Below are 55,382 nucleotides of genomic sequence, written 5' to 3' on the forward strand. Positions count from 1 at the left end.
TTCTCCTGTTCGATGGCTGTCAGCAGTGACGCAATCTCCTGATCCATGCCCAGACTTGCCTGGGGGCCAAGGTTGCGCTGGCTCATGGGAGACATCGCATTCTCTTAACAAATGATATTCCTGCAAAACACTGTGCACAGGCGGCCGGTGTTTGCAAGGCGATCCCGGCCCGCAATCCGGCCGGCCCCCGGCTCTGCACAACATTGTTCGGCAATCCGAAATTTTCCCTTCGAGCCGTCACGATGGGGCGACGGTTCAGCTCAGCGTGGTCGTCCACCGACGGTCCCTCGATCGGTTGCCATCGAGCCGGCGTTGCAGGGCATGCCGATTCCAAATCCATGGTTGGGCTGGTCATCGCTGCGATTCCTCTCGAACACGGGTTGAGGCACTATGTTCCTCCGGCTCGAAGAAGAAATGCGGTCCCGTCCCAACGGCTGAATGGCATCTCTGCGTCGACGATGATCCGCATGCCGGACGCGTTTGCGAACCGATGGATATCGTGACGGTCGAGGGCGACCGCCCCACGGTAGGAGTAGTTCAAAACCGCTGCCATGCCGCCTGGCCTGAGCACCCGCGCCATCTCGCTCAAGTGCCGCTCGGCAAGCCCGGCTAGCACCAGATAGGGAAAACTGTCGACAGCCAGTATGCCGTCGAAACTCTTGTCGGCGAAGTCGGTGAGGTCCAACCCCGATGTCTGCCGCAGTTCCACGTTGGCAAACGAAACGCATTGCCGGCCTGCGATCGCCAGCATGGTCGAGGAGATGTCGATGCCGACCAAACGGCCGACCTTGGCGTGAAGGGCCGTTTCGAACCGGCCAATGCCGCACCCGATGTCCAGTATGTCCTTTCCGGATCCGGTAAAGCCGTGACCTTCCAGCCAGCCGACAATCTCAGCCGTCGTTGCCGCCAGGATTTCCTCGTCGCCGAGCGAGGACAATTGTACACTCGCGGCAGGCGAAATGGCGGCCGCGCCGTCAAAGCCGCTCGCCAGCCGCTGCACGGTCGCGACCGCCATTTCACCCTCGTCGATGTCATGGCAAACCGCCGCGGCCGTTGCGCGAAGGTCTTCGAAATCATCCAGCTTACGCAAAAGCAGCGCGGCAACGGACTTAAGCCAATATCGTTCGGCACTGTCGTTTGACCGCATGGTCAAGGCGATGTCCGCCAGATCCGCCGCGTCAATTCCTGTGTCCACATGAACCGCCAGCCTGGCGAGGGCGACTTCGGGGGAAACCCCGTCCATCATGCAGATCTCAAGCGTGCGCATTGCCGCTGCCGCCTCATGGACCGATCCGGGACGCGGCGCCGTCACGCCGGCGTGCTCCGCGTCCATACCCTTTGCCTGGTCCAGCGGTCGAGCGCGCCCCACCCGTATTTGTAGCTTTCCTGGCCCCGCAGGAAGTCGAATTCCCGCGCGCCTTCACGGAAGGCCTCGCCAATGGCGTGACCGATCAGGATCGCTCCCGGGCTCTCGCCGGCATAGGCTGGATCGAAGCCGCCGAGGTAGGCATAGGCGCGGCGGCTGTGATGGAACCCGTAATAGGCGCCGACAACCGAATCGCCGATCTCGATCAGCCAGCATCGGGCCAAGCCCTCCGCCGCGAGGCGGGGGAGGGCATTGCGGTGAAATTCCCGTGTGGCGGCGTCGGCCAGCACGCCGCCGCCTTGCCCATACCAACGCGCGACATGCAACCGGATCAGCTGGCCGAGGAATGTTTCGGGATCAGCCTCGGCGCGCCGGATGTCGACACGGTCTCTGCGGCGTGCGGCTTGGTGGGCACGGCGCAACTGGCGCCTGCGCCGGGCGGGGACACAATCCGTGAGCGACGGATCGCCAGCAAGCGAGAGCACCGGGCATGCGGCATGGCACGAATCGCAATTCTCCCGCACGGCCGGCAGTGTCAGGGCCAGCGCGGCTGCCTCGGTCGCGAGATCGGGCAGGATCCATTGCGACCATTCGAGCGAGAGGACAGCCTCGGCGATTGCCGCGTTGACCGCTGACTGTCGTTCCGGTGCGCACAATATGTCGAGATAGTCGCTGAGTGAAATCCCGATCGGCAACAAGCGCGGACCGGAAACGTGCGCTTCCAGATAGAGCGGCGCCAGGCCGACGAGATCGTGTCCATTCCATATGGCGATCGCCGTCAATTCACCCGGCGCGAATGTCCGCCACCATGGCAGAAGCCAGGCGGGAGACTGGAAGGGGGTCGCGGCGGGGCTTTGCAGCCAGAGTCGCCGCCAGCGCGGTCCAAGCGCCTCCAATGCTCCTTCGTCGTGGATGATCTCGGCGCAGAGACCACTCACGGCTCGGTCTCCAGCGCTGGCTGGCGAGCACCAAGCCGCGCCAGACCTTGATATGCATCCATGTACGACGAGATCATACGCTCGAGGGAAAAGCGGCGGCGCGCCTCGGCCCGGCATGTTTCGTTGTCGAGACCGGCCGAGGCCATGATGGCTTGCGCCATCTCGTCGACGTCGTCGACCAGAAAGCCGGTCCTGCGGTGCTGGATGACGTCGGGCAGCGCGCCATTCGGAAAGGCAACGACCGGCGTGCCGCAAGCGAGCGCCTCCATCGCGACAAGCGAGCTTGTTTCGGCGGCGAGGCTGGGGATGACCAGGCAGCGGGCGGCATTGAGAAAACGCCGTTTGGCGAAAAAGCCGAGCGGTCCGAGGAAGCGCCGGTGCCTGTCGAGACGTGGCACGATTTCATCGTGGAAATACTGGATATGCGTCTGGTAGGGATAGAGCCTGCCGCCGACGGCCAGCGGCACGCCCGCCTGCTTGGCCGCATCGAGTGCCAGATGAATGCCTTTCTCGGGGCATATTCGACTGAGCACCAGCGCGAAATTGCGCCGCGATCGGGTTTCGCTCAAAGCATCGACGTCGACGCCGTTCGGGATCGGCGGCACCAGGATGGAGCCGGCCGGAGCTGTTTCCTGTTGCGCCGCCGATACAGCGTGGAGCCACAGGTCCTCACGCACCGGTCTTAGCACCGCCGGCGGGTACCATTCGAGCGGCAGGTGCAGCGTTACCAGCGTCGGGCCAGTGTCCGGCAGGTAGGCATCGAAGTCGATGCCGTGCAGATGAACCACATCGACCGGCCAGCGTGCGCGGGCTTCAGCGATTGCCGCACGATGCGCGTCCTGAGCCCGCCTCTTGGCTGCTTCGTCGAGTACGCCCGTTTCGGCAGGCGTCTCGATCAGGGTACCGGCCGTATTGGAACCCTGGCATGCGACGACAAGGGAACGATTGCCCATCCGCACCAGCGCCCGGTCCAGCATGGACAGCACTTGTTCCGCGCCGCCGACGGCGTCAGGCCCGACCGGGGCCAGGGGATAGGCTACATTGAGGACCGTGAGGGTCACAGCACGAAGCCTTCATGCGGCCGAGGCCCGACGCACCGGAACCGCGCCGGCGCGGATCCCGGGCGCATAGCGCCGGATCATGTCGGCGCAGAATTCAGCGAATTCCTCCGGCACCAAAGGCGGGCTGGTGTGGTGGGGTTGCAGGCCGCGATGTTCGGGCGTGAAGCAGAACGTGACCGTAACATTGAAATCCTCAAGTGCCTGCATCTGGCGGTCGAACCAGTCGAGCGCGTTCGGCCTGAAACTGTCGGCCCAGGACAGGCCTGTGCGCATATGGGTGACGCCGAGCCGTTTCATCCAGGTAACGGCATCGTCCAGCCGATGGTCTTGGTAGTGGAACCACTGGACCAATCCAATCTGCGGAGCGTAGCGAAGGAATTCCTCGAGTGCCGGCTTCGGCGTGCCGTCCTCGCGCAGCAGGCCCATGTAGAAGTGGCGGTAATAGGAAGATCCTTCCGCTTCGCGGTGGCGCGTGGTGGCTTCCCAGGCGCGTGGGAGGTCGTAGAGACTGTACCATTGGATGCGCGGCGCATTGCCGATCAGCAGTTCCGCCGTACGGCGCAAACCCCATACCTGGACCTCCTCCGCGCCAAAGGTCGAGACGCCGACCTCGCTGACCCAGACCGGGAGGTCGGTGACGGCGGAAATCTCGCCGAGCTTTTGCGGCCACTCCTGGATTTGCCAAAGGTTCCAGTCCAGAGGGAAACCGTGCACGGCGACGGCGTCGAGGTGATCGAGCACGCCGAATTCCTTCATCCGGGTCATGAATCCCGCATCGATTGGCGAGATGCCGCCGAGGACCTTGGTCACTGCCGGATTTTCCCGCTTTATCGCATCGGCGGCCAGGATCGCCATGGTGGCGAAGCGGCTCCAGTCGGGATCAAGCTCGGGGTCCCAATGGGACTTGTTGTTGGGCTCGTTCCAGATCATGGCGGCTTCAATCATCTTGTCTTCCTTTCACCGGATAGACGGCACCGCCGCCGGCCGGCTCGCCGGCCACGCGGCACAAATAAACCTCCGTTTCTGGATGCAGCACGATCTCAAAACCGGCGCTACGCAGCATCGCCTCGGCGCAGGCGCGGTTCGGTATCCACCAATTTGTCGGATCGTCGGCATAGCGGTGTTCGATGAAGTGAAGTTTCGGGAATTCCGGCTGGTCGAACAGCTCATGGCTCCAGAAGTGGTAGTTCTGTTCGAGCTCGGGCAAATCGGTGCTGCCGCGCTGCATCGACTGGAAGATCAATAGATCGGCCACGACGTGCTCGCGGATCAGATCGAGCGCCAGCAGCGGATGGCGCAGATGGTAGAGCACCCCCATGAACAGCACGATGTCGAAGCTTTCGCCCAGAGCGCCGACGTCATAGACCGACAACTGCCGGAATTCGATTTCGCAATCCGCGACCTCGGCGGCAAAGCGGGCCTGTGCCAGATAGACCTCGTCGAAGTCGATGCCGAGCACACGGTCGGCGCCACGCCTTTTCATTTCGATCGAATAGAAGCCGGCGTTGCAGCCGATATCGAGCACGGATTTGCCCGTCAGATCGGCGGGGATCGCATCCGCGAACTTGCGCCATTTGATCAGCGGGTAATTGCCGAGGAAATGGTCGGGCGCGGTCTCGACGCCGGCCAACTCCATATTGTGGAACCACGGCCCGAGCGCATCGATGCGACGACGTATATCGGCATTGGAATGCAGCATTCTAACCTCCTTCGCCTGGAAAGGACGGTACGTGCGAGCGGCCCTGGGCCGTTAACAGGTGCGAGCCTACATCTTCGGGGACATCGTTATTTTCGAGCAGGCGCAGCGCCGTGCGGTAGCCGTTGAAGGTCCCGACATCGACATAGGCGGTGCCTGCCTTCACGCCATAAGCCTCGCCTCCAGAAGCCAGGTAGGCATTGATCAGCGTGCCAAGATATTCGTCGTAACGGTCCCGCTCGCGCCACAGCGCGGCAAGCTGGTGGAAGATACGGCCCGGCATCTTGAACGCGCCCCAGATCCAATTGGTCGCGGCGTCGCGCTGCTTGACCTGAATTTCCCTGACCCGGTCGCCCTCGTCGACAACCACGGCGTCGAAGAGTTCGGGACGATCCACGGGGAACAGCAGGAAGGACAGCCGATCATCGGCAAGCCGGCAGAAACCATCCTCGGGAAACCAGATGGTGTCAGGGAGACCGACGAGAACCGTCTCCTGTGGCGAGACCAGCGGCTCCGCGCGGAAGATCGCGTCGCAAAGACCGACCGGGGAGGGCTGGGCCACGAAGATGGCGGTCGCGGTGTCGTAGCCCGCCGCGTAATATTCGAGGATGTCCGATTTGCCCGACCCGATGACGAAGCAGATCCTGTCGACGCCATTGAGCACCATGCGCCGCACGAGATATTCGCTCACCGCGCAAGGACGTTCGGTCTGTCCGTCCAACCTGCTGCCGACCGGCAGCAACTCTTTCGAGAAGCCGAGCGGTTGAATACGGCTGCCGCGTCCGGCGGCGGGCACTATGCCCAGCATCAGACGGCTTCCTTCATCTGTTCGCGCGCCGGCGCATGCAATGCGTCGTTCAGCATCTGGTCCAGATCCGCGGCGCGCCGCGCGGATGTGTGTTCGTCAAGCACACGTTCGCGGGCGCGCATGCGCAGGGTGTCAAGCTCCCGGTCCGACAGGCTCAAGGCGGCGACCACGTCGTCAGTGCTGTCAGCGAGCAGGATCTCTCTGCCGGGTTCAAAGAAACTGTCCAGGCCCGGCCATCTGTCGCTGATGATCGCGGCGCCACAGGCTGCCGCCTCGAACAGCCGGCCCGAGGGGCACCAGCCCTTTTTCGCCATCGCCTCGCGGGTGACATTCAGCGTCAGCCGCGATGAGCAGAAGAAGGCCGGATGATCGGCTGGCGGCAGGTGCCTGACAAAGAAGATGTTGTCGCTCCACGGGAATTCCTGCGGATACTGCGCGCCGCCGATGATGAAGCGGCGATCGGGGAGCCGGGCCGCGGGCTGTACCAGCAGCTTCTCGACGCCGGCCTGACGGTCCGCGGCATAAGTGCCGAGATAAGACAGGTCGCCGGCAAAATCGGCTCTTGGCTGAGCCGGCCGGTGGCGTTTTGGATCGACATGGCCGTAAAGCGGAGCGACGAAACCGGCGCCGAGCACCGTCTTCAGCGCATCGAGCGCCGGCCCGCCCGTATAGCTCAGCACCAGATCGAAATCGCGCAGGCCTTCCGGACCGAAATAGGGCGGCCATTCGCCTTGCTCGATCCTTGTCAGCGTGACGGGCGTGTCGAGATCATAAAACACCTTCAGTCCACGGCAGGCTTGCTGCGCAAGCCGCGAGGCTTCGACGGCGTCGGGGCAATAGGAGGTGACGATGACCACATCGGCTTGCTGGATCGTGGCCTCGGCGACACGGCGGATATTGTCCCAGTCGGGATATAGAACGAGGTGACCGCCATCGAGATGATCGAGATCCCGGGTTCCGGCATAGTAGGGCGTATCATGTTCGAAGAAGCTGACGGACCAGCCCAACCGCGCCAGCGCCCGTATAAGCCCGCGCCAGAGCGTGGCATGGCCGTTTCCCCACGAAGAGGTAACGGTGAGGCCGAAAATGACCATCCGCATTTCATCACTCCTGTCAGGCGCTTTCATTGAGGCGAATGAGTTTCGAGCCCCAGTCGCCATGCACGACCGTGGTGATCGACGCCGGCTCGACGTCGAAGCGGAAGCAGTCGCCGAGCTGGAGGCCGAGCACCTTGCATACCGCCGCCTTGATGACGTCGGCGTGGCTGACAAGCGCAACGCACTGGCCCTGGGTGTTTTGGCGCAGAGCGTCCATAAGGCCGACGATGCGCTGCTGGACGTCCAGCATCGTCTCACCGCTCGGCGTGCGCGCCTGTTGGCGTTGATCATTCCAGAGACGCCAGTTGGCGTCTGTATTCAGCTCATCGAAGGTCTTGCCCGACCAGACGCCGAAGTCGATTTCGTCCAACTCCTGGCAGATCGCGATGTCGTTGACGCCGCAGGCAAGTGCAATCGGTTTTGCGGTTTCAAGCGTGCGCTCGCGCGGACTGCTGCAGATGATGGCAAGGGGTTCGCGCGCCATGCGGCCGGCGAGATGCTGAGCCTGTGCCTTGCCGGCCTCGCCGAGGCAGATGCCTTCCATTCGGCCCGCCAGATAGCCGCCGACATTGTCGTGCGCCGCATGCCGGATCAGAAAAAACGTCGTTGTCATTCGGCGGCGTCGAGCATCGGCTCGTCCTTGCCGGAGATGAAGGCGAGGGTGCGCAGGCGTGCCTCGGCGTCGGTGAACTGCTCCGGTGGAGATTTCATGAAATAGGCGCAAGGCCCGGTCAGGGCGCCTGCAATGCCGCGGTCGAGCGCGAGTTTGGCGCAACGCACGGCATCGATCACCACGCCGGCGGAGTTGGGCGAGTCCCACACTTCGAGCTTGAGTTCAGCGTTCAGCGGCACGCCGCCGAAGGTCGTGCCCTCGACGCGGATATAGGCCCATTTGCGGTCTGTCAGCCAAGGCACGTGGTCGCTTGGGCCGACATGGATGTTGCCCGCTTCGAGCGGAACGTCGATCTGGCTGGTGACGGACTGGGTCTTGGAGATCTTCTTCGATTCCAGCCGCTCGCGTTCCAGCATGTTGAGGAAGTCTGTGTTGCCGCCGAAATTGAGCTGGTAGGTGCGGTCTATGCGCACCCCGCGCTCACGGAAAAGATTGGCCAGCAAGCGGTGCACGATGGTCGCGCCGACCTGGCTCTTGATGTCGTCCCCGACCAGGGGAAGGCCGCGCTGCTCGAACCGGCGCCGCCATTCCGGACGCGAAGCAATGAAGACGGGGATGCAGTTGACGAATGCACAGCCGGCATCCAACGCGCATTCGGCGTAAAAACGCGTCGCCTCTTCGGAACCGACCGGCAGATAGGATACCAGCACGTCGCAGCCGCTGTCGCGAAGTACCCCACAGACGTCGGCGACCGGCTCCTTCGACTCCTGGATTTCGTCCCGCAGATATTTGCCGATGCCGTCGAGCGTGGGACCACGCTCGACACGAACGCCGGTCGGCGCCACATCGGCGAAGCGGAAGGTGTTGTTGGGCGCGCTGTAGATCGCTTCGGCGACATCGCGCCCCACCTTGGTCGTTGCGACGTCGAACGCGCAGACGACCTCGACGTCATCGACATGATAGCCGCCGAGGTTGGCATGCATCAGGCCGGGTATCGGCTCGTTGCTTTTTGCGTCGCGATAATAGGTCAGCCCTTGCACCAGGGAGGATGCGCAATTGCCGACACCGACGATGCCGATACGAACTTTCTTCGATGCCACGAAACCGACGCCTCTGTTGGTTGGAGGTAAGTTCCTCGGCGCCGAACCGGGAGCGGCCACGAATGTTCCTTCGAAACATGAAAAATTGCAGCGCCAGGCACGGATCAAACGGGGCTGGTTGGCGTTGGCGGCTGGATAGTCCGGCAGGAACGAGATGATCGTCTTCGGCGACCACAAGCAGGCGTACAATGCGTCGCGGCTCGGAGAGAGTGCCTGCGAGGCGGCCGAACGCATCGGCTCGATGCCGGCCGGAATTGAGCGCCATGCTGCCGTGGTGGGCCTGTTCATCAGCGTTTCGGAGCTGGCCCAGGGCCTTGCCGACATCGAGTTCCGGGCCTCTGGGCTCGACAGCAATTCACTGCGTCAACGGCAAGGCGCAAAAATACTTTTCGGGCTGGCGCAGGAAGTTGCGCGGTCCTGGCAACGCGGCTTCGTCGCCAGCGGAGCGCTGAGCGATGATATCCTCGCCATGCTTCGGGAGCTGGATTGCCAGGGCGAAGTTGTCACCGGGGCCGCCGAAGGCTATGCCTTTTACGCGCTCTACCCCGAAACCTATCTTGTCGCCGCCCGTCGATCCGGGCTTGCCGCGAACACCTGCGTCATCGGCATTCGCAGCATCGGTCTCGGGCTCGCAGCGATGGTCGCGGCCGCCATCGGTGCCCCACCGCCGGTCAGTGTCCGGCCCGTCGGGCATCCTTTCCGCCGCGGCATCGCTGCCGATCCCGAATTGATTGGGAGCTGGCGCCACGATCCGGCCGCCCGATTTGCGATCGTCGACGAGGGCCCCGGCCTTTCCGGCAGTTCCTTCCACGCCGTGATAGCGTGGCTGCTTCACCTTGGCATCGACATCGAGCGCATCCATTTGTTTCCCAGTCACCATGGCGAGCCGGGCGCCCAGGCGTCGGCCGACACACGCGATATCTGGCTTCGCTGCCGCAGCCACGTCGCGGATTTCGAGCACGCTTTCGATGGCGCGACCGCGCCGCGGCTGCAAAACTGGGTCGCCGAGCTTCTGGGCCGGCCAGACATCCAGCTGCGCGAAATCTCCGGCGGAACCTGGCGCGAGTGTCTTCGAACCCAGCCCGAGTGCTGGCCACCGGTCTTCGGCGGTTTCGAACGGCGCAAGTTCATGGCTTCGGCAGGCGCGGAGCGATGGCGGATCAAGTTCGCCGGGATCGGTGAAACCGGCCAAGGCAAGCTGCGTTCCGCAAAGTCGCTTCAGGACGCCGGCTTTGGTCCGCCGGTCGTGGGGCTCCGCCATGGTTTCCTGGTCGAACGCTGGATCGACGCGGGAAATGCGGATCAGGCTCATATATCCAGGGACAGGCTCATCGAGCATCTGGGGCGATACCTGGCCTGGCGCGACGCCAATCTGCGAACGACGCAAGCCGGCGCTTCATTGGCAGAGCTCGCAGGCATGGCTGTCTACAATTGCGCTCGGGCGCTGGGAGAGAGTCATGGGACGCGATTGCACGATTGGTTCGCCAGCCGGCAGCCGCCACAAACCCAACGCAAGGTCGAGATCGACGGGCGGCTGCATCGCTGGGAATTCCTGACGCGCCCCGATGGCATGCTCATCAAGACCGATGCTGTCGATCATTGCCGCTCGCATGACCTCGTAGGCTGCCAGGCGATAGAATGGGACGTCGCCGGAGCCTGCGTCGAACATGACCTGACCAGCTCGGAGTTTTCGAAGCTCGTCAGTTGCATGGAAACCGGAACACGGTCTCGCATCGACCTTGACCTGGTTGCCTACATGGAGCCCTGCTACCTGGCTTTTCAGCTCGGCTTGTGGACCATGGCGACCCAATCCTGTGACGAACTGGACCGCACCCGACTGGCCGATACCATCCGGCGTTACCAAGTGGGCCTGCTTCGCTTCGTCGAACTGGCAAGGGCCTGAAGCCGCGAGCTTAGTCCAGATTGCGCAGCATGTCGGCTTCTCGTTCCAGAATCGAGGCAACCTCCTCGCGCTGCAGATGCGTCATCATCAAGCTGATGCAACATTCGAGATAGGTGATGGAGGCCCGCCGCAAATAGGCGGCCGTTTCCCTGGCGGCGATCTGATCGATGTCTCTGGCGGATCGTTTCGGTTGCACTGGTCCTTCTCCGTCCGCGATGCCATGAGGGGTCAACGACTGATAGAATCGTTGACCCGTCCAGCTCTTTGTTCGACGCAATTCCGGACGGGAAACCGCTACGCGCTTTTCCTGGAATCGCTCCAACCCAACCACGAGAGCTCCTGGATGTTCCCGGCCGCGGCAGAATTGAACATCGCCAACCATGCCATTGGGTGTCCGCCAGTCTTCAAACCGGCAGGTTTTGCGCCTTGCCTGTCCTTGAGCCGCCAGTGGCGCCAATCGGGGTCAGGGAGGCATCGATCCGATCCGTGTCGAGGTCGGCGAAGTAACCGATCGTCTGCATGAGGCCCTGCCTGAGGGGCACATGGGGCATCCAGCCGAGCAGCGTCTTCGCACGCGTTATATCGGGCCGGCGCCGGCGCGGATCGTCTTGCGGCAAGGGCAGGAACGTCACGGCCGACCGCGTGCCTGTGATCTCGCGTACCAGGCTTGCCAATTGCAGGATGGTGAATTCCCCAGGGTTGCCCAGATTGACCGGCTGGCGTGGATTTGGATCGATGTCCATGAGGCGCAGCAGCCCGTCGATAAGGTCGGTGACATAGCAGAACGACCTGGTTTGATGTCCGTCGCCGAATATCGTCAGCGGCCGTTTCTCGAGGGCCTGCATGACCAGGTTGGAGACGATGCGGCCGTCGGCCGGATCCATCCTCGGCCCGTAGGTGTTGAAGATGCGCGCGACGCGAATATCGGCTTTGTCGGCGCGCAGGTAATCGAAACAAAGGGTCTCGGCCGTCCGCTTGCCTTCATCGTAGCAGGCTCGCGGCCCGGTGCAGTTGACGTGGCCGACATAGTCCTCTCTCTGCGGATGCTGTTCCGGATCGCCATAGACTTCGCTGGTTGAAGCCTGCAGGAACCGGGCGCCGTTGTCCGCCGCGAGGTCAAGCAGATTGAGTGTGCCGATGACGCATGTGCGCGTCGTGTGAACCGGGTCTGCCTGATAGCGCGGCGGAGATGCCGCGCAAGCCATGTTGAAGATGCGGTCGACTGGTTCGCCGAGTTCCAGTGGGGTGCAGATGTCCTGTTCGATCAGCCGGAAGCGCGGTCGGCCGACAAGCGGCCTGATATTGTCCATTCGCCCGGTGAGAAAGTTGTCGACACAGATCACCCGGTGGCCGTCCTGGAGCAATGTTTCGCAAAGATGCGAACCGAGGAAACCCGCGCCTCCGGCGATAAGCACCGTCTGCTTCCGTTGCGCCTTTCTTGATTGCCGCATCTGTATCTTCTCCTGTCTGCCAGTCATGCCGCACTGCCAACGTCCAGGCCGAGGCCTGAACGCATCCGGGCCGGTGGTGCCAGCCGAGATATGAATTCACGGGCTCGCGCGGTGCCGGTGTGTTTCGTCAGGACAAGCTTGCGGGCCCGGCCAGCCATGTCGAGCCTTGCATGATCGGTCTGCCCGTTCAGAATTGCGATCACGTCGTCGGCTTTGTCGGCGGTTCGAATCGTCGGTTCGGGAAAAAAACTGTCGAGGCCCGCCCACCGGTCGCTGATGATCGGGGTGCCGCAGGCGGCGGCCTCGAACAGCCGCACGCTCGGCGACCATCCGGCCGCGATCATGGATGCCCGGGTGACGTTCAGCGTGTAGCGTTGGCGGCTATAGAAAGCGGCATGTTCGGCCGGAGGCAAATGTTCGATTCGCTCGACATTGCCGGGCCAGGCGATATCAGACGGATATTGCGAGCCGGCGACCACGAAGCGCCGCCGCGGCAGCCGGCGCGCTGGCTCCAGCAGCAGCGCTTCAAGAGCCGGCTGCCGGTCCGAACTGTAGGTGCCGAGATAGCCGAGATCCCATTGGATGGCATTGTCCGTCCGGTGGTGCCGCTCCGGATCGACGGAACAGTAGAGCGGCTCGGCTCTCTGCGCGCCGAATTCGGACTGCAACCGGTCGAGCGTCGGCCCGCCGGTAAAGGAGAAATAGACGTCGAAATACGAGATCTGCCGCCTTGCCAGATAGTCGCATTCGTCTTCGGCGATCTGCGCCAGCGTCACGGGCGTATCGATGTCGTAGAAACACAATTGCCCGCTGCAGAGCGACGCCACAGTGTCGATCACCGCCTTGCCCTCGGGCACGAAGGAGCCGACCACCACGATATCGGCTTTCCGCAGCCGCCGCTCGTGGGCACGACGCAGTTCTTCGAGTGTTTCGTAGTAGAGCAAGGTGCAGAAATCGGGCTCCCGCAGATCACGATGGCGCGCGTACCAGGGCACGTCGCGTTCGAGGAACGTGATGCGGTGGCCCAGTTCATGAAGGCCTCTCAGCAGCCCGCGGAAAGTCGTTGCGTGACCGTTGCCCCAGGACGAGGACAGCGAAAGGCCGAGGAAGACGATGTCGAGTTGCTTCGTCATTCCGCCGCCTCCACGGTAGGACGTCCGACGTGCTCCTTGAAGACGGCATCGACCAAGGCCGCCCTCAGCGTGTAGGTGTGCTCGCCAAGAACACGCCGCAGTGCCGCCTCGCCGATCGCCTTTGCCCGGGCGGGTGTCAGTGTCCGCACGATCTCCGCGACGTCGGTACCGTCTCTCGCGACCAGTATTTCCTCGCCGGGGGTCAGGAACATCTCGACACCGAGCCAGGCATCGGTGACGATGCAGGCACCTGCCCCTGCGGCCTCGAACACCCGGGTCGCCGGCGAAAAACCGTTGGCGGCCATGCTGTCGCGGCTGATGTTCAGCACCGCTTTCGGCGTGACGTTGAAGGCATTATGATCCCTGGTCCCGACATGGCCGAGCCAGGAGACGTTGCTAGGCAGAGGTTTGTCTCCCCACCCGGATCCGCCGAGCAGGAATCGCTTGCCGTCCAGCGCGCGGGCCGGCTCGAGGAAAAAGGCGTCGACGCGCGCCTCGCGGTCGGGCAGGCGGTTGCCGAGAAAGGCAAGATCGCAAGCAAAACGCCGGTCGTTGGCGACCGGATGGTGTGTCTCGGGATCGAGCGCGTTGTAGATCGGCACGCATTCGGCCGCGCCGAGGGCGCGATATTCCCACACCACGGGGTCACCGCCGCCATAGGTCAGCACGAGGTCGATCCTGCGCAAGGCATCGTGCAGCGGATGGTCGGCGTCGGCCCGCAACTGGCTGATCGTTGCAGGGGCGTCGACATCCCAGAATACGGTGATTGCATCGGCGCGGGCATGCTCGAGCACCGCGCTCAGCAATGCGTCATCCTCGAAGCCAACGCCACTTGCCTTGACGACGATGTCGGCCTGCGCCGCGCAAGCCGCAACCTGCATCAGCGCTTGCGGCGTCGGCTCGTACACCACGACGGCGCACCAGTCGGGAGCCTCGATGTCGCGGTTCTTCTGCCGGTCGTAGACGTCGGGTTCGTAGAAGGTGATGTCGTAGCCGCGGCGCGACAACGCCTTGAGCAGCCCGCGATAGTAGGTCGCCGCCCCATTCCAGTACGACGACAACAGGCTTGATCCGTAAAAGGCGATTTTCATGCGGCGGCCTCCTTTGCGGGCATTCGAGTGGCTACATGACGGTTGCCGCATGCGGCCAGTATGTCGAACAATTCGTCGGCTCGGTGCCGGCATGTATGTCGCGCCAGGATGGTTTCGAGCCCCGATGCGGCAAGCGTCAGCGCAAACTCTCCATCATGCAGCACGTCGCTGAGGTGACGGCGCATCTCGTCGCCGTCCTGCGCGAAAAGGAAATCCTGTCCGGGACGGAACAGGCCTTCGACGTCGGACCAGGGCGCCGACACAAGGGGAATGCCGCAGGCCAGCGCCTCGAACATGCGGATCGTGGGGATACCCGGCAGACCCTGCCGATAGGGCCGGCGTGGAATGTGCACGGTGACGCGATGCTGCGCGAATATTTTCGGCACATCGGCATTGGCGACCCAGCCCTCGTAGTGCAGGCCCGCATCGGCGAGCGCGTTGAGCGCGGCCGGCGGGTAGCGCACCCCGTGCACCGTTCCCGACAAGAGAAGCTCGCGTGCCGGATCGATCAGGAATTCGCGGATTTCGGCGCTGCGCTCGTCATCCCCCCAATTTCCGACCCAAACCAGATCCGCGATGGGCTTCACGCGCCGACATGGTTTGAACAACCGCACATCCGCCGCCTCGTGCCAGGTGAAGGCACGCTTGCCCCAGCCGGCCCGAAGGTAGCCGTCCCGCAAGGCTTCGCCAAAGGCGAGCACGCCGTCATAATGCTCCAGGGTGAGCGCCGAGATGGCCTCGGTCGCGGAGACGGCCCGGTGGTGCGTATCGTGGAACAGGAGTGTGAAATCGCCTCCCTTGGCCCGCGCGCGTCCAACGCGCGTGATGAGGTCCGGCGCCGTCCATTCATGGACGATCACGACATCCGCGTCGGCGATCCAGGCCTCATGATCGAACGACGCATCATAGGTCACCGGCATCAGCTCCGGGAAATCCTTCCTGAAGCGCTCCACGGCCAAGGCCCCTTTCTCCGCCAGCAGGTTGGAGCGGCTCCAGCCGTCCGCCGGCTCTAGTGCGATCACATGATGTCCGCGCGCGATGAGTTCGCGCATGATGCCGCGCTGGAAATGCGCATTGCCGTGGTTCCAGTCCGAGACGGCGGAATGGGTGTAGAACAAGAAGTGCATGGCTACCGTTCCGTGGCGGCCATCGCCGCCTGCTCGTAGATTTCCCGCATGGCCGTCGCTTGCGAGCGCGGCGAGAATTTGCGCGCCCTCCGGGCCGCGCGCTGGCCGAGTTGTCTTCGCAGGACGTGGTCGTGGACAAGGCGGGCGATGCAGCCGGCAAGGGCATGCTGATCACGCGCGTCGAAGAACAGCGCCGCGCCGTTCCAGATCTCGCGATAGGTGCCAATGTCGGCCAGGACCAGGGGCGTGCCCGCCATCGCCGCTTCCAGGGCCGCAAGTCCGAAAGGCTCATAGCGAGACGTCGACACGAAGATTCCGGCGCGTGCCATCAGCCGCCTGACCTCTTCGTGAGGGATCGGCCCGAGCGACACGCAATGTTGGAGGCGCGCGTGCTGTCCTTCAGGCCCGTCGAGAGGACCAGCGGCAAAGAAGGGCCATTCCGCGATCGCGGCCGCGGCATCCAGCACCGCGGCATTTTTTCCCTCGTCCCACCAACGGGCTGCCGCGAAGACGAATGTTTCGCGATGCGCGGCCGCCTGGCCTGGCGCCGCACTGTTGTAGACGACGCTCAGGCGGGGGATCGGGCCATAGCAGGTCTCGAGCATATCGGCGTGGCTCCGGCTCGGCGCCACCACGGCATCGGCCCGATCCAGGCCCGCCCTGTTGCGATCCTTCTGCCAGGCCCAGTCATTCGCGACCGCCTGGCCGCGCACCGCGTGCAGCCATGTGACGACACAGGAATGCGATACCGCGACCACCGGGCAGGGCAGGTCGAGCCCGGCCGCCTGCGCCGGGGCGTTCAGGTGAAGCAGATCGATGGCGTAGACTTTGGCAAGCTCCCGCAATTCCTCGGGAAGCCGATCAAGGTCGCGCTGGTCGTGCGTCATCCAGTCCGGCGGAGTCTTGAGCCATTCCAGGGCAGCGAAGGATCGCGCCTCGTCCGCCTGTTCGGCGGAAGGCGGTGGCCCCAGGCCGGCAAGCACGACGCCGTTGCCGGCGGCGGCGAGCTCGCGTGAAAGATCGAGCGAATATTGCCACACGCCGCCGACGGCATCGGTGGTCATCAGAATACGCCTTGGACGGTGGATCAGTGACTGCAGCATGACGCTTCCAACTCGGTCAGCGCGCGCGGCTGCTTGTCCTGGATGTCGCTGAAGGAGGCGAACGAGGCGAGGTAGTGTTCATGGGCCCGCTCCCAGGCGAGGTCGTCGGGCTCGCCCCACAGCGCGCGGTAGCTCGGCGAACTGGGGTAGGGATAGAGCGGCACCGGCTCGTTGGCCCATACGCCGTTGTCGATGAGGTGCCCGCGCCAGTAATCCACCAGCGCGGGATCGTCCTCGACCACGCCGATCAGGTTGGCCTGGACGAACGGGACGTGGCGGCGGGCATTGACCAGCAGCGCGGCCAGTTCCTCGGTACCCAGCCGGCAGCGCTTGGCCAGCATCTCTCGGCCTTCGACGGTGAGGCTTTCGAGGCCTGCTTCGATCGACACACAGCCGGCGGCGCCCAGGAGTTCCAGCAATTCCGGCTTCCACAGGTCGATGCGGGTCTGAACGCCGAACTGGACATCGCGGCCGACCAACGCCTCCAGGAGCGCCTTCTGCGGCAGGAAGATCTCGTCGATGAAGTAGATATAGCCGACGCCTTGTGCAATCAGGCCGTCGATCTCGGCAATGACGGCCTCATGGTTCCTGCGGCGGTAGGCGTCGCGGAAATCGATCTTGGCACAGAAGCTGCAATTGTAGGGGCAGCCCCGCGACGCTTCGACCTCTGCTCCAGCACCGTGCTGCTGGGAGTCGAAACGGTGATGGTGGTGCGTGTGGGCGGCGATCCAGTCGGTCGGCCAGCGCAGGGCCGGATGGTCGATGAAACGGCTGGCATGCACGTCGCCGTTGGCGGCCAACGCGCCGCCTTCAAGCCGGGCGGTGTGGGATACCGTGCTCCAGTCGCGCTGCCGGGCAAGTTCGGCCACGACTTCCTCGCACTCCCCCCGAACCACCACATCGACGCCGAGCTTGCGCAAGGTCGGAACCGGCGTGGCCGAGCCGTGCGGTCCGACCGCCACCGTGCGGCCGCCGCGTCCCGAGAGCTGGGCCAGGAATTCCCCCGGCACGCGCAGCTCGGGCGGAGCGCATCGCCAGAACAGATAGGTGGGCGCCGTGGTCACCACCGACATGTCAGGAGCGAAGGCGGCGACCCGATCCGCCAGCATCGCGTTGTCGAGGTTCTGCAACTGCCCGTCGAGCATCAGGACCTCGTGACCGTCTGCCTCCAGCAGCGCTCTGGAGTAGCCGAGTTCCAAAGGCAGATGCGGCTGGCGGCAGCCGAAATAGATGCTGTGCTCGTATGTCCAGTGCGGATTGATCAAGGCGACTTTCATGCGACGTACCTCGTGACTTCCGCTTGCGGCGTGAGACGATGCTGACGCAGCCAATCGGCAAGGTCGCGAATGCCATCGCGCCACGACACATGGGCCTTCCAGCCCAGCGCTGCTTCTATCTTGCGGGTGTCGGCGACGAAGAAGGGTTGGTCGCCGGTGCGCTCCTGGTCGTAGCGGAGTGTGACCTCGTGGCCGGTCATGCGGGCGATCTCCGCCAGAAGCGTGCGCAGGCTGACGGCGTTTCGTGGCCCGCCGCCCAGGTTGAAGGCCTGCCCCTTGAATTCGCCGATCCTGGCCAGCACGGCGCGATAGGCCGCCACGGCATCGGAAACGTGCAGGATATCGCGCACCTGCCTGCCATTGCCGTAAATGGTGATCGGCAGGCCGCGGAGCGCGCTCAGCAGGAAATGGGCAACCCAGCCCTGGTCCTCGGTGCCGAACTGGCGCGGACCGTAGATGCAGCTCATGCGCAGCACGGCGGTGGGCAGGCCGTAGGACTTGGCGTAGTCGAGCACATACTGGTCCGCGGCACCCTTGGAGCAGCCGTAAGGCGTGCAGAAATCGAGGCCGATCGTCTCGTCGACACCGCTGGCGGCGATCGTCTCGTCGCAAGGCTCGTAGCGATCGTCCACTTCCCGCACGGCAATCTGCGGCAGGCCGCCATAGACCTTGTTGGTGCTGGCGAAGATGACTGGGGCGCCAGTGCGGCGGGCCGCTTCGAGCACATGGAATGTGCCCCGCAGATTGATGTCGAGGTCCTCTCCAGGCTGGACCAGGCTCGTGGTGACCGCCGTCTGCGCGGCCAGATGGAAGATAGCCTTGGCCGGGGCCAGAGCCGCCAGCATGGCGCCGGCGTCGCGCACGTCCACCGTCTTAACGGTGAGGCGGCTACCATGTTGCCGCGCAAGCCATTCGAGGTTCTGCTCGACGCCCGGCCGGCTTAGATTGTCGACAACCAGCACCGGCTCGCCATCCGACAACAGGCTGTCGGCAAGGTTCGAACCGATGAAGCCGCTGCCGCCGACTATGGCCACCGGCGTCCTGCGCGGATGCTGCGTCATGACACCAGTCCCCGCTCTTCCAGCTCCCGCTTCATGTCGGCGCCGCGGTCGACTGCGCCGGTGTTGCGAACCCAGATAACGAACTCGTCGAGCGCGTTTTCCAACCGATGCCGGGGCTCGAAGCCGAGCAGCTCACGTGCCTTGGAAATGTCGGCGAAGCAGTTGCGGATGTCGCCGGAGCGCGCCTTGCCGAGAATCTCGGGCGAGCGTCCCGACTGTCCCATCGCCTCGGCAAGCAGGCGCGCGACCTCGCTGATCGGGTAGGCGTGGCCGCTGCCGATGTTGATCGCGTGACCGGCCGCCTGGCGCTGTTCCAACGCCAGCCGGAAGGCTCGGGCGACATCGAGCACATGGACAAAGTCGCGCTTCTGGCGGCCGTCCTCGAAAATCATCGGTCGCTTGCCGTTGGCAAGCCGCGAGGCGAAATTGGCGAGCACCCCGGTATAGGGATTGGACAGCGCCTGCCCGGCGCCGAAGACGTTGAACAGGCGCAGCGCCACCGCGTCCATGCCATAGGCCTGGCCGAAGATAAGCACGGCGCGTTCCTGCGCGTATTTAGTCAATGCGTATATCGACGCGAGATCGGCCTGTTTTTCCTCGTCGGTCGGGACCGGTGAAAGCCTTTCGCCATCGGCCGACGAAAGGTCCCACTGGCCGCTCTTGATGTCGTCTGGCCTGCGACGTGCATTGTCGATGCGCCGTCCGTCCGGCGTTTCGTAAAGACCCTCGCCATAGATGCTCATCGAAGACGCCACGACGATGCGTTCGACCGGCCGCTTGATCAATGCCTCGAGCAGGGTTGCGGTGCCGAGGTCATTGGTGCCGACATAGCGCGCGATCTCGTACATGGATTGCCCGACGCCGACCTCCGCCGCCAGGTGGATCACGGCATCGACATCGGAAACAGCCTCGGTCACCGCGCCCCGGTCGCGGACGTCACCCTTTATCAATTCGCTGCCGGCGGGCAGGCTGATCGCTTCGGCGCCATGCACCTGTTCCAGAAGGACATCCAGAACACGCACCGTATAGCCATGTTCGACGAGTTCCTGGGCGACGTGGCGGCCAATGAAGCCGCAGCCTCCCGTAACCAATACACGTTTCACGATAGCTCCCTTGCAGAGTAGGCGTTGGGGCCCCGAACTGCCGGGCAAAAGGTTTGTTCCCTGACTTCAACAAAGTTCCTTCCCGTCGAGGGACAAATGGGCGCCGTCTTCCGTTCCGGCACCGGGAACAATGCCGCATTTGCGCTGTTAGGCCGCCGATCAACCTGCACCGAGAAAGGGAACCGGCATGTCCGAGGCCAAGACGACCACCAATCACGATGAGATCCGCAAATGGGTGGAGGAGCGCGACGGCCATCCGGCCGTGGTGCGGACGGGAGGCAAGGGCGGCATCCTGAGGATCGATTTCGGCGAGCCGGAGGAGACGCTGGAGCCCGTGGAATGGGACGAGTTCTTCCGGATCTTCGACGAGAATGACCTCGCCTTCCTTCACCAGGACAGAGCGGGCAGCGGCGGAACCAGCCGCTTCAACAAGTTCGTCGAGCGCGGTTCCAAGGGCTGAGCTCAAAGCCGGCCCCACAGTTTTCGGAAGCCCGGGTCCCGGCAACACGTCAGGATTGAGACATGGCAGAGAAACCCAGGACAGTCGGTGCATCCCGGCGCGTCGCGGTTGGCGGCATGGCTGGCGGCGTGCTCGCGGCGATCACAAATCCGGTCCAGGCGCAGCAGGCGAGCGCCGCAGCCGCGCTCAGCTTCTGCTGGCTGAGCCGGGCTCGGCCATGCGGCGATGCCGCTCGGCCAATATCCCTGCCGGGGTGAAGCGGGAGCCGGCGACCTGCATCTTGTTGGTCCAGCCGCTAATGACCTGTTCTTCGCCGGCCATCACGGCGTCGTAGCCGTCCCTGGCCACGTCGGCGGGATTGTCTTTCTCATCGGTTCCGATCTTCGTATCCATCATGTCGGCGCGTTCAAAAAAACGGGTTTGTGTGGCGCCCGGCATCAGCAGCGTGACCGTGACGCCGCTGTGCTTCAGCTCGTGACGAAGCGCGATCGCGAACGAATCGATGAATGCCTTGGTGCCGTTGTAGATGGCCTGGAAGGTGCCGGGCATGAAGCCCGCGATCGACCCGGTGAACAGGATCCGGCCGCGGCCCCGCCTCACCATCCGGGGGGTAAGTCGGTGCGCGAGGTGGATCGTGCCGGTGACGTTGGTGTCGATGACGCGGCGCACCTTGGCCCAATCCTGATCCACGAAGCCTCGGCCCAGCCCGCGTCCCGCGTTGAGGAACAGCAGGTCGATGTCACGGTCGCCGATCCTCGAGATCAGCTGGTCGACGCCGTCCTCGGTGGCAAGATCCGCTTCCACCGCGTCGACGGCAACACCTTGAGATCGAAGCGCCTCGCCGGCCTCCTCGATCGCCGGTTCATCGGCAACAATGACGAGGTCATAGCCGTCTTTCGCGCACAGTTTCGCAAGTTCCTTGCCGATGCCGCTCGAGGCGCCGGTGACGACGGCGAGTTTCGCATTTCCCATTCTGTCCTCTCGACTTGAAGTGCTGGCCAACCTGAAGTGTTTGGCCGAACAAGCAACTGGCTCGAATGTTCCAAGCAAGTGGAAGAGACACGCGGATCGTCTACGTGACGGAACCAATTTGCCCACGGCTGTTCCCGCGCCGGTCGGGAGTGCGGCCATGGGACTCTTTTCCGACCTGAACAAAAGACTGAGCGAGAACATCTAGGCCCCGGCGCACGCGAAACGGTCAGGCTGGAAATCCTGGGAGTAACATGGACGACGACACCGGATCCTGACTGCGCCTCACCAAGTTCCGGCAGCAGGGAAACCAGGCTCGTCGGGCCTGTCGGCAGCCCGGCACAAAATCTTCCTGCCGGTGGAACATCGATGGATGTTGGCAGTTTTGTCCCGCCTCAGACACCGCGTCCCGATGTCTGTTGAAATCTGTGGGCCACAGCCGACAGCACGTGCCGCCGATATTCTCGCCACGGCTTCAGGGGCGGCTTGGAGCCGCCCTTCGCCGGGACAACTCTTCATGAGCGTGCGCCGACAAACGATGACAGGAGCCAGTTATGAAACACCAAACACTCGAACACCTCCAATCAATAGCCGACATCACACCGCTTGCCTCGGTCCCGTTGACGACCAGAGCACAGCGAATGGAGCGTTGGGCGGAACTGCTCGACCAGCATCCGTCCCGTTGCCTCGCCGCGCTCTCCGGGACCGAACATCTTCACTCGGCGGTGCGGGAAGTGGCGCGGACGGCTGGATCGCCGCTCACCGTTGCCTTCGAGGACCCGCTGCTGCGTGCATCCGGCTTGAAATCCGACACGTATGGAGAAGCCAAGCGCTTCTTCGAACTATCGGATTGGGAATTGCACGACATCGTCTGCAGCTGCCATGTAGGTACAATGATGCAGGCAAACTGGGTTGCAGGCCGGGTCCGCAGGGTTGTTGGCGGGAACAGGATTGTCGCTTGGCTGAGACGGCTGATGGTGAATTGACGTTTTCATGCGCGCGAGATTGAGGCTGCAACGGTATAGGTGACAGGCATTGGCTAATTGAGCAGGTCGGCAGCTTTACCGGCGGATATTTGCAGCAGGTAATTCAGCCATTGTTCCGTCGAGATATCAGCAGGACGATCCCCGACTTCGCGGATGGCGAGTTCCAGTGTCGTTTCCACCAGCCGGTCCGCGGCACTGGCATCGCGAAGCATCAGGCGCGCCGCCAATCGAAGTTTGGGCAGCAGCGACAGGACATCGGCAGGTTCGTCGATTTGATCCTGTCGGGCCTCAGCGGGGAAAAGCGCCGCGATGATCTTCCTGCGATCGGCTGACTTCAAAAGATTGGCGGCGTGCTCGAGGCGGGAAGGGATGACGTTGCGGTCATGGGCACTGTAGAAGACGAAGGGAACGCCACGTTCGACCAGGCGGTCGGCAATGGGAAAGACGGGGGTTCCGTTCAAGTCTATATCCAGTACGGCCGCGTCCGCCTGCTCGGCATAAGGCCGGGCCTGCACAACGCTTTGGGCCGGCCCCAGGATGGTAGCCCCGAGCCCTGAGAAATAAAGCGCGAGGTCCTCGGCGACGACGAATTCGTCCTCGACGATGAGAACCTTCGCGCCGGTAAGAAACTGCACTCGGCCCTCCCGTTTAGCTCCCAACAGGCTTCGCCGGGGCGTCCAGCAGACGTGTCACCGGGATCGATGCACTGTGCTGTAAGGACGGTTGCTTGCTGCACGAAGCCTGAAACGTTGATATTTCCTCAGTCGATTCAACGTCGCGCAACATACGAGGTTCCAATCCTATTGCGACGCTTCGGCTCAACCCGGTTTTCCCCGAACCCCGTGGCCCGCATGGGGAAAGCCGTGGCCGCACTTCAATCGTATGGATCATAGCACGACCAGGCGCACGCAACGCTGCCGCCCGACATGGCTAAGATGAGCCGGGGCTTACGAAAAACCGCCTTGCGTCCTAAAATTCTGGCAGGCGCGAAAAAAAACGCATAGGGTAGCCTGCTGTCGCTGCCGCCTTATCTACCTTAGGCTGCCCAGAGAAAGACGGCCTTCGTGTCACAAGAACCGAGACACCCTATTGTCGGCATTGGCGCGTCCGCTGGCGGCGTCCCCGCCATGGAAAGCTTCTTTCGAGGCCTGCCCGAGGCTTCCGGCATGGCTTTCATAATCATCACCCATCTCAGCCCCGAAAGGGAAAGCCTGCTCCACGAGGTGCTGAGACGATATACCAGCATGCCGGTGGCGGTCGCGAAAGACGGGGCGGGAGCGGAGCCGGATCATGTCTATGTCATGCCGCAGAACGCCGTCCTGTCGATCAAGGATGGCACGCTGAAGCTTCAGCAAACCAATTTGAGAAACCGGGAGCGCAAGCCCATCGACGTCTTCTTCAGCGCTTTGGCCGAGGACCAGGGCGAATACGCCGTCGGCATCATTCTGTCTGGTGGCGACGGTGATGGAACCCTGGGCGCTAAAATGATCAAGGAGCACGGCGGCTTCGTGCTGGCGCAGGCTGGCGACGGCTCCGGTCCCCGCAACCCCGACATGCCGCAAAGCGCCATTGTCAGCGGCGTCGTCGATATCGCTCTTCCGGCGGAAGAGATGGGTGAGAAGCTCGTCGAATTCGCACGCGGCTTCGGCGTGCTCGACCTTTTGAGCGAAGGCAACGGAAAGGGCCCGGCGGAGGACACCGATCGCGCCCGCGAGGAAATCTACGGCATACTGCGCGACCGCTCCGGCCATGATTTCTCCGGATACAAGACCAAGACCTTCATTCGTCGGGTCAAGCGGCGCATGCAGATCAACCAGATGAAGTCCATGAATGGCTACATCGACCTGCTGCGGAAAGATCCGCGCGAGGTCACGTCGCTGTTTCGCGACCTGCTCATCAACGTCACCAATTTCTTTCGCGACGCGGAAGCCTTCGAACTGCTTGAGCAGAAGGTCATTCCGAATTTGTTCGAGGGCAAAACCGCATCCGATACGGTCAGGGTCTGGGTCCCGGGTTGCGCCACCGGCGAGGAAGTCTATTCGCTCGGCATCCTGCTGCGCGAGCATATGGACAAACTCTCGACGGTGCCCAAAATACAATTGTTCGCGACCGACATCGATGAGCCGGCGCTCACCGTCGCGCGCGCGGCACGCTATCCGGCCAACCTGCTCGAGGGCGTCTCGGAACAAAGAAGAGAGCGCTTCTTCGTCAATGAAGGTGGCAGCTTCGCCCTGACCAGCGAAGTGCGTGAACTCTGCATCTTTTCGCCGCACAGCGTCATCAAGGATCCGCCGTTTTCGCGCATGGATCTGGTTTCATGCCGCAATCTTCTGATCTATTTCGGGCCCGACGTTCAGAATCGGGTTCTCCCTATTTTCCATTACGCCTTGAAACCTGGCGGCTATCTTTTTCTCGGTACGTCGGAGAGCGTAGGCCAACACTCCGACCTCTTCTCCACCGTGGACAAGAAACAGCGCATCTTCAGGGCCCGCAAGGACGTCGCGCCGAAATCGCGCCTTCCGTTGCTGGTAGGCGAGAACGTCAAAGGCGCTCACCTCTTCTCGGATGGAAGGACGGGGAAGGGCAGCGAGATCGGCAATGGCGCGTTCCGCCAGTCCGTTGAAGCGCAGGTTCTGGACCGCTATGCGCCGCCGCATGTGGTCGTCAATGCCGAGGGTGACGTGGTCTACTATTCCGCGCGGACCGGAAAATATCTCGAAGCCGCTCAAGGCATACCCAGCCGCCAATTGCTGAGCATGGCACGGCGGGGGCTCCGGCTCGATCTGCGGGCGGCCTTGCGCGAGGCCGCCGCCGGCCGTCAAATCGTCATGCGCGAACACATCGCCATGGATGGCGAGGACGAGCGGGTGCAACTGGTCAACATAATCGTCGAGCCGCTGTCTGAACAGAGCTCCGGCGAGACGTTTTACCTTGTCCTGTTCCAGCCGGTCGGTCCGTCTCGCGACAAGGCGGAAGCCCAGCACGGGAGCCAAAGCCCAGACGAAATCGCGCATATCGAGCGCGACCTGCGCGACACCCGCGAACGGCTGCAATCGACGATTGAAGAGTACGAAACGGCCTTGGAGGAGGTGAAGTCCTCCAACGAGGAACTGGTCTCGGTCAACGAAGAAGCCCAGTCGACCAACGAGGAGCTGGAGGCCTCGAAGGAGGAGATGCAGTCCCTCAACGAGGAGCTGAACACCATAAATGCCGAGCTCACGAATAAGATCGAAGAGCTCGACCGCGCAAACAGCGACCTCAGGAACCTGTTCGAAAGCACGGAGATCGCAACGGTGTTCCTCGACCGCGATCTGGTGATCCGTACCTTCACGCCCGCGGCGTCTGCCTATTTCAACCTGCGCGCCTCCGACGTCGGGCGTCCGCTAACCGATCTGTCCAGCCAGTTGGACTATCCGGAAATGCACAACCAGATCCGGCGCGTGTTCCAGACGGGCGAGCCGATCGTGCATCACCTTGCGCGCGATACGCAGGGCCGCTTTCATATGGTCAGGCATGTTCCTTATCGTGACAAAGGCGGCCGCATCCAGGGCGTCGTGGTGACCCTGGTAGACGTCACGACCCTGGCCGAGGCGGAGGAGCATCAGAAGGTGCTGATCTCCGAACTCAACCACCGCGTGAAGAATATGCTCGCGGTCATTACCAGCATCACAAACCGCACGGTCGAGAGTTCCACCACCAAGGAAGATTTCGCCACAGCCCTGCTCGGCCGACTCAACGCGATGGCACGCGCCTATGGCGTGCTCTCGCGCGAGAACTGGACGGAGGTTTCGCTCGGCGAACTGCTCGCTCAGGAAGCCGCGGCCTTCGATCCGGAACGCTTCTCGCTCCATGGCCCGGCGCTTAAATTGAGGCCCCAGCAGGCTTTATCGATCGGCATGGTAATGCACGAACTCGCCACCAATGCGGCGAAATACGGCGCGCTGAACAAGGAAGGCGGCGGGGTTGAGGTCGAGTGGTCGGTGCATGAGCAGACACTTCAGCTCATCTGGCGCGAGATCGGAGGTCCGCCCGTCACGGAGCCGAAGCACGGGGGCTTCGGCCTCTCGCTGGTTAGGGGCGAGATAGCGTATCGATTGCGCGGCACGGCTGAAACAATCTTCCATCCGCAGGGTTTGGAGGTGAGGATATCGTTTCCGCTCGACAAAAAGGCCTGAACGCGATGACGCAGTTGCGCATTCTTATTGTCGAGGACGAGTGGCTGATCGCCGAGGACCATGCGGCGATGCTTAGAGCCGCCGGACACCTGGTCGTGGGACCGGCCGCTTCGGTCAAGGCTGCGATCGATTGCATGGAAGGAGAAGAACTTGATGCCGCGCTTTTGGACGTTCAACTGAGCGGCGAGGTAAGCTATGGGCTGGCAGACACACTGCGTGAGAAAGTCATACCGTTCGCATTTGTGACCGGCTATTCCCCCTCCGAGATGCCGGCCCGATTTGCCGGGGTTCAGGTGCTGCAAAAACCTGTCGTGCCGGCAGTGCTGATCGCAGCGATCATGACACTCTTTGACAAGCAGTCCGCGGGGAAGGAGGAGGCTGGCTAAATGGATGGGAATTCCTGACGGTCAAACGTCCTTGCTCCCGTTCTTAGGTACGACCTTGCCGCTCCCGGATTGATGAGCGCATCATTTGATGCGTCCTTGTCTCCTGGCCTGGCCGCCAGCTGATCCGGTCCACGGCTGCCTGTTCAATCGGCGGCCTGTCCCCCCTACATCGAACGGGAATCCTCTTCCGACAGCGGGATTATTCTTCATCGGGTCACTCATCACTCAATTGGAGACTGGTCATGAATGAAGAGAAAGACCGCCGTGAAACAAGGGCCACGAAGTATCCCGCCAACACCGACGCGGATCCCTCCGATCAGTTCTCCCAGGATGCCGCTGGGAATAAAAAGCCCGCCAGCGGAATGGGACTTACCCGTCCGAGCGGGCAAGTGGAGGACGAGACTCACCAGTCGGACGGCCAGAACCCCCGGCGGCAGCCGACGCCCAGTCCGGCGACGGAGAAGACTTCCGGAGCAGGTCCTTCGATCGCCGAACATTCCAAGGACGCCAAGGCGGCGAAGGGTGGCCGGCAAGCTGGAGCCTATGTGAAGGACTGACGCGAAGTCGACCCGGTCCTCGGCTTCGGGCTCGCCTCGACGTCCATCAAGAGATTGGAACAGGATGTCCATCAAGATTGGAACAGGATTAAAAATTAGGAGGCCCGCCTAGTCCCGGCGGGCCTTGCTCGTGCGTATCAGTTCCATGCATAGCGGCGCCTGCACGGCGCTACTTGTTGCAATTCTGCATGTTCGACGTGGTATTGCCAGTGGCGGTGTTGTTGTCGATATCATTGCCTGCGGCGTCCTTGCAACGATCGGACATTCCGTTGGAATTCGTCCCATCGGAATTCGTCGTCGAATTGGTGGCATTGGTATCCGTGTTGGTGTTGCCGGCGCCGTTGCTCGTGCCAGTTCCGGTGCCCGTGCCGGTCGCGCTGCCCGCGGTGGTGCCGCCGGACCCGTTGCCCGTGCCGCCGGTGCCACTCCCGGTTCCGTTGGATTGCGCCATGGCCGAAGTCGCCAGGACGATGGCAAATACCGATGCTGAGAGAAGTTTGATCATTGGGGTATCTCCTGCGTTGATCGCTCGATTGCGACATAGTCCCAACCTTGATCTGTCGGGGATGTTCCAGACAAAATTGGGTGGATATCGGCTGGTTACTCTGCCGAAGACCTGGCCGCCAGGACCATCAAGATCTCCTGTCTTCGTCGTACAGGTGTTCCGTGGCCTGCTTGCTCGCCTGGCGCTCGGCGGGTCCCCGCCGCCGTCGCATGAGCAACGCAAAGACCAGCAGGATTGCCAGCAAAACGGGGCCACCAGCTACGACGACCAGCCAAAGGTTACTCTCCAACATCGGTGGCGTCTCCTTGCATTCCGGCCATGGCGGCGAGACGTGACACGCTCACCGGGCGCTATTTTTCGCCCCGCTGCCCTGGATGGCTTCCACCGCTGCCGGAGCCTTATTGGCGGATGTCGATCCGCGCTCGATGCGGCCTCATCCCTGAAGCGCGCCCTTTCCAACAGGCTGGGCGGCCGAATGTTCCAATTCCGACAATGATTTGAGGCGGATGACCAGGGCCATAAAGACTGAAGCTTGTCGGCACGCATCCAGCCTGTCGTCCTGCTTTGTCTCGACGGGACAAACGCCTTGTCGCGGAGTTGCGAGATGACCTTGTTCTGGCGATTGGAACTATTTGTTCGTCAATGGGTTAGGGTCGATGACCAACAAATGTCAGGCGGCGGCAATGGCACGAAAAACCCGTGAAGCCCCCAAATTGAGCCACGAGAACCCAAGGGCTGCGATCATCGCCCTGAAAATGGATACGGCGTTGGATACGCTCAAGGATGAGGATGTGCCACCGCGCATGCTGGAACAGGCCCGGCGTCTCGAGAAGGCCATCAACATCAGGAAAAAACACCAGCTGAACTGACCGCTCTCAGGGGCAGGCCGCCACGCGCACAAGCCAATATGCCTCGTGAAAGGGGCGGCCATGGTTCTGGTCGTCCTCTCAGCGTAAGCCTCTGAATGTATTAGAAGATTTTGGTAGCGGGAGAGGGACTTGAACCCCCGACCCCAGGATTATGATTCCCGTGCTCTAACCAACTGAGCTACCCCGCCAGGGCGGCGAAAGGCCCGAAATCCACCTTAAATCGAAAGGCAGTTCGAGGCGTTCGCCAAGGTCGCGCGGATATAAGGTTGGGAGGGCGAGCCTGTCAAGCTTCGAAGCATTCTATATCGGCGCATATTCTCATTGCCGAAAAAGCTTTGCCGCGTGGCCATTTGGTTGCAACCGCCGGGGTTGAGTTCGAAGGGGCACGTCGCTATGTCTCGGCCACGAGTTTTTAGAGTTTGAAACAGATGAAGCCGCGCATTGCAGTCCTCGGTTGCGGATACTGGGGCAGCAACCACATCCGCACCCTCAAGGCGCTCGGCGCGCTGCATGCGGTTTCCGACGCCAACCGGGCCCGCGCCGAAGGCTTTGCCAGCGAACAGGACTGCCTGGCGATCCCTCCCGACCAGCTGTTCGTCCGCGACGATATCGACGCCATCGTCATGGCCTTGCCGCCGCAGTTCCATGCCGCTCTTTCCGTGCGCGCCGTCGAGAGCGGCAAGGACGTGCTGGTGGAAAAGCCGATCGCGCTGACGGTGCCGGACGCCGAGCGCTCGGTGCAGGCGGCCAAGGACAATGGCCGCGTCTTCATGGTTGGCCATGTCCTGCGTTTCCATCCCGCCTTCGAGACGTTGAAGGGGCTGATCGACAATGGCGAACTCGGCGAGGTCCGCTACATCCATTCGCATCGGCTCGGCCTCGGCAAGTTCCATACCGAGAACGACGCGCTGTGGGACCTGGCGCCGCACGATCTGTCGATGATCCTGGCGATCACCGGCACGGAGCCGATCGAGGTGCGCGGCGAGGGCGCGGCGCTGCTCGACAACCTCAGTGATTTCGCGCATCTGCACATGCGCTTTCCCAACGGCCTGCGCAGCCATCTTTTCACGTCGCGGCTCAACCCCTATCGCGAGCGGCGGCTGACCGTGGTCGGCACCAAGGCGATGGCGGTGTTCGACGATGTCGAGCCGTGGGAGCGCAAGCTTGCCGTCTACCGCCACGCGGTCTGGCAGGACAGCGGCCAATGGGCGTTCACCACCAACGAGCCCTCCTATGTCGCGGTCGCGCAAGGCATGCCGCTGACGCGCGAACTGGAGCATTTCATCCAGTGCATCGAGACGCGGGCCGAACCGCGCACCAGCGGCGAGGAAGCGATCAGGGTGTTGCGCATCCTGACGGCGGGCACGGTCACCCACACCAAGTCCAAATCCTGAGGCCGTTTGGAAATTCTGCCCTGGCGGCCAGAGCGGATTTCGCACGGCCGCTGAGAGGACAGCGTCCTATTCGGCGGGAACCCGCGCTGGCTGCGCGGCAAGCCGGCTCAGCATGGCTTCGGCCTCGGCGCCGCGCTCAGAGCGCTCGATGAAGCCGCCGCCGAAGACACGGGCCTCGTTGCCATCGTCGGAATAGAGCACGCAAGCCTGTCCGGGCGCGATGCCGGACTCGCCATCGGCCAGTTCGACCGAGGTCACGCCAGCCTCATGGCGCAGCACCGCGGGACGTGGCGGCCTGGTCGAGCGGACCTTGGCGAACAGCTCGAGGCCGCCGGCGGGGACATCGGCCAGAGGTCCGTCGCCAAGCCAGTTCATGTTGCGCAGGTAGATCTTGTGCGTCTCCAGCGCCTCGCGCGGACCGACCACGACGCGAGCCCGTTCGGCGTCGAGATGGACGACATAGAGCGGCTCGCCTGACGCGATGCCGATGCCGCGGCGCTGGCCGATCGTGTAGCGCAGGATGCCTTCATGACGGCCAAGCACGCGGCCGTCGATGTGGACGATGTCGCCCGGATTGGCGGCCGCCGGCTTCAGCTTGGCGATAATGTCGGAATATTTGCCCTGCGGCACGAAGCAGATGTCCTGGCTGTCCTGCTTGGCGGCCACCGTGAGCCCCATCTCCTCGGCAATGGCGCGGACCTGCGGCTTCGACAGGCCACCGAGCGGAAAGCGCAGATAGTCGATCTGCGCCTGCGTGGTGGCGAACAGGAAATAACTCTGGTCACGGTCGGCATCGACCGGCCGGAACAGCGCACGGTGCGCGCCATTGGTGCCGGAGCGGATATAATGGCCGGTGGCGAGCGCATCGGCGCCCAGCTCCTTGGCGGTGGCCAGGAGATCGGCGAACTTCACCGTCTGGTTGCAGGAGACGCAAGGAATCGGGGTCTCGCCGGCGACATAGCTTTCGGCAAAGGGATCGATGACCGCCTTGCGGAAGCGCTCCTCGTAATCGAGCACATAGTGGGGAATGCCCAGTGTCTCGGAGACGCGGCGGGCATCGTCGATGTCCTGCCCGGCGCAGCAGGAGCCGGCCCGGTGGGTCGCAGCACCATGATCGTAAAGCTGCAAGGTGACGCCGACGACATCATAGCCCCCGCGCTTCAACAGGCCGGCGACCACGGACGAATCCACGCCGCCCGACATGGCGACCACGATGCGGGTGTTTTCGGGATGTCCGGGAAGATCGAGACTGTTCATGATGCTTTCATTCTGCGCGGCGCCTCAATGCCAATGTCGAGAATATAGGTCAAGCTTTCCCACGGCGCCAGCTTGCGGGGCGATTCACTGGATGTGGCCAATGCCGAGATCGGACAGGTTTCCCCAGCCGATTCAAGGCTTGCAGCCGGATGTTTCAAATGCTTGCGAAAAGACTAACGCCGCGTTCACGATCCTTACCTAGTCATTAGGGACTGCTTAGGCAATTTTTAAAGCTGTGGCGGTAACGTGGCGGGGATTGGGTCTTTGATGTTTTTGTAGAGAGTACGATGACCGATCTGGTTAGACCTAGAGTTAAATATGTTATCGGGCCCGACGGCAGCCCACTTACGATCGCCGATCTGCCGCCGACGAACACGCGTCGCTGGGTTATCCGGCGCAAGGCGGAAGTGGTTGCGGCGGTGCGCGGCGGGCTTTTGAGCCTCGAAGAGGCATGCCAGCGCTACAAGCTGACCACCGAGGAATTCCTGTCCTGGCAGGCGTCGATCGACGAATACGGCCTCGCCGGGCTGCGCACCACGCGCATCCAGCAATACCGGCACTGACTGTAAAGAGTTTGGAAAAGGGCGCGGACTCCGCGCTCTTTTGTTTTCCGTCGCGATTCTTCATTCCTGGAAGCGCGCCTTCTGGCGGTCAGACCGCCAGCACCACCTTGCCAATCGGCTTGGTGGCCAGGAAGGCGTGGACGGCACCGGCGAGGCCTTCGCGGTCGGGCGCGACCGACATGCGCTCGACCCTAATGCCGTCAGCGCTGGCCTTGGCCTTCGTGGGCCGAACAGCACGCGCCGGACATCAAGGATGCCCGTGCAAGGGCGATTGCCGCAAATGAAGGGGAATGGGCCGCTTAGATCGGAGATATTCCGCGGCAATTCGGCCGGAGCCGGTTCGAGGTCGCCCTCAAGAACCGCGCGGAGCCGCGCACCCGGCCGGGCGGGCCCGACGGTGCGGATTCCGGCCGCTTCAGCCGATCATCGCGCTGCGGCCGCCGGTTTCGGCGTCGCGGATCTTGGTGTCGCGCGATTCCAGCATTTCAGCCTTGGAAAGCTCCGCTTCAGCTTCGCCGAGTAATGATTCGGCGGTGCTTCGCTGTTGGGCGAGGTCGCTCTGCGAGTTTCTGAGGTTGTCGCGGCGCAAGCGCGCCGCCTTGGCGAAGGTCGGATAGGCGAAATGATTGATGTCGGTGATGCCGGCTTTCTTTTCCTCGGCGGTGATCTGAAGCTCCAGTTCGACGGCCATGCGCTCGAACTCGGCGATCATCATGTCGAGTTGCAGCAGCTGCCGCCGCTTCTCATTCACCTGAAACTGCTTCAGCCGAACGAGGTTTTCACGTGACTTCATGATTCGGTACTCCCGGAAACGCACACCCGCAAATATCGTCCAAACCACTTGGAAAGGCCCAAGCGCTGCCCGTGTCCACCGGCTTTCCCCGCACTATGGGAAACAAAACCCTAAAGTTTTTTGCCGACGGTAACCATTCGTTTACGGGCATTGTTAATCATACGGGTCAGGACTTAAGGCCGGGTAAAAATTCCGGCCGCCGAAGCGAAGGCGCGTCGATGAGTCCCTGGAGTCGCTTAGTCCAGGTTGTTAATGTGTTGCATTAGGAATTTGGGTCCGTGATTCATTATTAGATTCAAGAGGGTGTAGAAAGAGGTTAAAAAATCTGATACCGTCATGGACGGGAAATTAGGATTTGTTAACCATTCGATGGCAGCCTCTGCACAAGGCAACCACTGCTCCGGGGCACAACGGGTCGTGAAATGGTCCGGCAGCAGAAAAGGGGAATGAAATGCGTGTTCTGCTGATAGAAGATGACAGTGCAACCGCACAAAGCATCGAGCTGATGCTGAAATCGGAAAGTTTCAATGTCTATACCACCGACCTCGGTGAAGAGGGCGTCGATCTAGGCAAGCTCTACGACTATGACATCATCCTTCTCGACCTCAATCTGCCCGACATGTCCGGCTACGAGGTCTTGAGAACGCTCCGCCTCTCCAAGGTGAAGACGCCCATCCTCATCCTTTCCGGCATGGCCGGCATCGAGGACAAGGTACGCGGCCTCGGTTTCGGCGCCGACGACTATATGACCAAGCCGTTCCACAAGGACGAACTGGTGGCGCGCATCCACGCCATCGTGCGGCGCTCCAAGGGGCACGCCCAGTCGGTCATCGCCACCGGCGACCTGGTGGTCAACCTCGACGCCAAGACCGTCGAAGTCGGCGGCCAGCGCGTGCACCTCACCGGCAAGGAATACCAGATGCTGGAGCTGCTTTCGCTGCGCAAGGGCACCACGCTCACCAAGGAAATGTTCCTCAACCACCTCTATGGCGGCATGGACGAGCCGGAACTGAAGATCATCGACGTTTTCATCTGCAAGCTGCGCAAGAAGCTCGATGCCGCCTCCGGTGGCCAGAACTACATCGAGACGGTCTGGGGTCGCGGCTATGTGCTGCGCGAGCCCGAAGACATCCGCGTCAGCGCCTAAGCGGCGAGCGCGGCCCGAATATCCAATTCGACAAAAACCCGGCTCCGGCCGGGTTTTTTGCGTCGTGAGCCGGCAATAAGGTCGGCAATGAGGGTGGGCTGCTGCCGAATCAGGCGGCGATCTTCAGCGTGCGGAAGCGCTCGAGCAGCTGCGGGCGATTGAAGGGCTTCAGCAGATAGCCCTGGGCACCGGCGCGCTTGGCACGCATGATCGACGCGATATCGAGCTCGACCAGCGAGATCAGGATCTGCGGCTTTATCGGGCTTTCCATGGCGCGCACGCGGCGGATGAGGTCAACCGCCTGCACATCCGGCAGGGCGCCGTCGACGATGATGATGTCGGGCATGTCGGCGGCGCACATCTCCAGCGCATCAAGTCCGCTGGCTGCCTCGATGACCATCATGTCGGAACCGCCCAGGATGCGTTTTGCAACCTTTCTGATGACGCTTGAATCGTCGACGAACATGCAGCGTTTCATTTCCGGGTCCTCTTTTGCCCTGGGGCAATCCGGTCGTGTCGGGCATCTGACGCGCATCCTAGACCGATCCGGTAAAGAAGCCGAAAAGCCTTTGGGTAAAATTTTTGCAAAGATGCCATCCGGCAGGCTTTTCTTTGCGGATGCTTCGATGCCGCCGCTTAGGAGAAGCTCAACGCTTCCGGTCGAGCTGTCACGGCAATATTTCGCGGCTGAAATACTTTGCGCTCCCGTCAAACCGGCCGGGTACTCAGGCTACCGAAAGCACGATTTCTTCCGCCGTCGCGTGGATCGATATCGTCATGCCGGCCTCACGGGCCAGAAGCAGCGTGTAATAGGGCTGTACCGAATGCGCATCGATCGGCTCTTCCGGCTTGTGCCCGGAATGCAGCTCGAGGAATTTTGGCGGCACGCGCAGCATCGGCCCGCTTGCCGAGAGGGAAAAGCGCGGCTCGGTTTCGAGATTCTCGAGGGTCACGACCAGCTTGCCGCCGCGCGGAATGGCGGCATTGGCGACCAGAATCAGGTTGAGCAGAAGCTTGACCTTGTTCTTGGGCAGCAGCGCGCGGGCCCCTTTCCAGGTCAGCTCCGGCTTTTCATTCTTGAGGAAAGCAATGGCAACGGCTTCGGCGTCGCCGGTGTCGATCAGCATTCCAGCAGAACCGGCCGCGCCAAAGGCGATGCGGGCGAACTGCAGGCGGGCCGAGGCATTCCTGGCGCTCTGGCGGATGAGCCGCATGGCGTCTTCGTCGGCGCCGCCTTCGTCGAGCAGTTCAAGCCCGTTGTTGATCGCGCCGACCGGCGAGATGATGTCGTGGCAGACGCGGCTGCACAGAAGCGCCGCCAGGTCAGGGGCGGAAAGGGTGAACAAATCGGCCATCGGTGAAAATCCCTGCAAAATTCCACAATTCGTGGCCGAGCGATCGATTGTCGCGCTGCCCACACGAATCACGCTCCAACCCGAGGCTTTCTGAATACACAGCACTCGTATGTACAGCAACAAATCCAAAATTGTCGTCGGACCAAATGGCGTGTTCGCGCAGGCTGCCAGCGCCGCGCCCCCAAGTCAGCCTTCGAACCGCCATCTTCCTGTGGGAGTTAATGGTTGAAAAAGAATTACGGCATAGTTTGCCCCTAACAGTCATCCTTAACGGCCGCCTAAAGAGCCGGACCGGGTGCGAGGCGTCGGCGAAAGTGCTCCATGACGGAGATTGGAAGCATGTTTTCCCGATTCTATGACCGGAGTTTCCTCCGCGTCCTTACAATGGCGGTCACGCTCATGGGCGTTCTCGTCTTCTCGACTTCAGCCCTGCGAGCCCAGGAATACACCGCTCAGGAGATTATCGATTCCGGCCACAAGTTCTTCGGCGCGACATCGGGCGGGCTCGCCACTGTCATCGAGAAAATCTTCGCTTCTTACGGACTGCCCAATGGCTATCTGCTTGGTGAGGAAGGGTCGGGCGCTCTGATCGGCGGCCTGACCTATGGCGAAGGCACGCTCTACACCAAGAATGCCGGCGATCACAAAGTGTTCTGGCAGGGCCCGTCGCTGGGCTGGGATTTCGGCGGTGAGGGATCCCGGGTGATGATGCTGGTCTACAATCTCGACGATGTCGGCAACCTCTACAACCGCTATGGCGGCGTGGCCGGGTCGGCCTATGTGGTGGCGGGTATCGGCTTCAACGTGCTGAAGAACAACAATGTGCTTCTGGTGCCGATCCGCACCGGTGTCGGCGCCAGACTCGGCGTTAATCTCGGCTACCTGAAGCTGACCGAGCGGGCGACCTGGAACCCCTTCTGATTCCAATCCGTCATGATCGCAAAGCCGGCTTTTCGATGGGATTTGTAGGCCCGTGACCCCCAATGCGCTGTGGCAAGACCTTGCCGCAGCGCCGGATTTCCGCCATGCCAGTATGATGCGGTCCAGTTCAGGCGGTTGCCGCCGATAGCGGGTAGTCCTTTGGTTCAGTCAGTCCTGTTCTTCGCCCTCGGCTTTCTCTGTGCCGGCTTTCTGGCGCTGATCGTGGCTCCTGCCGTCTGGCGGCGCGCCGTCACGCTGACCCGCAGGCGCATCGAAGCCTCGATCCCGTTGACGCAATCCGAGATCCAGGCCGACAAGGACCGGATCCGCGCCGAGTATGCCATGACCACGCGCCGCCTCGAAATGAACGTCAAGGCGCTGCGCGAGAAGGCGGCCGAACAACTCGTCGAGATCAATCGCGGCCGCGAGGCGTTGAAGGGGCTGGCGGTCGAGCGCACGGACAAGAATCAGGCGCTCGCCGAACTCGGCGCCAAGAACGAGGCGCTGCGGCAGCGCGAAGAGGAATTGCATCAGCTTTCGGAGCGGCTCAAGGAGACCGAACGCAAGCTGGAGAAGCGGGCGCTCGAGTTCGAAAAGCTGGAGCTCATGTATGATGACGCCAGCTTCTCCTCCAGCAGCCGCCAGATCGAACTCGTGGCGCGCGAATCCGAGTTGCAGAAGCTCGCCAGCGACATTGCGCTGCTGCGCGGCCAGCGCAAGGAAGCAGACCGGCGCCATCAGGAGATCGCGGCCGAAAGCAAGGCCGTGCGCGATGCCCTGAAGGCCGAGAAGAAGAGGGCGGCGGAACTCGACAAGAAGGTTGAACGGCTGCTCGCGACACTCGCCGATCGCGAAGACAAGCTCGATCGCCGCGAAAAGGAATTGGCCCGGCTGCGTGAAAACGCGAAGGCCGAGGACGGCGCGCCGGCCTTGCGGCTGGTCGGCAAGCCGAATGAAGCGGACCGGCATGACGAGGCCAGCAGGCGCGACGACGTGGACCGGGCGATCGCCAAGCTCGACAGTGATCGCGAACGGCTGGAGGCAAGGCTGACGGCGCTGGCGCGTGAGAACAAGCGGCTGAAGGCGGATCTCGCTGCCATGGCATCGTCAGGTTCGACGAATGGCAGCGCCGCGCTGCGCGAGCAGATGAACGAGCTGGCGGCCGAAGTCGTCCACCTGACAGCGAAGCTCGAAGGACCTGACTCGCCGATCGCCAAGGCGCTGGCGGCGCCCACGGACAGCCGATCCGATGGCGGCGACCGCAGCCTCGCCGACCGCGTGCGGGCCTTGCAGAAGGCGGCCGCGAACTGACGCGGTTGTGCGGCTATCGGCGTTGCGCCCGTGACATGGCATCACCATCTGGAAGGCCATGATCCTTTACACGGTGCTCGCGATTGGATGGCTGGCGGCAGGGTACTTCCATCCTGTGCTTTTCGCCCTGCTGGATGGATGGCACGACATCGGTGGTCGACGCGACAAGAATAGCGCGTGATGCGCGCTGGAAGTCTTCGGGTGCTCCTATACCGATGGCCGACGACATGCAGGCCTTCGTCGTGGAAGTTGCACCGAGCGACACCGGCACGACGCGGAGCGCAGGCTTGGCGAAAACACGTCGCGTAGATGCATCACCAAGGCGGCCTGCCTAACGAGGCGAGAAATGATGCAGCGCAATGGCTGAGGCCGCCGCGACATTCAGGCTGTCGAAGCCTTTCGACATGGTGATCCGCACGGTTTGCAGGCGTTCAAGCAGGGTCTCGGGCAGGCCTTCGCCCTCGGTGCCGAGATAAAGCGCCAGGCGCGCGGCTGGCCCTGCATCGCGTATGTCGGTCTTTCCGCGGGGCGAGAGCGCGAATTGTTCAAAGCCCCGTTCGGCGAGCATCGCCGTGAAGCCCGCGGTGTCGGTGAAGGACGCGAAAGGGATCTTGAGCGCGGCGCCGACCGAAACGCGGATCGCCTTGCGATAAAGCGGATCGCAGCATGTCGCATCCATCAATACCGCATCGGCGCCGAAGGCGGCGGCGTTGCGGAAGATCGAGCCCATATTGTCGTGATTGGCAATGCCGACGAGCACCACGACCAAGGCTTGAGCGGGCAAGGCATCCAGCAATGACTCGACCGGTTGCGGCGTCTCCTTTCGGCCGATGGCCAGGATGCCGCGATGCATGTGGAAGCCGGCAATCGCGTCCATAACCGCGCCGGCGACGACGTAGACCGGCAGGTCCGAGGGCGCCTTATGCAATATGTCCTTCAGGCCGCCGAACCGGTTTTCCAGGACCAGCACGGATTCCGCCCCGAAGCGGCCGGACGACAAAAGCAGGTCGAGCACCACCTTGCCTTCGGCGACGAAGCGGCCTTGCCGACCGGCGAGATCGCGTTCGCGGATATCGAGATAGGCTGCGACGCGTGGATCCCGTGGATCGTCGATGCGGATCGGGTCCAAAGATGTCCTTTGCTCAAAGATCCAAAGCGCGGTTGGTGCGTCGGGAAAGACGCACGAACCGTGCTCCTAAAATCGTCAGCGAGGTAAACGGCCGCGGGAGCGTCCGGTCAAGTCCCGGCGCGGCGCAATCTCTGCGCCATCTGGGACAGGTCCTCCTTGCCGCTGCCGAAAATACCGTCCAGCATGACAAGCAGTTCGCGCACCGCATCGGATTTGCAGGAGTAGTAAATCATCTGACGGTCGCGACGGGTGTCCACGAGGTCGAGCGCGCGCAACTTGGCCAAATGCTGCGAGAGCGCGGATTGGCTGAGCATCACCTTTTCGGCGATAGCGCCGACCGACATTTCACCGTCGATCAGATAGCTCATGATCAACAGCCGTTTTTCGTTGCCCATCAGCATAAGAAATTCGGCCGCCGATTCGGCGTTGGCGATTAGCTTTGTCGAGACCATGAATGCCCCATGCTGTTTGCTCATCGAGGCACCATGGGGGCAATGGTGCCTGAATCCATAAATTCACTCGCGAAAGGCCGCTGACGAGTCAGCACCATAGCTAAAGCCTAGAACATTTCTTTCAAATCTCAAGCGTTGCTTTCGATCAAATGCAATTAAATCTCGCTCTGTGTCCGCGCTGCCGCGCTGGCGCTCCTGGCCATATCGACCAGAACGGGCCGCAATTCCCGTGCGGCCGCCAAAGGTTGCGGGAAGAATACCCGGCAAATATTGTCCCCGGACACCAGATCCATGCCATCGGCGTCCAAACCGGCGATGGTCCAGCCGCCACCGGCTACCCCGGCAAAATGATGTGCATAAACGGCGATCGCGTCGAGATGATCGGCATTCATGTGCTCGACGGCGGATTGTTCACTCGCCGCAAGCTCGTCGACGACCGGTCCGCCGGTGACGAGATCGGGCCGATCGAGCAGATAGGCCTTGCCGAAGCCGCCGTTGAGGCTGGCGCGTTGCGGCTCGAGGCGAAAGATGGAGAAGTCGCCAAGTCCGGCATAGAGCCCCGCCTTGGGATTGCGGTTGAGATAGCGGCGCTCGGCGCGGACGTGCGCGTCCGACCCACGTTCGAGCCGTGACGCCTGGCAGATCAGCGTCAGGCGCGGATGGGCCAGAGGGTCGCCCTTGCCTGGCTCGCCGAGCAGCAGCGAACAGCGCGGATCGGCAAGCAAAGCGGGGGTATGCGCCGACAGCATCGACACCAGGATCAGCGGCGCGCCGTCAATGTCGGTGGCCACGCCGACCCGGCTCGCCAGCGGCGATCCGGTTTGCGGCTCCAGGACGGCCAATGCGCCGAAGCGGGCACTGCGCAGAAGTGTTTTCGCCAAGCGGATCGCTTTGGCCTCGGTTTCGCGGATCACGTCCTTCTTTTTATCGTCCAAGGTTGTCGCCCTGTTAAGTTGATTTTTCTATTCCACTTATCAGACGATGATGCCGGTCCTGGCAAGCGCACCCGGCACGTCGTTATCCCAAAAACCGCTCGCACCCTCGGGTCAAGCCCGTGCGCATGCTTTTGGCGACGTGCATTACTTCGGCGCCATGCGGATGGCGCCATCGAGGCGGATGGTCTCGCCGTTGAGCATCTGGTTCTCGATGATGTGCAGGGCAAGGGCGGCATATTCGGATGGTGCGCCGAGGCGGGGCGGGAACGGTACGGCGGCACCGAGCGAATCCTGCACGTCCTGCGGCATGCCGGCCATCATCGGTGTCTTGAAGATGCCTGGTGCGATGGTGCAGACCCGAATGCCCGAACGAGCAAGGTCGCGCGCGACGGGCAGCGTCATGCCGACCACGCCGCCCTTGGAGGCGGAATAGGCCGCTTGGCCGATCTGGCCGTCATAGGCGGCGACCGAGGCGGTGTTGACGATGACGCCGCGCTCGCCGCCTTGCAGCGGCTCGAGCCTGGCGGCGCGGTCGGCGACGAGGCGGATCATGTTGAAGGTGCCGATCAGATTGACCTCGATCACCTTGCGGTACTGGTCGAGCGGATGAGGCCCATCCTTGCCGATCGTCTTCACGCCAATGGCGATGCCGGCGCAGTTGACCAGGATGCGCGGCTCGCCAAGCTTGCCCGTCACCTCGGCGACGGCGGCGGCGCCACTGTCGGCGCTGCTGACGTCGCATTGGACGGCAATACCGCCGATCTCGGCCGCCACTTTTGCGGCGCGGTCGATGCCGACGTCGAAAATGGCGACGCGGGCGCCCTTCGCGGCAAGCGCACGCGCCGTTGCCTCGCCAAGGCCGGAGCCGCCGCCGGTCACGATCGCGATCTGGCCGTTCGGGTTCATGGCGTTATCCTTTCCTGGAGCGGTTCATCGTTTCATGGAAGCGCCGAACCGCTCATCTTTGTTTTGACGCAATTCGTGACGGAAAAACCGTTTCACACTTTTCCTGGAATTGCTCCAAGAGAACAGGGATGGATCAGGCCCAGATCGACGGGCAAGGTCAAGCCATCGCCGACATATGCTCGGCGACCCTGGCCTGACTGGCATGACAGACCTCGCCCGTAAGCCTGGCAACCGCGCCCGGCGTGATCTCATGTGACAGCAGGCGGTCGAGATCGACAGGGCGGGGCATCGAAATCTGGCCGCGCGGAATGCGCTTGAAGCCGAGCGGCCCGTAATAGGGCTCGTCGCCGACCAGCATGACGGCCGGGGCGCCGGCTTTGGCGGCCGCTTCCAGCGCGATCGCCACGAGGCGGCGGCCAATGCCGAGATTCTTGAAGGCAGGCCGCACCGCGAGCGGTCCGAGCATCAGGGCGCGGCCGGCACCGGCGGCGATGCGGGTCATGCGCACCGAAGCGACGACAAGATCGCCATCGACGGCGACAAAGGACAGCGCGCGCTCGTGGCCGCCGGCCTCGCGGATCTTGTAGGCGGCCAGCACGAAACGGCCAGGCCCGAAGGCCTCGTCATTGATGGCTTCGATTTCAGGGTCGTGCGCCGGAGTTTCCGGCAGGTATTTAACGTCGGCAAGGCTCATGGTCTTTGCGATCCGGTCAGGAGGAAAGGTTGCTGCAAACGGCAGCATTCGCCAGTCAGCGCTTCATCAAGCGCGGGCGCCCTTTCGTCGTCGGTCGAACCGGATCAAAGCAAAGTCGAACATGCGGAGTGTCCGCTAGCATCAATTTCCGGCCGCCGCAATCGACCCTTTGCGTGGCCCTATCGATTGACGATCTGTTCAGCCTGGATGATTTCCACCTGGGCCCGTCACGCTCTACATGAGGCGAAAGGCGAAAGGACACCCCATGGGATTGCTGGTCGAAGGCAAATGGCAGGACCGCTGGTACGACACCAAGAGCAGCGGCGGCAAGTTCGTGCGGACGCAATCGCAATGGCGCGACTGGATCACCCGCGACGGTAAGCCCGCCGGAGGCCGCAGCCGTGGCTTCAAGGCGGAGCCTGGCCGCTATCACCTCTATGTTTCGCTCGCTTGCCCTTGGGCGCACCGGACGCTGATCTTCCGCGCACTGAAGAGACTCGACAGCATCATATCGGTGTCGGTCGTGCATCATTTCATGGGCGCCAATGGCTGGACATTCTTGACCGAGGACGGCGCGACCGGCGACTCGCTCTACGGCCTCGATTTCCTGCACCAGATCTACACCAAGGCCGATCCCATCTATTCGGGGCGGGTGACGGTGCCGGTGCTCTGGGACAAAAAGGATGAGACCATCGTCTCCAACGAATCTTCCGAAATCATACGGATGCTCAATTCAGCCTTTGACGAATGGGGCGATGCCAGCCTCGATTTCTACCCGAAGGCCTTGCGCGGCGAGATCGACGCGATCAACGCGCTGGTCTATCCCGCCGTCAATAACGGTGTCTACCGCGCCGGCTTCGCCACCACGCAAGACGCCTATGAGGAAGCGTTCGGCGAGCTGTTCGCGGCGCTCGACACGCTGGAGGATCGGCTATCGACGCAACGCTATCTCGTCGGCGGCCGCATCACCGAGGCCGACTGGCGGCTGTTCACCACGCTGGTGCGTTTCGACCCGGTCTATGTCGGCCATTTCAAGTGCAATTTGCGCCGCATCGCCGATTATCCAAACCTGTCGAACTATCTGCGCGACCTCTATCAGGTGACCGGTGTCGCCGACACGGTGAACCTGCATCACATCAAGGCGCATTATTACGGCAGCCACGAAACGATAAACCCGACGCGGATCGTGCCGGTGGGGCCGGAACTGGACTATGGTGCGCCGCATGACCGGGCGCGGTTCAACGAAGCGGCCTGATTTACCAGTAGGACGATACGACTTCACCTCCAAAAACCTCGGCGATCCGTCGCAAAGTCGCCGGCGTCGTGCCTTGCGGCAGGTGGTCGAGCGGGAAAAAGCCGGCCTCGGCGATCTCGTGATCAGGCAGCTTCGGTGTCGTTTGGCTGAACTGCTCGATCAGATAGAAACCGACATGGTCGCGGCGGCTGGCGCGGCGGTTGAAATGCATCGATTTGAAAACCGGCGGCGTGGTCATCGCGATGTTGCCTTCCTCGGCCAGTTCGCGGGCCAGTGCCTCGGCCATCGTCTCACCGACCTCGACGCCGCCGCCGGGAAGCTGCCAGCCGGGCACATAGGTGTGGCGTATGAGAAAGACGGAGTTGGAGGCGGTGTCGAAAACGAGACCGCGCACACCGAGCGTCATCGGTCGCCGCAGCACGAAATAGAGATGGAACAGCCTTGCCCTGAACCCCGCCCAACCTGTCTGGCGGAAGGCGTCTTCCGGGTCCGCCATCAGGTGCGAAACCGGGGGTGGAAAGACAAGCTGTTGTGGAAAGGGGGGCGCCGGTCGCCTATGAAGGATCCATGTTCAGGCTCGCGCATATTTCCGATGTCCATCTGGGGCCGCTCCCCGATGTATCCTATCGCGATCTCGCCTCCAAGCGCGTGCTCGGCTACGTCAACTGGCAACGTAATCGCCGCCGCCACATGCATGATGCCGTCATCGACAGCATCGTCGCCGACGTCAAGGCGCAAAATCCGGACCATCTCGCCGTCACCGGCGACCTCGTCAATCTGGCGCTCGATGGCGAGATCGAGATGGCCAAGCATTGGCTGGAGACGCTGGGACCGCCGCACGACGTTTCGGTGGTTCCAGGAAACCACGATGCCTACGTGCCCGGCGCCTTCGACAAGATCTGCCGGTCGTGGGCCGCCTGGATGAGCGGGGACGGCGTCAACACACCGGTCGATCGCAATGCATTCCCCTATCTGCGCGTGCGGGACAATGTCGCGCTGATCGGGGTCTCGACGGCGCGCGCCACGGCCCCCTTCATGGCCAACGGCTTCTTCATGGAACGGCAGGCGGAGCGGCTCGGCAAGATCCTTCGCGACACCGGCGGGCAAGGCCTGTTTCGCGCCATCATGATCCACCATCCGCCGGTGCGCGGCGCCGTCTCCCAGCACAAGCGGCTGTTCGGCATCGCGCGCTTCCACAAGATCATCCGCCGGCACGGCGCCGAACTCGTCCTGCACGGCCATTCGCATCTGCCGTCGCTGTTCCAGATCGGGGCCCGCAGTGCCAAGGTTCCGGTGGTCGGTGTCGCCGCGGCCGGCCAGGCGCCGGGCGGCAAGCATCCGGCAGCACAATACAATCTGTTCGATATCGATGGCGAAAAAGGCGATTGGCGCATCCGCCTGACGCGGCGCGGGCTGACCGGACCCGCAATACCGCCCGCCGACCTGCAGACGCTGGAGATCGGCGTCGAGGCCGCGGCGGCTACCGCCGCAGGCTGAGCCCCATCGCCACGAGGCGGTCCCAGAACAGGGCGATCGACACAGCCAGGCCGACCAGGGCGCCGGCGGCGATCAGGCCAACGCCAGACAGGAAGGCCGACCAGCCCTTGCCGTGTTGCGGCGATCGCAGCGGCGGCTCGGCTTCCGCCACCTCGGCCCGCCTGATGCCGGCCACGGCCGGTTCGACCCCGCCTTCCATCATCCTCTGGCGTTCGACGATGCGCTCGGCGACGTAGCGTGTGACGGAATCGGCAACCGACTTCATCTCGGTCGATTCAGCCAGCACCACGCGGCCGATGCGAGTGTCCTTGAGGAAGCGGTAGGTTCGGCGGTCGCGCCCCATGGCGACATGGCTGACGGCGTCGATCCACAGGCGCGGCTGCAGTCCGGAGGAAACGACGAAGTCGAAATTGTCCATGTCGGCCGGAACATCGGCGAAGACGGGCGCGAGTTCGGCGGCCAGCAGATCGAGGCGCATGCGATGCGCCTCGCGCATGTCGACGACGACATCGTCGCGATCGGCGAAGGCATTCTTCACATCACGGATGGCATCCGAGAGTTTCCCTGACGGATCGATCTTTTCGCCTGCGTCCTTCATCGGCGTCTGCCTCGCGGGTTTGGTTAACAGCGAGTTAACACAGACGCCGGCAAAATGCACTGGCGAGATCACAGGGATCGGGGGCGCCCAGCGGATGCCGGATGCGAAAAAGTCAACCGGTCGCGGCGATGAGTTTCGGGCGCGGCGGCCTGGCGCGGCGGCTCGTATTGCGCCGAATGATGCTTGCAACCAGATCAGGCGCTTCCTCGATCAGCATATGGCCGGCCTCCAGCACGTGATGCACATGAAAGTGCGCCGGCAGGTCATCCGACTGGGTAATGGGCAGCACCGCGTCGTCACTTCCCCACGCCACCATGACCGGCATGGTCAGCCTGTCCAACTGGTCACGCGGGATGACACCCTGCCGGTCGTCCCTGGTCATGGCGGCAGCGATCTCGACGAGTTTCCGCAACTGGCCAGGTCGCCCGCGCATGTCGCGGAGGACGTCGATGGTGTGATCGAATGGCCGGGTCAGTGGACCCGACATGGCGGCGAGGCACGCCCGGATCTCGGACAGGTCCTTTGCGGCGGCAAAGCGGCGCAACAGCGGGCCGTTGATCTCGGGGCCGAAGCCGCCGGGCGCCAGAAGTTTCAGCGAGGCCACCTTTTCCGGCTCTGCCAGCGCCATCAGCGCCGCCACTGCGCCGCCCATCGAGTGGCCGACCAGATGAACGCGCTTCAGTGCCCGTGCGGAGAGATCGGCCAGAATGGCCCTTGCCGCCACTTTGGCCGGGCCGGCACCCGGGAAATCGAGCGAGAGCCCGTGGCCCGGCAAATCATAGGCAAGCGTGCGAGCGGGAGGCGCAAGCAACGAGATCACCTCGCGCCAGACATCGTGGCAGCCGCCGAAACCATGCAGCAGGACGATGGCCTTCGAGCCAACACCCTGTTCGGCGGCATGAAGCGATGCGACCATGAATCTGAAAGCTTTATTGCGGGCGTTGGGAATGCGGCTGGATTGCTCCTTGTCCAGCGCGATGGCCAGTAAAATTTTCGCGATTGGCGGGAGCTGTCGACAGCAGGCCGGCCTTTTTGAGTTCTTGTCCCCGCATGTCGCTATCCCACCCGTCGGCCCCTCGACGCGACATGCTAGCTCGCATTGCCGAGCCCGGCCGCGCGCAAAGCGCCAACCAGCCGCTCGATCAGATCGGCCGGGTATTTTCGGTCGATGAAGGTCGCGCGTGGATTGGCGGAGAATTTCGGGAATTTGACGGTCAGCTCATCGAGCAGCTTGTGCGCCAGCTTGTCCTGACCGGCGATCCTGGCGCCGATCAGGCGGGCGGCGAGATAGTGTGATTTCGTTGCGGTTGTTCTCAGCGAGGAACTGGCGATCGCGGCCTTGTTCGTGTCGCCAAGCATGAGTTCGCCGGCGAAAAGTCCGAAGTCCCACCATGTCGGATGACCGCTTGATGCGTCGACCGCATGGGCCAGGATCGGCGTGCCCTCGGCGTATCGCCCGGCGAAAATCAGGCCGTAGCCATAAGCGGCGGCCATGGCGAGATCGTAGGGGTTGAGGTCATAGGCCTTGCGCATCCAGCGCAGCGCTTCGTCGGCGTTGCCAAGACGCGAATTGATGTAGCCGTAGGAGCGATGCGCATAGGGGCTGGTCGGTCCCATCTGCACGGCGCGATGGGCGAATGTCATCGCCTTCTCGACCGTCGCATCCGGCGGATAGGCGTAGTGGTCGTTCACTGCTTCCAGGTGCAGCGAGGCGAGCTCCGAATAGACCAGCGGTGATTTGGCGCCATTCTCGGCAAGGGTTTCGAGGCAGCGATAGGCGGCCTCGTGAGTCTGGGCGTTCTGGTCGAGATAATATTTGTCGTTGAGCAGCAGGCACTGCGTCAGCGCGGTCTGAATGCCGCTCTGCTCGATATAGCTGTAGATCGTGCCAGACGCGGGCAGCGCCGAACTCAGGATGCCGGCGATACGGTCCTCGATGGCGGATGGCGCGCTGTCGGTGGCCTCCAGGTTGCGCGACATAAGCACCCGTCCGGTCGCCACGCTCTGCAGTTCGATGGTGATATCGCCCGCGTCCGGTCCAGGCAGGATGTCGAAGATGAAGCTCGTCGCGCTGGCGACCGGATCAGTCTCGTCGACGGTGTCGCGACCGATGAAGTCGATCGTATCGAAGCCGCTCAGGCCGGCGCGCAGCGAAGCGGCGACACGGCTGGCGTCAGGGCCATCGGCCTTGACGGCGATATAGACGAGCGGCAAGGCCTCACGCGTGGAGGACGGCGCGATGCTGCTGGTCAGGCCGGTGGCCTCGAACGTAGCGGGGATCTCGCCGCCCGCCAGCAGGACGCCGCCGCCCTGACGCAGGATCAGAACACCGAGCATGGCGATGACCAGGGCGATCGCCATCCAGAAGAACCTGAGGTGGCGCGCCACCGAGGGCGCCGGTGCGGCAGCCGGTGCCAGCAATGCAGCGGCCGCAATGGCATCGCCGGCAGCGCCGGAGTGCTCGGCCGGTACCGTTGCCGCGTCCGGCCGCCCGGCGGGTTTCGCCGTTTCCGGCAGACGGATCGCGTTGAGTTCATAAGCGGGGACGTAGCCGCCGCGCGGGATCGCGATGCGAACCGGCTCGGCGATGCCTTCATTGGCGAAATACTGCTGCAGCAACTCGCGCAGCCTGCCAGCCTGCACCCGCACGACGGCGTCGGTCGACGGATCGAAATCGCCGTCCTTGCCGAAGACATCCATGGCAATGGAAAAGCCCTTGAGCCTGTCGGCCTCGCCGGCCTGTTCGCGTTCGACAAGATAACGGAGCAATTTGCGCGCACGCTCGGACCTTCCGAACGTTTCGCTGGCAAGCAGTCGCTCTAATGTCTCGCGCACTGCGGGGGCGGCAGGCGTGGCATGCTGCAAGTGTCGATCCTTTCGAAGTCGGCACAGGTTAAGCCACGATCATATAGTGCCCGCATCGCCACACAAGTACGCACCCATTATGCGATCGCGTACCTAACGGGATAATTTTCCGGTGGTTAATGGCCGGGGCCGCCGCTGGCTACAGAATAACGGTCGCGAGGCGCGGCCAGGCCTTGTTCGGGCTCGAAAAATGCCGACACGAGAGGCCGGTGCGGCCTCTCGCGCCGATCATCGGCGGACGCTATCCTGCCTTGCGGCTCACGATACGGTTGGCGGCCGACATCACCGCTTCCAGCGAGGCTGCGACGATGTTGGTGTTGATGCCTGCGCCGAATAATTTGCCCCCGGGATATTCCATCTCGACATAGGAGATGGCCGAGGCATTGGAGCCGCGCTGCATCGAGTGTTCGGAATAGTCGAGCACCGACATTTCGACGCCGACATGGCGCGACAGCGCGTCGACGAAGCCATCGATCGGGCCGGTGCCCGTGCCGGTGATGGTCACCTCCTTGCCATTGTCGAGGATGACCGCCTCGACCACCCGCCGGCCCTTCACCTCGGTGTCGGGATAAGTGTGGTGGTCGAGGAATTTCAGGCGCGCGCCCGGCTGGTCGACATAGGTCTCGAGGAAGCGCTCATAAATGCGCTTGGCCGGAACCTCCTTGCCCTCGGCATCGGTGATCGCCTGGATCGCCTGGCTGAACTCGATCTGCAGGTTGCGCGGCAGGTTGAGGCCGTAATCGGCCTGCAGCACATAGGCGATGCCGCCCTTGCCCGACTGCGAGTTGATGCGGATGATGGCCTCGTAGCTGCGGCCGACATCGGCCGGGTCGATCGGCAGGTAAGGCACTTCCCACAGGCTGGTGTTGGCTTTCTTCAAGGCCTTAATGCCCTTGTTGATGGCATCCTGGTGCGAGCCGGAAAACGCCGTGTGGACGAGTTCGCCGACATAGGGGTGGCGCTCGGGGATCTTCAGCTGGTTCGAGTATTCGTAGACGTCCTTCATCCGGTTGATGTCGGAACAGTCGATGCCCGGATCGACGCCTTGGGTGTACATGTTGAGCGCCAGCGTGACGATGTCGACATTGCCGGTGCGCTCGCCGTTGCCGAACAGCGTGCCTTCGACGCGGTCGGCGCCGGCCATCAGCCCGAGCTCGGTTGTGGCGATGCCGGTGCCGCGATCATTGTGCGGATGCAACGAGATGATCAGGTTTTCGCGGTTGTCGAGATTGCGGCACATCCATTCGATGCGGTCGGCATAGACATTGGGCGTCGACATCTCGACCGTCGACGGCAGGTTGATGATCAGCTTGTTGTCTGGTGTCGGCCTGACGATCTCGGTGACGGCATTGCAGATTTCCAGCGCCACCTCGAGTTCGGTGCCGGTAAAGCTCTCCGGCGAATATTCGAAGCGATAGCCGCCGCCGGCCTTGGCCGCCATGTCGGTGATCATCTTGGCCGCGTCGGTGGCGATGCGCTTGATGCCGCCGACATCCTTCTCGAAGACGACGCGGCGCTGCAATTCGCTGGTCGAATTGTAGAAATGCACGATCGGGTTGGTGGCGCCCTTGAGCGCCTCGAAGGTACGGGTGATCAGCTCGGGCCGGCACTGCACCAGCACCTGCAGCGACACGTCGGCGGGCACATTGCCTTCCTCGATGCACCAGCGGGCGAAGTCGAAATCCGTCTGCGAGGCCGAGGGGAAGCCGATCTCGATCTCCTTGAAACCCATGTCGAGCAACAGCGCGAACATGCGCGCCTTGCGCTCATGGCCCATCGGGTCGATCAGCGCCTGATTGCCGTCGCGCAGGTCGACCGAACACCAGATCGGCGCCTTGTCGATGACCTTCGAAGGCCAGGTTCGGTCGGTGAGGCCGACGGTGGGATAGGGTTGATATTTGCGGGCCGCGCCCGGCATGCCCCGGGCTGACCCCGTCATGCCCCGGGCCGACTCGGTCATGCCCATATCCTTGCCGGCTGCCGCGGCGTCAGGGCGGATTTCTTCTCGTGCGTTCATCGTCTTGTTCTCCCGGCGGCCCTCGGATCCGCCTCGGACGGATTGATGGCGAGTGGCGCCTTTACCAGATTTTCGTTCGCTTGATGTGACCGCCAATTTTGAGACTGGCTAAGGAGCATGCGCTTGCGCGACGGTTCGACCGCCGGGCGCTCCTTCAGCGAACCCGGCGATCGCCGATAAGGCCGAGAAGAAGCAGCGTCGAGGCCAGCGCGCGCACGGTCTCGCCGGCAAAGCCGGTCTGACGAGAAGCGGTGGTGGCGCGCGTGTTCATGGCGGTTCTCATACAGGAGCGGCCTGTGGGAGGCAAGCGGGGCCGGCATACGCCGCATATTATCCCTATTGCGGATGCTCTTCCCCGCGCGCCGCAAATGCGCCAGACTTGAGCGCCGGCGGGGCTGCGGTGCTCAGCCGTGGAGAGGGGTTGTCCATGAATTTCGTGTTCTTCTCGCCGCATTTTCCCGCCAACGGCGCCGATTTCTGCGACCGGCTGAAGAAGGCCGGCGCCACGGTGCTCGGCATTGGCGACGCGCCCTATGACGCGCTTGACCGCAAGCTCAAAGCGGCCCTTTCGGAATATTATCGCCTCCCCGACATGGAGGACTACGATCCGGTGTTCCGGGCGATGGGGCATTTCATCCACAAATGGGGCCGCATCGACCGGTTCGAATCGCTCAACGAGCATTGGCTGGAGCTGGAAGCCAACATCCGCACCGATTTCAACATCTATGGCACCAAGCTCGATTTCGTGAAGAATTTGAAGCGCAAGAGCCGCATGCGCGCCTTTTTCCGCAAAAGCGGCGTCGAGACCATCGCGCAGCGCAAATGCTCCGACAGGGCGGGGGCCATGACCTTCATCCGCCGCGTCGGCTATCCCGTGGTGGTAAAGCCGGATTCGGGCTCCGGCGCCTCGAACACTTTCAAGATCTCCAATGCCAGGGAGCTCGACCAGTTCTTCCGGGACAAGCCCGAGGATGTGACCTTCGTCATGGAGCAGTTCATCGAGGGGCTGGTGGTGACCTATGACGGGCTGGTCAACCGCGACGGCGAAGTGGTGCTGGCGGCCAGCCACCGCTACGACCAGAGCGTCATGGAGGTGGTCAACAAGGACCGACACATGAGCTACACCTGCTTTCCCCACATCAGGCCCGTGGTCGAGGAAGCCGGCCGCAAGATCCTGAAGGCATTCGATGTGCGCGAGCGCTTTTTCCATATAGAGCTGTTCGAGACCCGGGATGATCGGATCATCGCGCTGGAGGTCAACATGCGGCCGCCCGGCGCCTGGATGACGGACGCGATCAACTACACGTTCGATATCGATGTCTATGCGGCATGGGCCGACATGGTGGTCAAGGACGCCGCTGGCGGGCCCTATGAGGGCAAGTATTTCACCGCCTATGCCAGCCGCAAGCGGCACCTCCACTATTTGCACAGCCATGAGGACGTGCTAGCCGCCCACAAGGACAAGATCGTCCATCATCAACCGATAGAAGAGGTTTTCAGCCGCGCCATGGGAAATTACGCCTACCAGATGCGCTCTAAGGATCAGGTGGCGCTGCGCGAGGCGGTCGCCTATATCCACGCGGAAAAGGCTTGAAGCCGATGGATATTTCCTATCACAAGGCTTTCGCCCGCAATCTCGGCCGCGACATGGAATACAAGCGCTACGGCCATGCCGGCCGGCCGGTGGTGGTGTTTCCGACCTCGCAGGGGCGTTTCTACCAGTTCGAGGATTCTGGCGGGGTGGGCGCGCTAGCCGAGTTCATCGACACCGGTCGCATCCAGCTGTTCACGGTCGACGGCATCGATTCGGAATCCTTCTTCGACAAGCATGCCGATAAGGCGCATCGCATCGGCCGCCATGAGGCCTATTTCCGCTATGTGCGCGAGGAGGCACTGCCGGAGTTCCTCGCCACGGCGGCGCAGGCCAATGGCGGGCGCAAGCTGAAGCCGCTGTTTTCAGGCTGTTCGATGGGCGGCTATCATTCCTCGAACTTCGTCTTCCGCTTTCCGGAACTGGCCAGCGGCGTCATCGCGCTGTCGGGCGTCTATTCGGCCCGCGATTTCTTCGGCAAGGCGCTGGAGGGCGACATCTTCTACAACTCGCCGCTCGATTACCTGCCCGGGATCGTCGACCCGAAGCTGCTGGCCCGGCTGAAGGCGCTCAGGCTGATCTTCTGCTGCGGGCAGGGCGCCTGGGAAGAGCGCATGCTGGTGGAGACGCGCCAGCTCGAACAGATCCTGCGCCACAAATCCATTCCCGCCTGGGTCGACTATTGGGGCGGCGACGTCAGCCATGACTGGCCGTGGTGGCACAAGCAGCTGGTCTATTTCTTCGGCCGCTGGCTGGATGAGGATCTGATGCACAGGCTGGATTGAACTCCAAGCCGGCTCGGTCAGGAGAGCGATGGAGAAGGTACCTATTCCCGGATGGTTCTGGCCACCAGCCGCGCGACGCTCGGGCCGACAAGCAGGACGATCAGGAAGCGCGCCGACTGCAGCGCCATGACGAAGGAGATGTCGACATGCTGCGCGGCGGCGGCGATGATCGCCACGCTGTCCATGCCGCCTGGGCTCGTCGCGAGATAGGCCGTCAGCGGGTCGATGCCAAGCACGCGGCTGATGACGAAGGCGAGCCCGCCGCAAAAGGCGATCAGCGCCACGATCGAGGCGATGATCTGTGGCAGCGCGCGTGTCGCGTGGCGCAGGATCGGCCTGGTGAAATTCAGCCCGATCGACCAGCCGACCATGGCGTAGCTGATTGCCAGCAGCCAGGGCGGCAACTGCATCCCGACGCCGAGGCCGAGATGGATGACGGCGCCGAAGATGAAGGTGCCGAGGAAAAAGGGCGAGGGCAGCCGGCAGAGCTTTCCCGCCAGCCCGCCGACCAGCGCGATGCCGATGGTGGCGGCGAAGGCCTTCCCATCGATCGCCGGAAACCAGATGACGGGCGGGATTTCGACGCCCGACGTGTCGACCCACATCTTGGCGACGAGAGCCGCCGTCATCGACACGAAGATGACGCGCAGATACTGCATGAAGGCGACAAGCCGCTGATCGGCACCAAAGGCGCCTGCCATCAGCACCATGGCGGTGGCGGCACCAGGCGAGGAACCCCAGACGGCGGTGGTGCCGGGCAGGATGCGCCAACGGCTGATCAGCCAGCCAAGCAGGCTGGAGGCCGCGACCGTGGCGATCACCACGCCAAGAAACAGCGGCCACTCGGCGTAGAAGACGGGAAAGATGTCGGCCGAGATCGAGGCGGCGACGAGGCAGCCGACAACTGCCTGGGCGGAACCGAACAAAAGGCGCGGCACGCGCACGGTGGCGCCATTGGTCCCTGCGATGATGGCCGCCAGCATCGGCCCGATCAGCAGCGCCGCCGGCATAACGGCGAGTTCGAAGGCTCCGGCGAACAAGGTCGAGATGACGAGGAGGATCAGCCATTGCCAAGGCTTGCGCAAACGCGCGATGCGCTCGGTGACGGGCGGATCCGGGATTGGCTGCTCGGGCGAGGAATCCATCTTCTGGTCTTAGACCGAGGCACGAAAAATGCGAACCCCGTATACCTAAAAGAGTATGTTTCCGCGCTTCAGCCTTGCTGTCTAGGGGCTCCGGGTCAGAGCTTTCGAATAGGGCCTGAGTAGCGGGCTACAATATTGTCCGTAGTCAACAAGGTAATGCCTTCTATATTAGCCTGAGCTACAAGGATTCGATCGAAGGGGTCTCTGTGGATCGGCGGAAGTCCATCGACGGCAACGGCGTGCTCGCTGGTGACGGGCAACTCACGATAGCCGTTGTCGAAAAGGCCTCGCCTCAGTAAGCGCGGGTCCACAGTGAAGTCGTCTCGCCCAAGCCCTCGTTTGATCGCCACTTCCCACAGGCTGGCAGCGCTGAACAGCAATTCGTTCGACGGGTCTTCAATCTCGGCGAGGGCAGCAAGGGGCAGCCGGTCCGGTTCGCTGGCCGCCCACAACAGCAAATGGGTGTCGAGCAGCAGCTTCACGTCTTGATGCCGAACAGTTGCTCGATCTCCTCACTGCCCATGCGGTCGAAATCGTCGGGGACAGAAAACCGTCCGGCCATGAAGCCGACCCGCCGTATCTGCGCCGAAGCCGGCTGATCGATGGGCACGACTTTGACCAACGGCTTGCCTGCCTTGGCGATAATAAACGGCTCACCTTTGGCGGCCCGGTCAACGAGACGCGACAAGTTGGTCTTTGCGTTATGAATGTTCACAGTTTGCATCGGGATTGTCCCAGCGGACTTAGTCCACAGAACTTAGTCTTTTCCACCAATGTTGCAAGTACATAATCGGGACGAGCCGACAGCAGCAATGCCGGAGCCCTGAAGATCAATGGACCAAGAGCAAATGCGCGGAGCTGCGCCCTGTGCGCTTCGCCTTGAAGCTTCCGACAGGATCAGCCCGTCTTACCGTCGGCCAACCCAAAGCCGCCGACAGGATGGGTCTCCACCTGAAATTCGAACCCGGCGATGAAGGGCCGGGCCTTGGCGATGGTCGCCTGGACTTCCGGAAGCTGCAGCGAGGCCTTGTGGCTTGCCTGATCCGCCCACACTTCGGTGACCCAGATCGCATCGGCGTCGGCCGGGTCGGTGGCGATGATATAACTCAGGCAGCCGGGCAGGGCGACCGTGCTTGCACGAAGCAAATCCATGACCTCGTCGCGCTGGCCGCGTGCCGCCCGCATCTTGCCGATCAGTCCGTACATTCCCTTCGTCTCCCTTTGAAGTCTCCGACAAGAGTAGGCGGATCGCCAGTATGCAGTTCGCCGGTCACGGCATCAACTGGCCGCCATTCACCTCGATCACCTGGCCGGTGATGTAGCCGCTCAGGAGATCGGACGAGAGGAACAGATAGGCGCCGACGCAGTCTTCGGCGGTGCCGGCGCGCCCTTGCGGAATGGTGGCGACCATGCCCTTCATCTGTTCGTCGGTCGAATAGCGCTCGTGGAAGGGTGTGAGGATGGTGCCCGGCGCCACGGCGTTGACGCGGATGCCGAAGCCGATCAGCTCCTTGGCCATGCCGCGCGTCAGGTTGGAGACGAAGGCCTTGGCCGAGCCGTAGAGGCCGGCGCCGCCGCCGGCGCCATTGCGCGCGGCGATCGACGAAGTGTTGACGATGAAGCCGCCCTGCTTCTTCAGCCACGGCATCGCCTTGCGCGAGGCGGTCAGCACCGAACGCGCGTTGAGGTCCATCACCGCGTCGTAATGCGCCTCGGTCTGCTCGGCGTAAGGCACGCGGCCGAGCATGCCACCGGCATTGTTGACCAGCCCGTCAAGGCGCCCGAAGTGCCGCGCGCTGTCCTCGACGACGCGCTCGACATCGGCGGCAACGGAGAAATCTCCCTGGACGAGGAAGACCTCGCCGCCATTCCCGGTGATCGTCTTGGCGAGCTTTTCGGCCGCCTCATGGCTCGAATTGTAATGCAGCCCTATCCGG

Annotated in this window: 57 protein-coding genes and 1 tRNA gene (1 of these 58 running past the window's edge); 17 read left to right on the plus strand and 41 right to left on the minus strand. The window is 62.8% G+C overall.

Annotated elements, in window-relative coordinates; translation table 11 throughout:
• Nucleotides 1–388: 388 nt before the first annotated feature.
• Genes FJ958_RS24335 through FJ958_RS24375 form a run of 9 tightly spaced genes read right to left on the minus strand, consistent with a single transcriptional unit; the run spans nt 389 to nt 8,679 of the window.
• Nucleotides 389–1,333 carry a class I SAM-dependent methyltransferase gene (locus tag FJ958_RS24335; RefSeq protein WP_140746236.1) on the minus strand — a complete coding sequence of 315 codons (945 nt, stop codon included), beginning with the start codon at nt 1,331–1,333 and terminating at the stop codon, nt 389–391.
• Nucleotides 1,309–2,304: a GNAT family N-acetyltransferase gene (locus FJ958_RS24340; protein ID WP_181176505.1), complete on the minus strand. Its 996-nt coding sequence runs from the start codon at nt 2,302–2,304 to the stop codon at nt 1,309–1,311. The genes FJ958_RS24335 and FJ958_RS24340 overlap by 25 nt, the downstream gene beginning before the upstream one ends.
• Nucleotides 2,301–3,365 (minus strand): glycosyltransferase, encoded by a 1,065-nt coding sequence (locus FJ958_RS24345; protein ID WP_140746242.1) that lies wholly within the window; start codon nt 3,363–3,365, stop codon nt 2,301–2,303. Before FJ958_RS24345 ends, FJ958_RS24340 begins: the two co-directional genes overlap by 4 nt.
• A 12-nt stretch (nt 3,366–3,377) precedes the next feature.
• Nucleotides 3,378–4,310, minus strand: coding sequence for a beta-xylosidase (locus FJ958_RS24350; protein WP_140746245.1), 933 nt, complete (start codon nt 4,308–4,310; stop codon nt 3,378–3,380).
• Entirely contained in the window at nt 4,303–5,064 is a 762-nt protein-coding gene (locus FJ958_RS24355) for a TIGR04290 family methyltransferase (protein WP_140746248.1), read from the minus strand. The genes FJ958_RS24350 and FJ958_RS24355 overlap by 8 nt, the downstream gene beginning before the upstream one ends.
• Nucleotide 5,065: 1 nt before the next feature.
• A complete protein-coding gene (locus FJ958_RS24360) occupies nt 5,066–5,869 on the minus strand; it encodes a sugar phosphate nucleotidyltransferase (protein WP_140746251.1) in 804 nt (267 codons plus the stop codon).
• Entirely contained in the window at nt 5,869–6,969 is a 1,101-nt protein-coding gene (locus FJ958_RS24365) for a glycosyltransferase (protein ID WP_140746254.1), read from the minus strand. Before FJ958_RS24365 ends, FJ958_RS24360 begins: the two co-directional genes overlap by 1 nt.
• A 13-nt stretch (nt 6,970–6,982) precedes the next feature.
• Nucleotides 6,983–7,579 (minus strand): histidine phosphatase family protein, encoded by a 597-nt coding sequence (locus tag FJ958_RS24370; protein ID WP_140746257.1) that lies wholly within the window; start codon nt 7,577–7,579, stop codon nt 6,983–6,985.
• A complete protein-coding gene (locus FJ958_RS24375; RefSeq protein WP_140746260.1) occupies nt 7,576–8,679 on the minus strand; it encodes an inositol-3-phosphate synthase in 1,104 nt (367 codons plus the stop codon). Before FJ958_RS24375 ends, FJ958_RS24370 begins: the two co-directional genes overlap by 4 nt.
• A 154-nt stretch (nt 8,680–8,833) precedes the next feature.
• Between FJ958_RS24375 and FJ958_RS24380 the strand changes: the two genes are divergently transcribed.
• The gene (locus FJ958_RS24380) at nt 8,834–10,582 is read left to right on the plus strand and encodes a hypothetical protein (protein ID WP_140746263.1); all 1,749 of its coding nucleotides are present in this window, start codon (nt 8,834–8,836) and stop codon (nt 10,580–10,582) included.
• A 10-nt stretch (nt 10,583–10,592) separates the two neighbouring features.
• Here the strand turns inward: FJ958_RS24380 and FJ958_RS24385 are convergent, their stop codons facing one another.
• From FJ958_RS24385 to FJ958_RS24425, 9 genes are all read right to left on the minus strand, one after another.
• Complete coding sequence (locus FJ958_RS24385) at nt 10,593–10,778, minus strand: hypothetical protein (RefSeq protein WP_140746266.1); 186 nt, start codon at nt 10,776–10,778, stop codon at nt 10,593–10,595.
• 208 nt (nt 10,779–10,986) lie between these two features.
• A complete protein-coding gene (locus FJ958_RS24390) occupies nt 10,987–12,033 on the minus strand; it encodes a UDP-glucuronic acid decarboxylase family protein (RefSeq protein WP_140746269.1) in 1,047 nt (348 codons plus the stop codon).
• Nucleotides 12,034–12,056: 23 nt separating this feature from the next.
• A complete protein-coding gene (locus FJ958_RS24395; protein ID WP_140746272.1) occupies nt 12,057–13,166 on the minus strand; it encodes a glycosyltransferase in 1,110 nt (369 codons plus the stop codon).
• Complete coding sequence (locus FJ958_RS24400) at nt 13,163–14,257, minus strand: glycosyltransferase (protein ID WP_140746275.1); 1,095 nt, start codon at nt 14,255–14,257, stop codon at nt 13,163–13,165. The genes FJ958_RS24395 and FJ958_RS24400 overlap by 4 nt, the downstream gene beginning before the upstream one ends.
• Entirely contained in the window at nt 14,254–15,384 is a 1,131-nt protein-coding gene (locus FJ958_RS24405; RefSeq protein WP_140746279.1) for a glycosyltransferase, read from the minus strand. Before FJ958_RS24405 ends, FJ958_RS24400 begins: the two co-directional genes overlap by 4 nt.
• A 2-nt stretch (nt 15,385–15,386) precedes the next feature.
• Nucleotides 15,387–16,487 (minus strand): glycosyltransferase family 4 protein, encoded by a 1,101-nt coding sequence (locus tag FJ958_RS24410; RefSeq protein WP_140746282.1) that lies wholly within the window; start codon nt 16,485–16,487, stop codon nt 15,387–15,389.
• A complete protein-coding gene (locus FJ958_RS24415) occupies nt 16,472–17,764 on the minus strand; it encodes a TIGR04295 family B12-binding domain-containing radical SAM protein (protein WP_140746285.1) in 1,293 nt (430 codons plus the stop codon). The genes FJ958_RS24410 and FJ958_RS24415 overlap by 16 nt, the downstream gene beginning before the upstream one ends.
• Entirely contained in the window at nt 17,761–18,825 is a 1,065-nt protein-coding gene (locus tag FJ958_RS24420) for an NAD-dependent epimerase/dehydratase family protein (protein ID WP_140746288.1), read from the minus strand. Before FJ958_RS24420 ends, FJ958_RS24415 begins: the two co-directional genes overlap by 4 nt.
• A complete protein-coding gene (locus FJ958_RS24425; protein WP_140746291.1) occupies nt 18,822–19,928 on the minus strand; it encodes an SDR family NAD(P)-dependent oxidoreductase in 1,107 nt (368 codons plus the stop codon). The genes FJ958_RS24420 and FJ958_RS24425 overlap by 4 nt, the downstream gene beginning before the upstream one ends.
• Nucleotides 19,929–20,115: 187 nt before the next feature.
• On the opposite strand from FJ958_RS24425, the gene FJ958_RS24430 reads away from it, so the two are divergent.
• A complete protein-coding gene (locus FJ958_RS24430; RefSeq protein ID WP_140607125.1) occupies nt 20,116–20,388 on the plus strand; it encodes a hypothetical protein in 273 nt (90 codons plus the stop codon).
• Nucleotides 20,389–20,574: 186 nt separating this feature from the next.
• On the opposite strand, the gene FJ958_RS24435 is transcribed toward FJ958_RS24430, so the two are convergent.
• Nucleotides 20,575–21,360 carry an SDR family NAD(P)-dependent oxidoreductase gene (locus FJ958_RS24435; protein ID WP_140746434.1) on the minus strand — a complete coding sequence of 262 codons (786 nt, stop codon included), beginning with the start codon at nt 21,358–21,360 and terminating at the stop codon, nt 20,575–20,577.
• Between the two features lie 551 nt (nt 21,361–21,911).
• Here FJ958_RS24435 and FJ958_RS24440 point away from each other — a divergent pair.
• The gene (locus FJ958_RS24440; protein WP_140746294.1) at nt 21,912–22,343 is read left to right on the plus strand and encodes a hypothetical protein; all 432 of its coding nucleotides are present in this window, start codon (nt 21,912–21,914) and stop codon (nt 22,341–22,343) included.
• A 53-nt stretch (nt 22,344–22,396) separates the two neighbouring features.
• Here the strand turns inward: FJ958_RS24440 and FJ958_RS24445 are convergent, their stop codons facing one another.
• Nucleotides 22,397–22,978 (minus strand): response regulator, encoded by a 582-nt coding sequence (locus FJ958_RS24445; protein WP_181176502.1) that lies wholly within the window; start codon nt 22,976–22,978, stop codon nt 22,397–22,399.
• A 429-nt stretch (nt 22,979–23,407) separates the two neighbouring features.
• Between FJ958_RS24445 and FJ958_RS24450 the strand changes: the two genes are divergently transcribed.
• From FJ958_RS24450 to FJ958_RS24460, 3 genes are all read left to right on the plus strand, one after another.
• Complete coding sequence (locus FJ958_RS24450; protein WP_140746300.1) at nt 23,408–26,518, plus strand: CheR family methyltransferase; 3,111 nt, start codon at nt 23,408–23,410, stop codon at nt 26,516–26,518.
• Nucleotides 26,519–26,523: 5 nt separating this feature from the next.
• On the plus strand, nt 26,524–26,904 hold the full coding sequence (locus tag FJ958_RS24455) for a response regulator (protein ID WP_140746303.1): 381 nt from the start codon (nt 26,524–26,526) through the stop codon (nt 26,902–26,904).
• A gap of 242 nt (nt 26,905–27,146) precedes the next feature.
• Nucleotides 27,147–27,461 (plus strand): hypothetical protein, encoded by a 315-nt coding sequence (locus FJ958_RS24460; RefSeq protein ID WP_140746306.1) that lies wholly within the window; start codon nt 27,147–27,149, stop codon nt 27,459–27,461.
• Nucleotides 27,462–27,630: 169 nt separating this feature from the next.
• On the opposite strand, the gene FJ958_RS24465 is transcribed toward FJ958_RS24460, so the two are convergent.
• Entirely contained in the window at nt 27,631–27,966 is a 336-nt protein-coding gene (locus FJ958_RS24465; RefSeq protein ID WP_140746309.1) for a hypothetical protein, read from the minus strand.
• Nucleotides 27,967–28,622: 656 nt separating this feature from the next.
• Between FJ958_RS24465 and FJ958_RS24470 the strand changes: the two genes are divergently transcribed.
• Nucleotides 28,623–28,835, plus strand: coding sequence for a hypothetical protein (locus FJ958_RS24470; protein WP_140746312.1), 213 nt, complete (start codon nt 28,623–28,625; stop codon nt 28,833–28,835).
• A 111-nt stretch (nt 28,836–28,946) separates the two neighbouring features.
• Here FJ958_RS24470 and FJ958_RS24475 read toward each other — a convergent pair.
• Nucleotides 28,947–29,023: transfer RNA gene (locus tag FJ958_RS24475), tRNA-Met, on the minus strand.
• Between the two features lie 240 nt (nt 29,024–29,263).
• Between FJ958_RS24475 and FJ958_RS24480 the strand changes: the two genes are divergently transcribed.
• On the plus strand, nt 29,264–30,229 hold the full coding sequence (locus FJ958_RS24480) for a Gfo/Idh/MocA family oxidoreductase (RefSeq protein ID WP_140746315.1): 966 nt from the start codon (nt 29,264–29,266) through the stop codon (nt 30,227–30,229).
• A 66-nt stretch (nt 30,230–30,295) separates the two neighbouring features.
• On the opposite strand, the gene mnmA is transcribed toward FJ958_RS24480, so the two are convergent.
• Nucleotides 30,296–31,486 (minus strand): tRNA 2-thiouridine(34) synthase MnmA, encoded by a 1,191-nt coding sequence (gene mnmA, locus FJ958_RS24485; protein ID WP_140746318.1) that lies wholly within the window; start codon nt 31,484–31,486, stop codon nt 30,296–30,298.
• Nucleotides 31,487–31,773: 287 nt separating this feature from the next.
• Here mnmA and FJ958_RS24490 point away from each other — a divergent pair, with 287 nt between their 5' ends.
• Nucleotides 31,774–32,049, plus strand: coding sequence for a DUF1153 domain-containing protein (locus FJ958_RS24490; protein ID WP_006203587.1), 276 nt, complete (start codon nt 31,774–31,776; stop codon nt 32,047–32,049).
• Nucleotides 32,050–32,464: 415 nt separating this feature from the next.
• Here FJ958_RS24490 and FJ958_RS24505 read toward each other — a convergent pair whose 3' ends face one another.
• Complete coding sequence (locus FJ958_RS24505) at nt 32,465–32,842, minus strand: flagellar export protein FliJ (protein WP_140607091.1); 378 nt, start codon at nt 32,840–32,842, stop codon at nt 32,465–32,467.
• Between the two features lie 451 nt (nt 32,843–33,293).
• Between FJ958_RS24505 and ctrA the strand changes: the two genes are divergently transcribed.
• Entirely contained in the window at nt 33,294–33,989 is a 696-nt protein-coding gene (ctrA, locus tag FJ958_RS24510) for a cell cycle two-component system response regulator CtrA (RefSeq protein WP_140746321.1), read from the plus strand.
• 109 nt (nt 33,990–34,098) lie between these two features.
• On the opposite strand, the gene FJ958_RS24515 is transcribed toward ctrA, so the two are convergent.
• Nucleotides 34,099–34,467 (minus strand): response regulator, encoded by a 369-nt coding sequence (locus FJ958_RS24515; RefSeq protein WP_140746324.1) that lies wholly within the window; start codon nt 34,465–34,467, stop codon nt 34,099–34,101.
• 247 nt (nt 34,468–34,714) lie between these two features.
• Entirely contained in the window at nt 34,715–35,344 is a 630-nt protein-coding gene (locus FJ958_RS24520) for a histidine phosphotransferase family protein (RefSeq protein WP_140746327.1), read from the minus strand.
• A 384-nt stretch (nt 35,345–35,728) separates the two neighbouring features.
• Here FJ958_RS24520 and FJ958_RS24525 point away from each other — a divergent pair, with 384 nt between their 5' ends.
• The 3 genes from FJ958_RS24525 (at nt 35,729) to FJ958_RS32475 (ending at nt 37,757) form a co-directional block, all read left to right on the plus strand.
• On the plus strand, nt 35,729–36,265 hold the full coding sequence (locus FJ958_RS24525; protein WP_226890392.1) for an EipA family protein: 537 nt from the start codon (nt 35,729–35,731) through the stop codon (nt 36,263–36,265).
• A gap of 159 nt (nt 36,266–36,424) precedes the next feature.
• The gene (locus tag FJ958_RS24530) at nt 36,425–37,576 is read left to right on the plus strand and encodes a hypothetical protein (RefSeq protein ID WP_140746330.1); all 1,152 of its coding nucleotides are present in this window, start codon (nt 36,425–36,427) and stop codon (nt 37,574–37,576) included.
• Nucleotides 37,577–37,634: 58 nt separating this feature from the next.
• Entirely contained in the window at nt 37,635–37,757 is a 123-nt protein-coding gene (locus FJ958_RS32475; protein WP_281406684.1) for a hypothetical protein, read from the plus strand.
• 150 nt (nt 37,758–37,907) lie between these two features.
• On the opposite strand, the gene FJ958_RS24535 is transcribed toward FJ958_RS32475, so the two are convergent.
• The 5 genes from FJ958_RS24535 to FJ958_RS24555 all read right to left on the minus strand — a co-directional run bounded on the left by FJ958_RS24535 (nt 37,908) and on the right by FJ958_RS24555 (nt 41,692).
• A complete protein-coding gene (locus tag FJ958_RS24535) occupies nt 37,908–38,705 on the minus strand; it encodes an RNA methyltransferase (protein WP_140746333.1) in 798 nt (265 codons plus the stop codon).
• 107 nt (nt 38,706–38,812) lie between these two features.
• Complete coding sequence (locus FJ958_RS24540) at nt 38,813–39,157, minus strand: metalloregulator ArsR/SmtB family transcription factor (RefSeq protein WP_140610792.1); 345 nt, start codon at nt 39,155–39,157, stop codon at nt 38,813–38,815.
• A 155-nt stretch (nt 39,158–39,312) separates the two neighbouring features.
• Complete coding sequence (locus tag FJ958_RS24545) at nt 39,313–40,092, minus strand: HugZ family protein (protein WP_140746335.1); 780 nt, start codon at nt 40,090–40,092, stop codon at nt 39,313–39,315.
• 144 nt (nt 40,093–40,236) lie between these two features.
• A complete protein-coding gene (locus tag FJ958_RS24550) occupies nt 40,237–40,998 on the minus strand; it encodes a 3-hydroxyacyl-CoA dehydrogenase (RefSeq protein ID WP_140746338.1) in 762 nt (253 codons plus the stop codon).
• A gap of 157 nt (nt 40,999–41,155) precedes the next feature.
• The gene (locus FJ958_RS24555; RefSeq protein WP_140746341.1) at nt 41,156–41,692 is read right to left on the minus strand and encodes an N-acetyltransferase; all 537 of its coding nucleotides are present in this window, start codon (nt 41,690–41,692) and stop codon (nt 41,156–41,158) included.
• Between the two features lie 265 nt (nt 41,693–41,957).
• Here FJ958_RS24555 and FJ958_RS24560 point away from each other — a divergent pair, with 265 nt between their 5' ends.
• Nucleotides 41,958–42,947, plus strand: coding sequence for a glutathione S-transferase family protein (locus tag FJ958_RS24560; protein ID WP_140746344.1), 990 nt, complete (start codon nt 41,958–41,960; stop codon nt 42,945–42,947).
• Between the two features lies 1 nt (nt 42,948).
• Here FJ958_RS24560 and FJ958_RS24565 read toward each other — a convergent pair whose 3' ends face one another.
• Entirely contained in the window at nt 42,949–43,443 is a 495-nt protein-coding gene (locus tag FJ958_RS24565; RefSeq protein ID WP_140746347.1) for an NUDIX domain-containing protein, read from the minus strand.
• A 71-nt stretch (nt 43,444–43,514) separates the two neighbouring features.
• On the opposite strand from FJ958_RS24565, the gene FJ958_RS24570 reads away from it, so the two are divergent.
• Nucleotides 43,515–44,444 (plus strand): metallophosphoesterase, encoded by a 930-nt coding sequence (locus FJ958_RS24570; RefSeq protein ID WP_140746350.1) that lies wholly within the window; start codon nt 43,515–43,517, stop codon nt 44,442–44,444.
• Here FJ958_RS24570 and FJ958_RS24575 read toward each other — a convergent pair.
• From FJ958_RS24575 to leuA, 4 genes are all read right to left on the minus strand, one after another.
• Nucleotides 44,428–45,042: a hypothetical protein gene (locus FJ958_RS24575; protein ID WP_140746353.1), complete on the minus strand. Its 615-nt coding sequence runs from the start codon at nt 45,040–45,042 to the stop codon at nt 44,428–44,430. The two genes, FJ958_RS24570 and FJ958_RS24575, sit on opposite strands and share 17 nt — an antisense overlap.
• A gap of 112 nt (nt 45,043–45,154) precedes the next feature.
• A complete protein-coding gene (locus tag FJ958_RS24580; RefSeq protein ID WP_140746356.1) occupies nt 45,155–45,958 on the minus strand; it encodes an alpha/beta fold hydrolase in 804 nt (267 codons plus the stop codon).
• A gap of 173 nt (nt 45,959–46,131) precedes the next feature.
• Nucleotides 46,132–47,907 carry a hypothetical protein gene (locus FJ958_RS24585; RefSeq protein WP_140746359.1) on the minus strand — a complete coding sequence of 592 codons (1,776 nt, stop codon included), beginning with the start codon at nt 47,905–47,907 and terminating at the stop codon, nt 46,132–46,134.
• Nucleotides 47,908–48,148: 241 nt separating this feature from the next.
• On the minus strand, nt 48,149–49,825 hold the full coding sequence (gene leuA, locus FJ958_RS24590) for a 2-isopropylmalate synthase (RefSeq protein ID WP_181176503.1): 1,677 nt from the start codon (nt 49,823–49,825) through the stop codon (nt 48,149–48,151).
• A 526-nt stretch (nt 49,826–50,351) separates the two neighbouring features.
• Here leuA and FJ958_RS24600 point away from each other — a divergent pair.
• Both FJ958_RS24600 and FJ958_RS24605 read left to right on the plus strand, forming a co-directional pair.
• Nucleotides 50,352–51,518 carry an ATP-grasp domain-containing protein gene (locus tag FJ958_RS24600; RefSeq protein ID WP_140746365.1) on the plus strand — a complete coding sequence of 389 codons (1,167 nt, stop codon included), beginning with the start codon at nt 50,352–50,354 and terminating at the stop codon, nt 51,516–51,518.
• 5 nt (nt 51,519–51,523) lie between these two features.
• Nucleotides 51,524–52,300: an alpha/beta hydrolase-fold protein gene (locus FJ958_RS24605; protein ID WP_140746368.1), complete on the plus strand. Its 777-nt coding sequence runs from the start codon at nt 51,524–51,526 to the stop codon at nt 52,298–52,300.
• A 41-nt stretch (nt 52,301–52,341) separates the two neighbouring features.
• Here FJ958_RS24605 and FJ958_RS24610 read toward each other — a convergent pair whose 3' ends face one another.
• From FJ958_RS24610 to FJ958_RS24630, 5 genes are all read right to left on the minus strand, one after another.
• Entirely contained in the window at nt 52,342–53,445 is a 1,104-nt protein-coding gene (locus FJ958_RS24610; RefSeq protein WP_140746371.1) for an AbrB family transcriptional regulator, read from the minus strand.
• 95 nt (nt 53,446–53,540) lie between these two features.
• A complete protein-coding gene (locus tag FJ958_RS24615; protein ID WP_140746374.1) occupies nt 53,541–53,927 on the minus strand; it encodes a type II toxin-antitoxin system VapC family toxin in 387 nt (128 codons plus the stop codon).
• A complete protein-coding gene (locus tag FJ958_RS24620) occupies nt 53,924–54,169 on the minus strand; it encodes a type II toxin-antitoxin system prevent-host-death family antitoxin (RefSeq protein ID WP_140746377.1) in 246 nt (81 codons plus the stop codon). Before FJ958_RS24620 ends, FJ958_RS24615 begins: the two co-directional genes overlap by 4 nt.
• A 173-nt stretch (nt 54,170–54,342) precedes the next feature.
• Nucleotides 54,343–54,651: a putative quinol monooxygenase gene (locus FJ958_RS24625; RefSeq protein ID WP_140746380.1), complete on the minus strand. Its 309-nt coding sequence runs from the start codon at nt 54,649–54,651 to the stop codon at nt 54,343–54,345.
• A 64-nt stretch (nt 54,652–54,715) separates the two neighbouring features.
• A protein-coding gene (locus FJ958_RS24630) for an SDR family oxidoreductase (RefSeq protein WP_140746383.1) crosses the window boundary here: on the minus strand, nt 54,716–55,382 show its 3' portion. It continues 116 nt past the right edge of the window; 667 of the gene's 783 nt are visible here — the last part of the coding sequence; its start codon lies off the right edge, out of view; it ends in the stop codon at nt 54,716–54,718.

Source organism: Mesorhizobium sp. B2-3-5 (assembly GCF_006442395.1).
Lineage (GTDB): Bacteria > Pseudomonadota > Alphaproteobacteria > Rhizobiales > Rhizobiaceae > Mesorhizobium.

Coding starts and splice junctions, on each gene's coding strand:
- FJ958_RS24490 (WP_006203587.1), top strand. CDS start 31,774: ATGACCGATCTGGTTAGACCTAGAGTTAAATATGTTATCGGGCCCGAC.
- FJ958_RS24625 (WP_140746380.1), bottom strand. CDS start 54,651: ATGTACGGACTGATCGGCAAGATGCGGGCGGCACGCGGCCAGCGCGAC.
- ctrA (WP_140746321.1), top strand. CDS start 33,294: ATGCGTGTTCTGCTGATAGAAGATGACAGTGCAACCGCACAAAGCATC.
- FJ958_RS24395 (WP_140746272.1), bottom strand. CDS start 13,166: ATGACGAAGCAACTCGACATCGTCTTCCTCGGCCTTTCGCTGTCCTCG.
- FJ958_RS24540 (WP_140610792.1), bottom strand. CDS start 39,157: ATGGTCTCGACAAAGCTAATCGCCAACGCCGAATCGGCGGCCGAATTT.
- FJ958_RS24600 (WP_140746365.1), top strand. CDS start 50,352: ATGAATTTCGTGTTCTTCTCGCCGCATTTTCCCGCCAACGGCGCCGAT.
- FJ958_RS24570 (WP_140746350.1), top strand. CDS start 43,515: ATGTTCAGGCTCGCGCATATTTCCGATGTCCATCTGGGGCCGCTCCCC.
- FJ958_RS32475 (WP_281406684.1), top strand. CDS start 37,635: ATGATCCTTTACACGGTGCTCGCGATTGGATGGCTGGCGGCAGGGTAC.
- mnmA (WP_140746318.1), bottom strand. CDS start 31,486: ATGAACAGTCTCGATCTTCCCGGACATCCCGAAAACACCCGCATCGTG.
- FJ958_RS24620 (WP_140746377.1), bottom strand. CDS start 54,169: ATGCAAACTGTGAACATTCATAACGCAAAGACCAACTTGTCGCGTCTC.
- FJ958_RS24470 (WP_140746312.1), top strand. CDS start 28,623: ATGACCAACAAATGTCAGGCGGCGGCAATGGCACGAAAAACCCGTGAA.
- FJ958_RS24440 (WP_140746294.1), top strand. CDS start 21,912: ATGAAACACCAAACACTCGAACACCTCCAATCAATAGCCGACATCACA.
- FJ958_RS24575 (WP_140746353.1), bottom strand. CDS start 45,042: ATGAAGGACGCAGGCGAAAAGATCGATCCGTCAGGGAAACTCTCGGAT.
- FJ958_RS24420 (WP_140746288.1), bottom strand. CDS start 18,825: ATGACGCAGCATCCGCGCAGGACGCCGGTGGCCATAGTCGGCGGCAGC.
- FJ958_RS24550 (WP_140746338.1), bottom strand. CDS start 40,998: ATGAACCCGAACGGCCAGATCGCGATCGTGACCGGCGGCGGCTCCGGC.
- FJ958_RS24520 (WP_140746327.1), bottom strand. CDS start 35,344: ATGGCCGATTTGTTCACCCTTTCCGCCCCTGACCTGGCGGCGCTTCTG.
- FJ958_RS24525 (WP_226890392.1), top strand. CDS start 35,729: ATGGCGGTCACGCTCATGGGCGTTCTCGTCTTCTCGACTTCAGCCCTG.
- leuA (WP_181176503.1), bottom strand. CDS start 49,825: ATGCCGGGCGCGGCCCGCAAATATCAACCCTATCCCACCGTCGGCCTC.
- FJ958_RS24605 (WP_140746368.1), top strand. CDS start 51,524: ATGGATATTTCCTATCACAAGGCTTTCGCCCGCAATCTCGGCCGCGAC.
- FJ958_RS24335 (WP_140746236.1), bottom strand. CDS start 1,333: ATGGACGCGGAGCACGCCGGCGTGACGGCGCCGCGTCCCGGATCGGTC.
- FJ958_RS24435 (WP_140746434.1), bottom strand. CDS start 21,360: ATGGGAAATGCGAAACTCGCCGTCGTCACCGGCGCCTCGAGCGGCATC.
- FJ958_RS24560 (WP_140746344.1), top strand. CDS start 41,958: ATGGGATTGCTGGTCGAAGGCAAATGGCAGGACCGCTGGTACGACACC.
- FJ958_RS24555 (WP_140746341.1), bottom strand. CDS start 41,692: ATGAGCCTTGCCGACGTTAAATACCTGCCGGAAACTCCGGCGCACGAC.
- FJ958_RS24430 (WP_140607125.1), top strand. CDS start 20,116: ATGTCCGAGGCCAAGACGACCACCAATCACGATGAGATCCGCAAATGG.
- FJ958_RS24365 (WP_140746254.1), bottom strand. CDS start 6,969: ATGCGGATGGTCATTTTCGGCCTCACCGTTACCTCTTCGTGGGGAAAC.
- FJ958_RS24350 (WP_140746245.1), bottom strand. CDS start 4,310: ATGATTGAAGCCGCCATGATCTGGAACGAGCCCAACAACAAGTCCCAT.
- FJ958_RS24460 (WP_140746306.1), top strand. CDS start 27,147: ATGAATGAAGAGAAAGACCGCCGTGAAACAAGGGCCACGAAGTATCCC.
- FJ958_RS24465 (WP_140746309.1), bottom strand. CDS start 27,966: ATGATCAAACTTCTCTCAGCATCGGTATTTGCCATCGTCCTGGCGACT.
- FJ958_RS24580 (WP_140746356.1), bottom strand. CDS start 45,958: ATGGTCGCATCGCTTCATGCCGCCGAACAGGGTGTTGGCTCGAAGGCC.
- FJ958_RS24410 (WP_140746282.1), bottom strand. CDS start 16,487: ATGCTGCAGTCACTGATCCACCGTCCAAGGCGTATTCTGATGACCACC.
- FJ958_RS24355 (WP_140746248.1), bottom strand. CDS start 5,064: ATGCTGCATTCCAATGCCGATATACGTCGTCGCATCGATGCGCTCGGG.
- FJ958_RS24360 (WP_140746251.1), bottom strand. CDS start 5,869: ATGCTGGGCATAGTGCCCGCCGCCGGACGCGGCAGCCGTATTCAACCG.
- FJ958_RS24370 (WP_140746257.1), bottom strand. CDS start 7,579: ATGACAACGACGTTTTTTCTGATCCGGCATGCGGCGCACGACAATGTC.
- FJ958_RS24455 (WP_140746303.1), top strand. CDS start 26,524: ATGACGCAGTTGCGCATTCTTATTGTCGAGGACGAGTGGCTGATCGCC.
- FJ958_RS24505 (WP_140607091.1), bottom strand. CDS start 32,842: ATGAAGTCACGTGAAAACCTCGTTCGGCTGAAGCAGTTTCAGGTGAAT.
- FJ958_RS24565 (WP_140746347.1), bottom strand. CDS start 43,443: ATGGCGGACCCGGAAGACGCCTTCCGCCAGACAGGTTGGGCGGGGTTC.
- FJ958_RS24610 (WP_140746371.1), bottom strand. CDS start 53,445: ATGGATTCCTCGCCCGAGCAGCCAATCCCGGATCCGCCCGTCACCGAG.
- FJ958_RS24405 (WP_140746279.1), bottom strand. CDS start 15,384: ATGCACTTCTTGTTCTACACCCATTCCGCCGTCTCGGACTGGAACCAC.
- FJ958_RS24415 (WP_140746285.1), bottom strand. CDS start 17,764: ATGAAAGTCGCCTTGATCAATCCGCACTGGACATACGAGCACAGCATC.
- FJ958_RS24515 (WP_140746324.1), bottom strand. CDS start 34,467: ATGAAACGCTGCATGTTCGTCGACGATTCAAGCGTCATCAGAAAGGTT.
- FJ958_RS24390 (WP_140746269.1), bottom strand. CDS start 12,033: ATGCGGCAATCAAGAAAGGCGCAACGGAAGCAGACGGTGCTTATCGCC.
- FJ958_RS24400 (WP_140746275.1), bottom strand. CDS start 14,257: ATGAAAATCGCCTTTTACGGATCAAGCCTGTTGTCGTCGTACTGGAAT.
- FJ958_RS24380 (WP_140746263.1), top strand. CDS start 8,834: ATGATCGTCTTCGGCGACCACAAGCAGGCGTACAATGCGTCGCGGCTC.
- FJ958_RS24480 (WP_140746315.1), top strand. CDS start 29,264: ATGAAGCCGCGCATTGCAGTCCTCGGTTGCGGATACTGGGGCAGCAAC.